This is a genomic window from Undibacterium sp. SXout7W, assembly GCF_049339385.1.
In the GTDB taxonomy this organism is placed as follows: Bacteria; Pseudomonadota; Gammaproteobacteria; order Burkholderiales; family Burkholderiaceae_D; genus Undibacterium.
On sequence record NZ_JBMPPF010000008.1, the window covers coordinates 115,344 to 173,014 of the forward strand.

Genomic DNA, 57,671 nt, shown 5'->3' on the forward strand with positions numbered 1-57,671 from the left:
GGGCAAAATCTGCAGGTGATTTCGGCCCACCGCAAGGCGCGCCGATTCAGGCAGTATTAACCAGTCCACCAAACGTTCCTCCTCCGATCAACCGGAAATATCCGGCAAAAGTAATCGTGAACCTGGAGGTAATCGAGAAAGAAATGCCCATTTCTGAAGGGGTGAGCTACACCTTCTGGACATTTGGTGGCACGGTTCCGGGGAGCTTTATCCGCGTTCGTCAGGGCGACACCGTAGAATTTCATTTGAAGAATCATCCTGCCAACAAAATGCCGCACAATATTGACCTGCACGGCGTGACAGGCCCTGGTGGTGGCGCAGCATCCAGCTTCACTGCACCCGGACATGAATCTCAATTCTCTTTCAAAGCCCTCAATGAAGGCATTTATGTCTATCACTGCGCAACGGCTCCGGTCGGTATGCACATCGGCAACGGTATGTATGGCTTGATCTTAGTAGAACCACCAGAAGGATTACCTGCTGTCGATCACGAGTACTACGTCATGCAAGGTGACTTCTACACCACCGGCAAATACCGTGAAAAAGGCCTGCAACCATTCGACATGGAAAAAGCCATCGACGAAAGACCAACTTACGTTCTGTTCAATGGTGCTGAAGGCGCGCTGACTGGCGACAAGGCACTCAAGGCCAAAACCAATGAAAAAATCCGCCTGTTCGTCGGTAATGGCGGCCCAAATCTGGTATCAAGCTTCCATGTGATCGGTGCGATTTTCGACAAAGTGCGTTTTGAAGGCGGCACTAATTTCCAGAAAAATGTACAAACTACGCTGATCCCGGCTGGTGGTGCTGCTGTCGTGGAATATACAACCAAAGTTCCGGGTAGCTTCGTGATGGTGGATCACTCCATCTTCCGTGCATTCAACAAGGGTGCGCTGGCCATTATCAAAGTGGATGGGCCTGAAAATAAAGCCATCTATTCCGGTAAAGAGGTCGATGCGGTTTACCTGGGTGACCGTGCCGGCCCTAACCTGGCTGCCGTCACCAAAGCGACAGCCAATGCAGCCAGCGGCACACTGACATTGCAAGATCAGGTGCTGGCAGGAAAAGCCCTGTTTGAAGGCACCTGTTCAGTCTGTCATCAATCCAATGGTGCTGGTTTGCCAGGCGTCTTTCCTCCTCTGACAAAATCAGATTACCTGAACGCCGATCATCAGCGTGCGATCAAAGTAGTGCTACAGGGACTCAGTGGCAAAGTCACAGTCAATGGCAGCGAATTTAACTCTGTGATGCCGCCGATGAATCAGTTAAATGATGATGAAGTCGCCAATATCCTGACGTATATCCTCAACAGCTGGGACAATAAAGGCGGCCAGATCAAGAGCGATGATGTGAAGGCTATCCGTGCGAAAACCCCGGTAAAAGCATCGGCTGAACACTGATCGCCAATACCAGGCAGATATTGCGCATAGATTGATAGCGACTGAACTTGATTTACTTTCTACCGGAGAACCCGTTGAGTACTTTGTCCAGACCAGGTAATACATCCACAGTGCTGGCAAACTTACGGGTTTCCTTCGGAATTCCCTTGCTGATCGTGGCGTCACTGCTATCAATCAGCGGGATAGCTCAGGCAGCATCCACAGAAAATTATCAGACCATTCCGGCAGGCAGCATCGATAGTGTGCTGTCTGCCGGACGCGGCCTCAGCAATCTTCCCGTCAAAATCGATGCGTTTTATCTGCGCACGCAACCAGTCACAACGGCAGAGTTTTTTGCATTTACCAAAGCACACCCTGAATGGGAAAAAGCCAATATCCCCAGTATTTTTGCTGATGAGAGTTACCTCAGCCAGATACCTGACACCGGCCCCGAAGCCAGTCAGGCGGATACTCCGGCCACACAAGTCAGTTGGTTTGCCGCCCAGGCATACTGCGAATCCGAAGGCGGACGGCTTCCTTCCTGGTATGAATGGGAATATGTCGCAGCGGCCGACGAAACGCATGCCGATGCGCGCAAGGACCCGAAATGGCGGGCAAAGATTTTGTCCTGGTATTCCCAACCCGGCAGTTCTAATCCGGCCAAAGTTGGTGGTGCGGCCAATTATTACGGCATCAGCAATATGCATGGACTGATCTGGGAATGGGTGGACGACTTCAATGCTTTGCTGGTCAGTGCAGACAGCCGCAATCAGGGCGACCCTGATCAATTACAGTACTGCGGAGCCGGAGCAATCAGCCTGCAGGATAGAGATAACTTTGCCATACTCATGCGCGTTGCCTTGCTGTCCGCCATGAATGGCGCCAACACTACGCGACAACTGGGTTTTCGCTGTGCGAAAAACCACCCTCAGGAAAAACCATGAAACGACTGAACTCATTGACTACCGGCCTGCTGTTCTCGGCAAGCTGTCTTTTGCTGGCATCAGCCACATCCGTGCTGGCGCAAACCGCTGACGGTTCCGCTTCCAGCACCAGTGCCAGCATCACCGCAACAGCAAATGCAAAACCCCTGCCGGGCAATTCGGTCTATAAGATTGCTGCCACACTGAGCAATCAGAATAACGAATCCTTCACACTGGCAGACAAGCGCGGCAAACCTGTGTTGGTCAGCATGTTTTATAACTCATGTGAATTCGTCTGCCCTATGCTGATTGAATCCATGCGTCTGGTGGAAAAAGACCTGACCCCGGCAGAGCGCGACAATCTGTCCATGATGCTGATCACCTTCGATCCGGCACGCGACGATACGCAGACACTGCAATCGGTCGCCAGCAAGCACGAACTCAACTCCAAACATTGGACAGTTGCCCGTACTGACACCGCCAGCGTCCGTAAAATTTCGGCGGCATTAGGTATTCAATACCGCTTACTGGAAAACGGTGAGTTCAATCACACTACCGTTATGGTCTTGCTGGATGCCGATGGCAAAATCATTGCACGTACACAAAAAATCGGTGGAACTGATCCTGCATTTGTTAAACAGGTCAGGAAAGCACTGCAAAATCCGTCAATCAACATGACACAAAAAAGCCCTGTACCAAATTAAGGTAAAGGGCTTTTTCCACATTTTCTTTTAACCTTAAACGCAAACGTGGCAATTAAGATTTCCTCGCAAATGTATATTGTCAGCACCTGCTCGAATCAATCGCCGCCATATCCATGGGAATACTCGTTCGCGTCGACCGGCACATGCGCACCATTCAAGCCTTCGAAAAAGAAAGGTGCACGCTTTTTAGCATTTAAACCGGTTTCATTCATACTGGCAGTATCGTACAAGCGACCGTTGATCATCACCTGCGTCACCCGATCAGACTGACTAATATCATTCAGCACATCGCCATCGATAATCATCAGATCAGCCAGCTTACCAGCTTCCAGCGAACCAATATCCTTATCCAACCCGAGATAGTGGGCGCCATTCAGCGTGGCACTGCGGATAGCCTGCAGCGGCGTCATGCCGCCACGTACCATAGTCCACATTTCCCAGTGCGCCGCGAGCCCTTCGCGCTGACCATGCGCCCCCAGATTCACCGGAACACCAGCTTGCTGCAACACATTCGCCACAGCGGCTGCGCGGAAAACATTGAAGTCTTCTTCTGGAGCTGTTTCACGGCGGACACTGCGTGGAATCAGCACTGATCGTGGTACATAACGCGAGAGCAGCGGATGCTTCCAGACATCGGTACGCGCATACCAGTAATGCTCACCATCCAGGCCGCCGTAAGCAACGCCCAGCGTCGGGGTGTAACCAACCTTGGTCTGCGACCACAACTGTTTCACATCATCGTAAACTTTTTCCACCGGAAGCGCATGTTCAACGCCGGTATGACCATCAACCACCATCGTCATATTGTGCTGGAACAGTGAGCCGCCTTCGGGCACCACCATCATGCCGGTCTGCCGTGCGGCTTCCAGAATCTGCTGACGCTGTTCGCGGCGCGGCTGATTGTAGCTTTTCACCGAAATCGCGCCTGCCGCTTTCAGGCGTTTCAGATGCGTCATCGCGTCATCCAGACTATTCACCACAGCGCTGAAATTACCTTTTGCGCCGTACAAGATCGTGCCGGTAGAAAAAATACGCGGCGCAACCACTTCCCCGGTTTTTTGTAATTCGCTGTGAGTGAAAATATCATTGGTGTCGTTTGACGGATCATGTATCGTCGTCACACCGAAAGCCAGCGAGGCATAATCGATCCAGCTTTGCTGCGGGATGATGCCGCCCTCACCCATACCACCATGCCAGTGCACATCCACAATGCCCGGCAATATCGTCTTGCCTTTCGCATCAATCACCGTTGCACCGGCAGGTGTCGCGATCTCTGACGTTTTACCTATCTGCACAATGCGATTATCTTTGATGACGATGCGGCCATCGTCTATCACTTCATCGCCTTTCATGGTCGCGATTTTTGCGCCGGAAATCACAGTCACACCGGCAGGTTTATCAGCCTTTTGTGCAAAACCTATCTTCATGCCGTTTTCACTGAATTTAGGCAGCTCTTTCGGCGCACCAGGCACGAAAGCAAAAGCATCTTTCAGATCACGGGTGAACAATTCGTCGCCCAGCGCAAAATGAATTTTCTTGCTATCGCCCGACCAGTGCAGATACTGACCGGCGTTCACATCCAGCTGTTTGACTGGCAATGCATCCATTTTCTGGCCTATCGTGATTGGCTTACCCGCCAACGGCAATGGCGTCACATACGCATGGAAACGCTCGCCGAATGCCAGCCACCCGCCATCAGGCGAGATCGCAAATTCACCGGCAAATTCACTCTTTGCCACCGCCTGTTCCGGCGTTTTATCCAAAGGCACACGCACCAGCGATGTCGCCCATTCGACTTCGCCTGTGTATTTGGTGCGGCTCACATACACCGCACTGCCATCTTTGCCAAACTGCGGCGCGCTACCGTCATCGGTCACCAGCACCGGTGCAGATTTACCATCGGCATTCGCTATATACACGCCCGTTTCGACCGCATACCACGGCGTCGTCAGATAACCGCCTTTGGCTTTGACGAAAACGACTTGCTTGCCATCGGGCGAGAAACGTGCCTGCACATATTTGCCCGGTGCTTTCGTGATTAACGTCTCTTTACCTGACGCGACATCCAGCACCTTCACCGTGCCGAGTTTCTGATCATTCCAGGTTGTATAGACGATGCTTTTGCCATCACGGGAAAAGCTGGGGAAATATTCAAAATTCTCTGTTTGTTTCGTCAGGCGGCGTGGTGTGCCGTTCGGTAAATCGCGGACATATAAATGACCGAGCGCCGAGTAAATCACTTTATCGCCCGCAGGTGCAACATTCACCCAGCGCAACTGATGCACGTCGAACTGATCCGGCGCGACATCATGCGCGAAGCGCAATGCCGGGCGAATTTCACGGCTGTCTTTGACATGGAAAGCGATCTCATTTGCCTTGCCTGCAAACGGATCGAGACGCCATAATTTCCCCTTCGCCCAAACCACAATTTCTTTACTGCCCGGCATCCACGCAAACGCAGGATACACGCCGTGGATCGCCCAGGCTTCCTGCATGTCGCGTTCCAATTCTGGCCAGGCTGCAATTTCTGCGCCGGTGTCCAGATTTTTCAGGAACAAGGTGGATTGATTGCGCACACGGCGCACAAAGGCGAGATATTTTCCATCCGGCGAAGGCACAGGGCGCACTGCACCGCCAGGACCGCTGACGATGGCTTTGACTTTACCATCCTGCAAATCTTTGCGGAAAATCTGATAAATCTGCCCATTCGAATCTTTGTTATATTCAAACGACATGCCGCCGGTGGTGTCTTGCGAATAATAGACGTAACGACCGTCCGGCGAGAATGCGGGCTCGCCCAGATCTTTTTGCCAGTTCGGTTTTTCGTTCAGTTGCATGCCTGCACCACCGCTGGTGTGATACATCCAGATTTCACCGGAACCCAGCGAACGCGTGCCGCTGTAATGTTTGCGGGCGGCGATGTAATTGCCATCCGGATGCCAGACCGGATTATTCAACAGGCGGAAATCTTCTTTGGACACCGCGCGCGGGTTGCTGCCATCGGCATCCATCACCCAGACATTATCGCCACCGCCCGCGTCCGACATAAACGCGATGTGTTTGCCATCAGGCGAAAAACGCGGCTGCATTTCCCATGCGAGCGAATGAGTCAGCGCTTTTGCCTCGCCGCCACTGACGGGCAGACTGTAAATATCGCCGAGCAAATCAAATACCAATTGTTTGCCATCGGGACTGACATCGACGCTCATCCAGGTGCCGCTACGGGTGTCGATATTCACGGTTTGTTTTTCACCGGGCGGATTATTCACATCCCATTTTTTCTCATCCTTCTTAGGAGTCGCATCATCTGACCAAGCTGGCAGACACATACATACCGCCAATGCGATCGGCAGCATTCTGATTATTTTCATACTCTCTCCAGAGATTCATTTTGATGTAATTGGATATTTATTTGATACTTATTGAACACCAATACAGACATTGATTGTCAAACTCAGCGATCACAAATGGCTAGCAAGTCGGACAAGACCCAAGAGGTGGATAGAGCTGTCAAAACCACTGTTTCAAAGCAAAGTCACCGCGTGCCAAAAGCAAAGCCAGCCAACTTACTGAGTGATCTGAATTAGATAAATTGATTGATAGAAAGTTCCAGATCAATGGTGCTCATCAATCAAAACCACTCAAATACCTAGAACCTGCGGTGCGGAGCATGAAATAAGCAGAAAAATTTGCCTGATACACGATATAGAAAGACAAAAGCTGCCAGCCGGATGACACGGCTGGCAGCTTAATCAAAGTGACAGAATACCGATTAATACACAGAGCACTTCAAGGTGGTGTCATGCGCCCATTCATCAGGCAATCTGCTCATCGCACCACTTAAAGTGAGATAGTGTGATTTTCTTACTATCAAATTCCTACGATCAAATTTCGATTATCAAATCACATTATTTTGTCGGAGCTGAATAATACGATCCGCATCGATTCCCCAGTCACGCAAAATAGCATCGCTATGCTGGCCGGGGCTGGCAGCAGGTTCGGTCACTTCAGCAGTCGTGCGACTGAAACGCGGTGCGGGTGCGGGTTGCATGACTCCTCCCAGTTCAAAAAAATTGGATCGTGCAATATTGTGTGAATGCAAGGGTGCTTCATTCATGTCTAGCACAGGCGCAAAACAGACATCGGTACCTTCCATCAAATCACACCATTCCTGACGGCTTTTTTTCAGAAAAACAGCCGCCAGCTTTTTCTTCATTGAAGGCCAACAAGATACTTCCATCTGTGACTGAAACTCTGGATCATGGATATCAGCCAGTTGCAATAACAATGCATAAAACTGCGGCTCTATCGCTCCGACCGAGACAAATTTACCGTCAGCGCAGGTATAGGTATCGTAAAAATGTGCGCCTCCATCCAGCATATTGGCTCCACGCTGATCACTCCAGGCACCAAAGGCTTTGAATCCGTAAATCATGGCACCCAGCAGTGCGGAACCATCCACCATTGCTGCGTCCACAACCTGCCCCCTGCCTGACTGTCGCGCCTCCAGTAAAGCGCACACCACACCAAACGCTACCATCATGGCGCCACCACCGAAATCACCCACCAGATTCAATGGTGGTGTTGGCGGAGAATCTGGTCGCCCCATCGGATGCAGCATTCCGCTGAGGGCGACATAATTCAGATCATGTCCCGCTGCCTGCGCCAGCGGACCAGTCTGTCCCCAGCCAGTAATCCGGCCATAGACCAATGCAGGATTACGTTCAAGGCAGGTTTCAGGTCCAAGGCCGAGACGCTCCATTACTCCGGGTCTGAAACCTTCGATCAAGGCATCTGCTTGCGCAACCAAATCCAACAGGACTGCGCGCGCTTCAGGCTGTTTTAAGTCCAGCGCCAGCGAGCGTCGCCCACGAGCCATGACATCGAACTCCGTTCCCAGCATAGGAAACGGGTTATCAGCACCCGGCTTCGCTTTACGGTCTATACGAATCACCTCAGCACCCATATCTGACAGCATCATCGCTGCAAATGGGCATGGCCCCAGGCCGACCATTTCAATGACACGTATACCTTTTAATGGACCACTCATCATGATTTCCAGTTATATATTGTTTGATGACATCACAAAGAACGCGAGATGATTTCTTTCATGATCTCATTCGCGCCGCCATAAATGCGCTGCACCCGCGCATCGACATACATCTGCGCAATTGGATATTCCAGCATATAGCCATAACCGCCGAACAGTTGCAGACATTGATCGATCACTTTGCATTGCAGATCGGAGATCCAGTATTTCGCCATCGACGCCAGCTCAGTATCCATGCGGCCTTCGAGCATATCGACGATGCAACGGTCGATGAAGGTGCGGGCAATAGTGGCTTCGGTTTTGATTTCCGCCAGTACGAAACGGGTGTTCTGCATGTCTATCAAAGCTTGTCCGAAAGCCTTGCGCTGTTTCGTATGCTCCACCGTCAAGCGCAAAGCGCGTTCTATCGCGGCAACACCCGAGACACCGAGTATCGTGCGTTCATACGGTAACTCTGTCATCAACTGTGCGAAGCCACGACCTTCCACGCCACCGAGTACCGCATCCGCAGGCACACGCACATCGTCAAAAAACAGCTCACAGGTATCCTGCCCTTTCTGGCCGATTTTTTCGAGAATACGACCGACTTTGAAACCAGGACAATCTCTGGTTTCGACCAGCATCAGCGAGACACCTTTGGCACCAGCATCCGGGTTGGTCTTGGCGACCACGACAATCAGATCAGCCAGATAACCATTCGAGATAAAAATTTTAGAACCATTAACGTGGTAACCATATGCATCCGGCAAAGCGGTGGTGCGTATGCCTTTCAGATCAGAACCGGCACCGGGTTCGGACATTGCAATCGCGGCGACCATTTCGCCGCTCGCCAGCAATGGCAGATATTTTTTCTTTTGCGCTTCAGTGCCCTGATTCAGAATATAGTGCGCCACTATCGCATGCACGTGAATGCCGAACGCCATGTCACCGGCATCAGTCAGTTCTTCGAACACAATCGCCTGATGCGCAAAACTGCCGCCGGAACCGCCGTACTCTTCAGGGATATCGGCCAGCAACATGCCCATCTCGCCGCCCTTGCGCCACAACTCGCGATCAACATGCTGCTGTTTAGCCCAGCGCTCCTGATGCGGCACCACTTCGGCATCGACAAAGCGGCGTATAGCATCGCGAAACGTCGCCAGTTCCGGCGTCATCCATGGTGAGCTGTAATTCATCGTTTTCTCCTGTTCATCGTTTTTTCTTAGCACTTTTTCTTAGCATTTATGATCAGATCACTATCGCATCACGACAGGATCAGGATTGACGATACATCGTCACCACACATGCGCCGCCCAGCCCCAGATTATGCTGCAGCGCTGTCCGCGCATTGGCAACCTGTCTGGCACCGGCATTGCCACGTAATTGCTGGGTCAACTCAAAGCATTGCGCGAGTCCGGTGGCGCCCAGCGGGTGCCCTTTCGAGAGCAAGCCGCCGGATGGATTGGTCACCACATTACCGCCGTAGGTATTGTCGCCATCATCGATGAATTTTTCCGCACCGCCTTCTGGACATAAACCCAGTGCTTCGTAAGTGATCAGTTCATTATGCGCAAAGCAGTCGTGCAATTCGACGACATCCAGATCTTCCGGGCCGATGCCAGCCTGGGCATAGACTTTTGCCGCTGCACTAAGGCTCATGTCGTAACCCACCACGCGCATCATGTCAGCAGAATGAAAGGTCGATGGCGTATCTGTGGTCATGGCTTGCGCGGCAATGTAGACCTGCGTATTCAGGCCACGCGCTTTGGCAAATTTTTCAGAAACCAGGACTGCTGCGGCAGCGCCACAAGTCGGCGGACATGCCATCAGCTTCGTCATCACGCCGGGCCAGATCATGGTGGAATTCAGCACGTCTTCGGGTGTCACTTCCTGACGGAACAAGGCCAGCGGATTATTCGCCGCATGACGGCTGGCCTTGGCGCGGATTTTTGCAAACGACGCCAGCGGTGTGCCGTATTTCTGCATGTGCGCCAGACCAGCGCCGCCAAAATAACGCAAGGCCAGCGGAATCTGCGGCATGCCGACCAACTGATCGGTCACGGCATCAAACGCATCAAACGGGCTAGGCCTGTCCTGAAACACAGAGCCTAAAGCACCCGGGCTCATCTGCTCAAACCCCAACACCAGCACGCAATCAACGGCACCGCTGGCAATCGCCTGCCGCGCCAGAAACAAGGCGCTGGAGCCGGTCGAGCAATTATTATTCACGTTCACAATCGGTATGCCAGACATGCCGATCTGATACAAAGCCTTTTGCCCTGCCGTTGAATCGCCATAGACATAACCAACATACGCCTGCTCGATGTCATCGTAGCTGATGCCTGCATCAGCGAGTGCCAGACGGCCAGCTGTCATTCCCATCTGATCGTAACTCGCGCTGGTACCTGGCTTGACGAAAGGGATCATCCCTACGCCGGATACGTATACCCGCTGATTCATGTGTGTCTCCTGAATATTTTTATGATGGATAGATGATGTAAAACTGCGCTTAAGCAAAGCTGCGCCATCTCCGGTAACAACTTTGCAGCTTTGCCGCATCGTCCGCAGAACAGCCGCGCTGAAGCGGGCAATAAAATAGGTCAAACGACCAATTAAACAAAAATTATAGGTCAGTCGTACTATTTGTCAATCGTTATGGGATAATTTTGCCTCACACGTATTCACCCAATCGGTTATATCCACACATTACTCATGCCTGATGCACTGCACACCTCGTTGAAAAGCAAACCTTCCGGTACCACAGAAAAGGGCATGGAGCGGGTGCATGCGATTCTGAGTGTTGCGCGGGCGATTTTTGCGACCGAGGGTTACGCTGGCTTATCGATGCGCAAAGTCGCCTCGCAGGCGGGCATCAGCCTCAGCAACGTGCAGCACTATTATCAAAGCAAAGATTTGCTGATCGAGGCAGTGTTGCTGATGACCATGAATACGTTTCAGGAAAAACTCGATCACATCACCGCAGCGAAGGGCAAACTGTCGCGCATAGAACAGCTCAACAGCGCGATTGATATGTTTCTGGAAGAATTGAATGATCCGTTGACCCACGGTTTGTTTTTTGAACTATGGGCACTGGCCGCGCGCAATGCGTTTGCTTCGACGCTGATGGATACGATGATTCTGCGCGAACGCAAGGCCATCTATAAATTGATACGCGGTATGCACCCGGATGTCAGTGATGACGAGTACATGTTACGCGCAGTTCTGATCGTCGCTCAGGTGGAAGGTCTGATGCTGTTCCGCTATCACAAGCACAGACAAAAAACAGAAATGCAGGCAGTGCATGCGGCGTTGAAGAAAAACATCATACAACTTGCCACCACCGCATGAAGCCTGCGTTCTTACAATAAAAATCAGGCCATCGCGGACACAAAGAACAGCCCGCTCAGCGCAATGCCGGCACCGGCGAAGCGGCTGATTTTTGCGTTGAGAAAACGGTTTGCAGTGATCGTCGCGAATAAGCCGCTCAGATGCAGCAAGGCGGTCGCCGCCACAAAACCAGCACAGAATGATAACGCCTTGCCATCCACAGGCATTTCAACACCATGCGCATAACCATGTGCAACGGCGAATACCGCAATCAATGCCGTGCTGGCAGCCAGCGGCAATTTCACCGCGCCCGCGATCAGCAGACCGAGTATCAAGACAGAGGCGGCAATGCCTGCTTCCACACCCGGAATGATGACACCACTCATACCCAGCGCAGCGCCTGCCGTCATCATCAGCGGAAACGCCAGTGGCAGCAACCAGTAAGCCGGGCGCTGATGTTGCGCAGCCCAGATGCCCACCGCCAGCATCGCCAGTAAATGATCTGCGCCCATCAGCGGATGCAGAAAACCAGCCAGAAAGCCACTGCCTCCGGCGACGGAATGCATCACGCTGACGTGGGCAAACGCCGGTGTTGCTGCCAGCATCGTTGCGCTCAGCAAGCTCAGTAAAAGGCTAGATTTAACGGTGACGGATTTCATGATTGTTTCCTTCGGCTTGGATGAGTACAAATAATACGAATAAATAATTTTCAGAAAAATATCGCAGGACTTACACAACATTACATCACGCCGCTGGGGCGGTTTTGCGTCAGTCCTCGCACGGGTTATGGCCTGACTTCGTCCAGCATGCCCTGCTCACGTATAAAACTCACCACGGTTTCCAACCCGTCACCGGTGCGCAGATTCGTGAACACAAACGGGCGTGTGCCGCGCATACGTTTGGCGTCCTGCGCCATGATGTCGAGGTTCGCACCAACGTGCGGTGCCAGATCGGTTTTATTGATGATCAGCAGATCAGAACGGGTAATACCGGGGCCGCCTTTACGCGGGATTTTTTCACCACCGGCCACGTCGATCACATAAATCGTCAGATCGGATAATTCTGGGCTGAAGGTCGCCGCCAGATTGTCACCGCCAGACTCGACCAGAATCAGATCGAGATCAGGAAAATCAGCACTCATACGCGCAATCGCTTCCAGATTAATCGAGGCATCTTCGCGGATCGCGGTATGCGGGCAACCGCCGGTTTCCACACCCATCAGTCTTTCTGCCGGCAATGCATCGGCACGCAGCAGAATTTCCATGTCTTCTTTGGTGTAAATATCGTTCGTGATAACCGCCATTTCATAGTCATCGCGCATGCGTTTGCACAGCATTTCGCAAAGTGCTGTTTTGCCGGAACCAACAGGGCCACCAATGCCGACACGCAAGGGATTCGGTTCGCTCTTGCCAGTCGCTGCGCTCGTATCGGCTGCGTTTATATTTTCTGTATTCATATTCATTCTGTTCCTGTTGTTCTCATGTTGAGGCGACAATCATCATCTTTAACTTCCATCTGTAAAACACGTCAGGAGCGGTAAAGACGGCTGTACTGCACTTCATGCTGCATAGACAATAGCGACAAACCCGGCGACCAATTCGATAACTGATGGTCTTCCAGGTGCTCTGCCAGTGTCGCTGCAGCTTCCAGATCTGCGCGCAGCGACAGCAATAAACGCTGCCCTGCAACCTGCCCCAGCGGTATCGACTTCACACACACCAGCGCCTGATTTTCTGCCCAGGTAAATAACATGCCTAGCAAGGCCGCTGTCGCAGGCACCTCCAGCGCGACGGCGGCACAAGCCAGTGCGGTCGGTAATGGCAACTCGCTTTGCGCCTGCAAGATCGTCAGCAATGCCGCATCGGCAATCTGCAAATCACCCACCAGCTTGCCCAGCGAATATCCCATTTGTATGGTTTCTGCCCGAAATTCGGCGGTATCGCGGGCGGCGATAAATAACTCATTCCAGTAAGCGACTGCGGCCTGATCTTTTTGCTGAAACGCGTGTATCAGTCGCCATAAAATCGGCGCTTCAAAGCGGGCAACCACTTCACGCAAATACGTGGTGATCCATGCCCGCGCTGTCGCTTCATTCTTTACCGAGCCATTCTCTATCGCCGCTTCCAGACCTTGCGAATAGCTGTAAGCCCCGATCGGCAACGACGGGCTGGCAAGCTGGAACAGATGAAGTAAGGCAGCGGATTGCATGTGCTTATTGTTATGGCTTATTGTTTATCCGAAGGACGATGTATACGTTGCCGCAACGGTATCGGTGCCAGCGGATTATGCGGATGCATCTCATCGCCACCATGATGATGACCGCCGCCGTAGGCACCGGCTTCCGGCTCGAAACTCGCAAGTTCTTCAGTTACGACGGCGTTCAGGCCTTCCAGCATTTCTTTCAGTACCGGGTCTTTACGGATACGTAAAAAGCCATCGCCCAGTTGTGCCTGCGTGTGCCGGTTTCCCAGATGGAAGGCGCAGCGCAAAAGCGCAAACGCATTCGCACATTCGACTTTGTAGATAGGCTCAGCCGCCGCCAGCACCTGAATAATGCGGCCATCATTTGCCAGCATCAGATCGCCATCGCGCATCACGGTGCCACGCACGGTGAATACGGCAACATCTTCGCCACTTTGCAGCGTCGCACGCAAACGTGATTTCTCACGCAATTCATACGGCAGAATAAGTTGTCCGTCGATCTGAGGCGCATTCTCACTGCGTTCAATTTTGGTTTGGAGTGTCAGCATCATGTCAGAATAAAAAATAGCGCTGTGCCATCGGTAAAATCTTGGCCGGTTCGCACACCAGCAATTCACCATTCGCACGCACTTCATAGGTTTCAGGGTCCACTTCCATCTTCGGCGTGAGCCCGTTCAGGATCATGTCTTGTTTGCGAATCGTGCGCGTGTTCTTTACCGGAATCAGGGTTTTATTCAGTTTCAGTTGTTCCGCCAGACCGGCATCAAATGCCGCTTGCGAAACAAAGGTAAACGATTTTTTCAGGCCGCCACCAAATGCACCGAACATCATGCGGTAATGCACAGGCTGCGGTGTAGGAATCGACGCATTCGGGTCGCCCATTTGCGCAGCAGCGATCATGCCGCCTTTCAGTATCATCGACGGTTTTACGCCGAAGAACGCGGGTTTCCACAACACGATATCGGCAATTTTGCCGACTTCCAGCGAACCCACCGCATGCGAAATGCCATGCGTGATCGCCGGATTAATCGTGTATTTGGCGATGTAACGTCGGGCGCGGAAATTATCGTTATGGCGACTGTCTTCCGGTAATGCACCGCGCTGTTGTTTCATCTTGTCGGCGGTTTGCCAGGTGCGCATGATCACTTCACCAACGCGCCCCATCGCCTGCGAATCTGACGACATCATCGAGATCGCGCCGATGTCATGCAGAATATCTTCGGCAGCAATCGTCTCACGGCGTATGCGCGATTCGGCAAAAGCGATGTCTTCTGCAATCGCCGGATCAAGGTGATGGCAGACCATCAGCATATCCAGATGTTCATCCAGCGTATTGACGGTGTAGGGTCGGGTCGGATTGGTGGACGACGGCAGCACATTGCCCTCGCCCACTGCGGCGATGATATCCGGCGCATGGCCGCCACCCGCGCCCTCGGTGTGGAAAGTATGTATCGTGCGGTCTTTGAATGCGGCCAGCGTGTGCTCTAAAAAACCGCCTTCATTCAAGGTATCGCTATGAATGGCGACCTGCACATCCATGTTGTCGGCCACACTCAGGCAATTATCAATTGCCTGCGGCGTTGTGCCCCAGTCTTCATGCAGTTTCAGGCCTATTGCACCAGCACGGATCTGCTCTTCCAGCGGCAATGGCAGGCTGACATTGCCTTTGCCTAAAAACCCCAGATTCATAGGAAACGCATCTGCCGCCATGATCATAGAATGCAGATGCCACGGCCCCGGTGTGCAAGTCGTTGCAGCAGTACCGACCGCTGGCCCGGTGCCACCGCCAAGCATGGTCGTCACGCCGCTCATCAGCGCTTCTTCTATCTGTTGCGGGCAAATGAAATGAATATGCGAATCGATACCACCGGCGGTGACGATCATGCCCTCGCCCGCAATGATTTCAGTCGCACCGCCGATCGCCATATCCACACCGGGCTGAATATCAGGATTACCCGCCTTGCCTATGCAGGCGATCAGACCGTTTTTTAAACCGATATCCGCTTTGACTATGCCCCAGTGATCGAGGATGACCGCATTCGTGATGACCGTATCCATCACATCCGCATGCGCACGCTGCGATTGCCCCATGCCATCGCGTATCACTTTGCCGCCGCCGAATTTGACTTCTTCGCCATAGATCGCAAAGTCTTTTTCGATCTCAATAAATAAACCGGTATCAGCCAGCCGGATACGATCCCCGGTGGTCGGGCCAAACATTTCGGCATACGCCTGACGCGAAATCTTCATGCGTTGTTCTCCTTCGCATCCAGCGCACCCATGACTTTGCCGCTGAAACCAAACACACGTCGATCACCCGCCAGCGCCACCAGCTCTATCGTGCGTTGCTGCCCCGGCTCAAAGCGCACCGCAGTGCCAGCGGCAATATTCAGACGCATGCCATACGCCGCCTGACGTTCAAATTGCAATGCAGGATTGGTTTCAAAAAAATGAAAATGCGAGCCCACCTGTATGGGCCGGTCACCGCTATTGGCCACCGTCAGCAACACCGTCTGCCGCCCCACATTCAGCTCGATATCGCCGTCAGCGATCAGCATTTCTCCGGGAATCATGTGGCCTCCTATGGAATCGGATGATGAACGGTCACCAGCTTGGTGCCATCCGGAAAAGTTGCCTCGACCTGAATATCCGGAATCATTTCAGGAATTCCTTCCATCACATCGGCGCGACTCAATATCTGCGTGCCGTCGGACATCAATTCCGCCACGCTTTTACCATCGCGCGCCCCCTCCATAATCGCAGCAGTAATCAGCGCCACCGCTTCCGGATAATTCAGTTTCAGTCCACGCGCTTTGCGCCTTTCCGCCAGCAGCGCTGCCGTAAAAATGAGTAGTTTGTCTTTCTCTCTCGGGCTCAGATCCATTGATACATTTCCTTTTCATAGCAAAAAAAGTATGTAGTGGCATTAGTTACATAGCAGGGCTTACAGGCTACTCACACTTTCTCATGAAATGGCTTCAGCAAGAAGTAATCCAGCTTAGATATTGACCGAAATACTGACTGAACTCGTGTTCTGACACCAATTCAGCATTTTTTGCTCGATGACGGTGCGTAACAATATAAGCCGGCATAAGTCAGGCACTATTTCAGTGCAAACTAAATACTCATCGACAGTCGAGATGAAAACCATATTAAAATATAGGATACCCCACTACCCTATTTTATTATGAGCCACACCATCAAAGACAAACAGAAATTATTGAACCGTGTGCGCCGCATACGGGGACAGATTGATGCCATCGAACGCGCGTTGGAAGAGGAAAAAAGTTGCATGGATGTTCTGCAGCAAATTACTGGCTGTCGCGGAGCAATGAATGGCTTGCTGTCTGTTGTACTCGAAGAACACATCCGCACCCATCTGGTAGCAACAGAGAAAGACCACGATGAACATGGCGATGCCAAACAAGTGCTGATTGACGTTGTCCATAGTTATTTTAAATAAATTTCAAATAAACCATCATGATCGAATTTTCTCAATTACTACAACAAGGTGCAGCCAATGCCTGGCTGTTTATTCCCAGCGCTATCTTGCTTGGCGCATTGCATGGGCTAGAACCAGGTCATTCAAAAACCATGATGGCTGCGTTCATCATTGCGGTACGCGGTACTGTAACTCAGGCCGTGTTGCTGGGTCTGGCTGCCACACTATCTCATACAGCAATCGTATGGATTATTGCATTAAGTGGTTTGTACTTTGGTCAGCAATGGAATGCAGAAGAATCGGAACCTTATTTTCAGTTAATCTCAGCTGCCATGATTATTGCCGTTGCCGTCTGGATGATGTGGCGCACCTGGCGTGACCAGCATGCACACCAGCACTCACATCCACATTCGCACGATCATTCACATGATGATGCCCGGCAGATTGATACTGGCCACGGCATGATCTACATTAGCATCATGGAAGATGGCGTTCCACCACGCTTTCATCTGTCTCAGTCCACCACAGCGTCACAACGTTGGACAGAAAATCAGATATCTGCCCTCACCATACGTGCCGACGGCAGCACCCAAACATTCCACTTTAAAAAACATGGCGATCTGCTGGAGTCTCTACAAGAAATCCCGGAACCACATGAATTCACGCTGAGGATCATCACATCACATGGCGACCATCAACACAGTTATGAACTGATGTATTCAGAAGATGATCATAGTCATCACGATCAGCATCACCATCATGATCATGGGCTCGATATCAATAACGGAGAATATCAGGATGCCCATGCGCGTGCGCATGCAGAAGACATCCGTCGACGCTTTAGCACACGTGATGTGACCACCGGACAAATCATCATGTTTGGACTGACAGGCGGCCTGATTCCATGTCCTGCGTCCATCACGGTATTACTCCTATGCCTGCAATTGAAAAAAGTAGCGTTGGGAGCGAGTCTGGTGTTGTGTTTCAGCATAGGACTGGCGCTGACGATGGTGATGTCGGGCGTCATAGCAGCACTTAGCGTCCGGCATTTATCTACTCGCTGGTCAGGCTTTGGTTTAATCGCACAACGTGCACCTTATTTTTCTGGCGCACTGATTATGCTGGTAGGAGTTTATGTTGCTTATCAGGGTTACAGTGGTATTTTGCATCATGCCTAAGATGTGCTTTATCCATAGCCCTGTCTGATTATGGATAAAGCAATACAGCGATATAGCATGCAATTGAGATACACAATGTAGATTCGCAGGCGTAATAAAACGCTTGTCAGTTTTACCGAAATTGCGTATAGTTTTTTTATGAATTCCGCTCTCGTCACAGATACCAACACTTTCTCCAGCGCTTTACGTGCTGGCGAGTTGCGTATCGCTTTGACGAGTGGCGCTGATCTTTCATCTCACACTTCTTCCATTATTTCCATTCCTCACGCTTCCCTGATTCGAATTATCAGGGGGCGTTAAGCTACGGCTGCAAGCCGATGCCTGGCGTCCCGTTATCAAATCTTCTTCGTCAACTCAGTAGTATCTCAGTCAGTAATACCTCATCAGTCGTAAGCAGTCAGCTCGTAAGCATTACCTCTGTCAGCAACACCGTTTCCATCATCATGGCAGAACTAGTGTGTTGACTGTGCGCTTCATGGACTGAACCGATGTCTGCCGGACTGATATCAACTGAGCTGATTATTACCATTTTTTATCAGGATTTTTATGTCACACACTATGCATGACAGGCACACGCACGCCCCCACATTTCCAACCCCGGCATCAACGGTATCGACACCTGTATTTACCAGCCTGCGATATGGTTACCCATTTCCGGCACTCAATGAGATACGCGCTACTGCAGAAAAGTTATCGACTCAGATTCTGCGTACACCTGTATGGCAATGGCAAACTGGCGCCGTCAACGCAGCGTTTTCCGAATCTACAGAAGTCTGGCTGAAACTGGAATTATTTCAAAAAACCGGAACATTTAAAGTAAGAGGTGCGCTGAATTGTGTGGCCAGTCTCGATGCCAGTGCACGATCTCGTGGTGTGGTCGCGGTCAGCGCTGGTAATCATGCGATGGCGGTCGCGTATGCGGCAAAACTCGCCGGCATCAGCTGCACTGTCGTGATGCCAGAATTTGCCAGCCCTGCCAGAATTGAGGCGTGTCGCGCGGACGGTGCTCATGTCCTGCTCGCCAAAGATATGCACCATGCATTTGCGTGGGGAAAAGACATCATGGAGCAAGAACGCCGCACAATGATTCATCCTTATGATGGCCCTCTGACCGCTTTTGGTACCGCAACTGTCGGGCTGGAATTCATGCAGCAAGTCAAAGGACTCGATGCAATCATTGTCCCCATCGGAGGAGGCGGACTTTGCGCTGGCATCGCTTCAGCCGTCAAACAATTATCCCCCGAATGCGCGGTCTATGGCGTAGAACCCTATGGTGCAGATGCCATGTATCGCAGCTTTGAATCCGGCCATACTGAAACACTGGAAACAGTGCAATCGGTGGCAGATAGTCTATGCGCACCTTATACGATGGAATACAGTTATCGCGTGTGCCGACAATTTGTCGATGAGATCGTACGTGTCAGCGACGACGATATTTGCCATGCGATGTCGTATTTATATAAAGATGTCAAACTGGTCGCGGAGCCAGCAGCAGCGGTTGCCACTGCGGGCTTATTTGGCCCCTTACGAACGCGACTGAATGGCAAAAAGATTGGCATCATTGTGTGCGGCTCCAATGTCGATCCAGCTCGCTTTACAGAACTATTGCTACAGGCTGCATGATGCTGTTATATGAAGCGGCAATATGAAGTTGCAATATCAAGCTGGGATATGAGTTGCCAGATGAAGCTGAGGCCGCATGCAGCGAATTCATCGCATGTTCATCGCACTGTTCATCGTACTGATAGTCACACTTACATCAGTTACTTTGTTGGCTGGCCTGACCGGATGATGTACCTGATGGCCAGACCAGCCAAAATGCAGGCAGTCGAATACAATAGGGGTTGTGCTGATGCAGGTAGCAACGCACCTCAAAAATGAAAAGTGACCTCTATGGATACCAGCTCGATTGCCGATTTTTTTGCCCATAACAGCAGCCTGCTGGTATTTGGCAATGTCCTGTTACAGCAATTAGGACTGCCCGTTCCTGCGGTTCCGACGATGATGTGGAATGCCAGTCAGATGACATCCGCAGGGCAACTCTTGAGTTTATTAATCGCTGCCGTCACAGCTTCATTGGTCGCTGATATGATCTGGTATCAGGCGGGCAAAATATATGGCTACAAAATCCTGAAATTTCTCTGCAAAATGTCGATTAATCCAGGCTCATGCGTTAATCAGACCGAAGCTCGTTTTCTTCAATGGGGAGTCTGGTCGCTGATTTTTGGCAAATTCATCCCCGGCTTCTCCACCGTTGCACCGCCTGTTGCAGGCGCCATGGGCATGCCACGTGCTGCGTTCCTGTTCGCCTCTGCCGCTGGCGCAGGATTATGGGCCGGTCTTGCACTGTTGGCGGGTTATGCATTGCAGGCACAGTTTGACGCAGCACTAGCTTTACTTTCCGCGTATGGCATCAGAATGATATTTATCGTTGCAATCATTCTGATGAGCTGGCTGGGATGGAAATTCTGGCAAAAAAGGCGCTTTGAGATGCTCAGTGGTATCCCACACATTAGTGTCGCAGAACTGGCTGGTCGTTTTACACAACATCAAACACCACATATCATCGATTTGCGCAACGGCACACTGGCGGCGGAAACAGGCTGCATTCCCGGTGCTGTGATCAGCAATCAAAAAACACTCGCGCAAGTGGCGGCACATTGGCCCAAAGAAGAATTAATCGTCACCATCTGCGCCTGCCCCGGTGATGCAGGGGCGATACACGCAGCGCACACCCTCAAAGAAATGGGCTATCAGGATGTGCGTCCGCTCACCGGAGGATTTGAAGCCTGGCATAGTCAGGCAACGATGCAGCCAGGATTATTGGTCTGCGCCTGAGCCTAACTCTTACGCACACAATATCAGCCTGATTCCATCCTTACCGCTCCCCAGACTGACTAGGTACCTATTGCGCTGTATGTACCGCTTCCTTGTTGTGCGAATGTAGTCAGGAGAACTTCACCATTAGCTCGACCAAAGATGCTTCCAGCAATACCGGCAAAGAAGAAAATGCCTTCATCGGATGGTGGCACCATGAAAAAAACGCAATGTGGCGCTTTATCTCATGCACAATTTTTTTTATGCTCTGCTTCCCAGTGCAAGAGATGCCATTTTCTGAGCACTCGAACTAAGACTTGAACTAAGGCAAGACCAATCCCATCGCTGATACAGTGAGATGGATCAAACTTGCATTTAACATGTTGTTTCATCTCAGAATGTTATGTACTGATTTCATTGCCCTGTTGACCGCTTTTTATGATGCCTCTCAACAACAACCAGCCTATCAATACACTTAAAGGACAACAAAATTGAAAATTCGATTTGTAAAAACACAGGACTACGCGCAGTGGCTACCACTTTGGGAAGCATATCAACGCTTTTATAAAACCAGTATCGCTGAGCTGGTAACGCAAAAAACATGGGCACGCTTTTTAGACTCCGACGAGCCCATGCATTGCGCCGTAGCAGAGCAAGATGGTGTGTTGGTGGGCGTGGTGCATTACATCCGGCACCGTAGTTGCTGGACAGAGGGAGACTACATTTATTTACAAGACCTATTTACCGCCCCTGACTTACGCGGAAAGGGTATAGGACGGGCACTGATTGAACATGTTTACACCGCAGCTAAAGCGCAGGGCTGCAGCCGGGTACACTGGCTCACACATGAGAGCAATACTGACGCCATGAAACTGTACGACAAGATCGCTGACAAAAGTGGCTTCATTCAATATCGAAAATTAATGGCTTAAAAAGTGTCCAGATCACTCCGTCGCAGCAACCCTGGATAACCTGCATCGGGACGGCAAGCGACTTCCCCCTCCTGCTGACAGAGACAATGATATAACTGTCCGCACCCGAAAACTGAATGCGGGTACCAGTCATGCACGCCTCGGAAGTTTTTGGTATATACCGGGCGATCATGAACGAAACAAGATGCTCCCTTCACGCAGTGACTGAAAACCCGATACGCGTAGCTATATTGAAGGTTGTTGAGATGCGAGATAACATGTCGGGTTATCGTGCAAAAAAACACTGCTTCAGCATTAGACTAAAAAACTCATCATGAAAACCGATAACGACATCATTTGTCAGGTTAAGAACCTGACTTTTTCTTATTCTGATTTTCCGTTGTTCGATCAGAGCAATTTTGATTTTCACGCTGGCATTAACCTGGTGCTTGGGGGGGATGGCAAAGGTAAAAGTAGTTTGTTGAAATTATTAGCGGGTGTTTTGCATGCACATACCGGACAACTGCTGATACACGGCACTTCTCTTCAAGAACAACCTGATGCTTACCGCAAGCAGGTATTCTGGATTGACCCCGCGAGCGATATGTTCGACCACATGACGGCACTGGAATTTTTTGCCTCATTATCCGCCAGCTACCCGGGTTTCGATGCCGATCAAATTCCCCAACTGGCCGAAGGCATGGGATTAACACTACATCTACACAAACAATTGTTTATGCTATCTACTGGCAGCAAGCGCAAGGTGTGGCTGGCTGCTGCCTTCGCCGCCAACGCGCCCGTCAGTTTGCTTGATGATCCGTTTGCTGCACTGGACAAAAATTCAATACAATTTATCCAGAGCCTGTTGAAACAAGCGGCCGACGATCCTTCCCGCACCTGGATATTGGCGATGTATACAGAGCCAACCGGAGTACCACTAAAAAATACAATCAACCTCGGTGACTAAAAAACCCTGAGACGTCCTTCGATCAACATATCGCAGCACAATTCATTTCGCCCTACAGTAGTACGCTGTTTCAGCTTGTTTTTTTGGCGAGTAAGCACTTCAAAAACGACGTAAAAATAGGGAAAATCAGCTACTCAGGTATTCCAAATGCGCGGTATGCGTGCGGGTTGTCTGGCGACGACGGGGCGTAAGTGTTGCCAAACCAGTTGCATCCAGGCGCGGGCGACTTCGCTGGAGTTGCCGAGATAACGCGCGACCAGTACTGACTTCATTTGCGTGACGCCGCATAAAGCCTGGGGCTCGCGCGCATCCAATAAGGCGCGGCTTTCTTCGCGTAATTGCAGAAGCTGTGCGCTGCTGAGCATGGCTCCTGCCGCCAGCAGCATGCCACTGACGGAGCGACCAGCGAGCCCCAGTGGGCTTTGCATGGACTCACCATCACCTTCCAGACAACCTTGCTCAAACCAGATCAGTTTGCCGTCACGATAAATACGGCTGTGTTGCCAGATGTTGCCGCTGGTATAGGTTTCACCGGCAGCGGTGCGGCCAAAACACAAAATGTCGGACGCGATGACGGCGGCATTGCCGCTGAGGTGGATGTCCTGATGCAAGGATACACAGGCATCATCAAAAAATATGGTTTCTTGCGGCAGCCATTCCATGACCGCGCCATCAGCCACATGCAGCACCACAGCTTGCTTAGATGTGTAACCGTTGCCGCGATACCATTTGGCGGCACCGGGCGTGGTGATCAGTGCGTGGGTTCCCTCACCCAGCGTTGCGCTGATCTGCAACTGGTCGCCACCGACCACTCCACCGGGAGGATGAATAATGATCGCGTGGCAAATCTCTGCGCCTTCGGGATACAAAGGCTTTTGCACCCGCAGCGGGCCGCTGTGTTGGCGCTCAGTTAGGCGTGTGGTTGCCGCATCTTTGGTAAAACCGAGTTGCAAACGTGCCTGCCAGTGGCTTTTCTCTGGGGCTGATGGTGCAGATACTGCAGCAGTTTCGGTGATAGGTTCAGCGTCAGGTGCAGTAACAGAAATGGGCAAACTCATGCAGGCTCACAACAAAAAAACAAGAACCACACTATACAGCCAGATGGCGTTTGATATCGTCGCCATCCATTAACTCCTGCGAACCGGAAGCGACGACCTCACCGCGTGACAAGACGACAAACTGATCGGCCAGTTCACGTGCGAAATCAAAATATTGTTCGCAAAGCAGAATGCCCATATCGCCGCGTTCACGTAAGAGCCGGATCACACGACCGATGTCTTTGATAATCGATGGCTGTATGCCTTCGGTGGGCTCATCGAGAATAATCAGCTTGGGTTCCGCCAGCAAAGCGCGGGCGATGGCGAGTTGCTGTTGCTGACCGCCAGACAGATCGCCGCCGCGCCGGTGCAGCATTTCCTTCAACACGGGGAATAATTCATACACTTCGCCTTTGATCGTCTTGGCGCGTTTCGCTGGCAGCGTTGCCATGCCCATCAAGAGATTATCTTCCACCGTCAGACGGGCAAATATCTCGCGCCCTTGCGGCACATAGGCGATACCGGCCTTCGCCCGCTCATGCGGTGTCAGCTTATTGATATTGCGTCCTTCAAACATCACTTCGCCCTGCGACGCAGGCAGCACGCCCATCAGGCATTTGAGCAAGGTGGTTTTACCGACGCCGTTACGCCCCAACAAGGTCAGGCATTCGCCTTTTTTCAGCGATAGCGAAATCCCACGCAGCGTATGGCTGGAGCCGTAATATTGATGGAGTTGATTAACTTCTAGCATGATTTTCCTGAATGAAAACGACCACGACCTGAATCCGGCATTGACTACGATGAGCAAAGCTGATCAACATCAGCGCCCCAGATACACTTCGATCACACGTTCATCTGCCTGCACCTGTTGCATCGTTCCTTCAGCCAGCACGGCACCTTCGTGCAATACCGTGACCTTACCCTGCTGTGCAATCTCGGTCACGAATCCCATGTCATGTTCCACCACCATGATCGAATGTTTGCCGCGCAATTCATTCAGCAATTCGGCGGTGCGTGCGGTCTCGGCATCGGACATGCCTGCCACCGGCTCGTCCAGCAAAATCAGTTGCGGCTCTTGTATCAGCAACATGCCGATTTCCAGCCATTGTTTTTGCCCATGCGACAGCAAACCAGCAAGCCGTTTTTCTTCGCCCTGCAAACGTATCAGTTGCAAAATTGCCGCGATCTTGTCGCGCTGTTCGCTATTCAATCTGGCAAATAAAGTCGTCTTGACCCGCTTATCCATTTTCATGGCGAGTTCCAGATTGTCGAATACGGTGTGTTGCTCAAACACCGTGGGGCGCTGAAATTTACGGCCGATACCGGCATGTGCAATCTCGACTTCATTCATCTTGCTCAGATCCATGGTCTGACCAAAAAATGCGGTGCCCGATGCAGGCCGGGTTTTGCCGGTAATCACATCCATCATGGTGGTTTTTCCGGCGCCGTTGGGGCCGATAATGCAACGTAACTCTCCGACCGAGATATCCAGAGTCAACTGATTAATCGCCTTGAAACCATCAAACGAAACGACGATGTCTTCCAGATACAGAATCGCGCCATGCGTAGTATCCAGCCCTTCCTGTTTGATACGTCCGTAGGAGACACCCTGATCGCCCGTCTCGCCCTCATATTGCTGACCAGGACGCAATACTCCACTCATGACGGTACTCATGCTGGCTCCTTATTTTTTTTCAACCGACCGATGACGCCGAGCACTCCCTGCTGCATGAACAGCGTCACCAGAATAAAAAGCAAACCTAGTGCATACAACCAAAGGTCCGGGAATGCCGCTGTAAACCAGCTCTTCAGTCCATTCACCGTAAAGGCGCCAATGATCGGGCCAAGCAAAGTACCTCTTCCACCCACAGCTGCCCAGATCACCATTTCTATGGAATTGGCGGGCGACATTTCAGATGGATTGATAATGCCAACCTGCGGTACATACAATGCCCCCGCAACGCCGCAAAGCACTGCCGATAAAGTCCAGATAAATAATTTGAACCATAAGGGGTTATAGCCGATAAACATCAGTCGTGATTCTGAATCCCGCACCGCCTGCAACACCCTTCCCAGCTTTGACGTCACAATCCAGCGGCACAACAATAAGGCACCCAGCAACACAGCCAGGGTCATCAGATACAACACTGCTTTCGTACCCGGCGCGGTCACACTGAATCCGAGGATACGCTTGAAATCGGTAAAGCCATTATTACCGCCAAAGCCAGTGTTATTTCGGAAAAACAGCAACATGAATGCAAACGTCATGGCTTGGGTGATGATGGAGAAATACACACCTTTGATACGTGAACGGAAGGCAAAAAATCCGAATACAAATGCCAGCATGCCTGGTACCAGCACCACCAGCGCCATGCAATACCAGAAGTTATCTGTCATAGACCAGTACCATGGGTAGGTTTTCCAGTCGAGAAACACCATAAAATCCGGCAAATCGCTTTGATATACGCCATCACGACCAATAGCACGCATCAGATACATACCATGGGCATAAGCACCCAGCGCAAAGAAAACACCGTGTCCTAAAGACAGAATTCCGGTATAGCCCCACACCAGATCCAGTGCCATCGCTGCCAGTGCATAACACATAAACTTGGCGACGATGGCAATCGCATAGGCGGATATATGCAGGGTATGGCCTTCAGGAAAACTCAGATTCAGTATTGGCAGTGATATCGCAAGTGCAGTCAGAACCAGAATGCCAGTCCATGCCGGGCGAGAAAATAAATGGCGCATCATTCGACACTCCTTCCTTTGAGTGCAAACAAGCCTTGTGGTCTGCGTTGAATAAAAACAATGATGAATACCAGAATCACGATTTTTGCCATCACAGCGCCAGCGACCGGCTCCAGAAATTTATTCACTTCTCCCAGCCCAAAAGCGGCAATCACGGTTCCTGCGAGTTGTCCGACGCCGCCCAGAACGACGACCATGAATGAATCAACGATGTAGCTCTGTCCAAGGTCAGGCCCGACATTGCCCAGCTGTGACAAAGCAACGCCACCCAGACCTGCAATGCCAGAGCCCAGACCAAATGTCAGCATGTCGATTTTTCCGGTTGGGACGCCGACGCAGTCAGCCATCCGGCGATTCTGTGTGACAGCACGAACAAATAATCCCAAACGTGTTTTATTCAGTATCAGCCACACCGCCAATACCACGGCCAGCGAGAAAAATATAATGATGATGCGGTTATAGGATAAGACCAATGATCCCATAACGGTGATACCGCCCGACATCCAGGCTGGATTAGCGACTTCCACGTTCTGCGCACCAAAAATTGACCGTACGCCCTGCATCAGTACCAGGCTGATGCCCCAGGTGCACAAGAGTGTTTCCAATGGCCGACCGTAGAGCCAGCGAATCACGGTGCGTTCCAGCACGATGCCGACAAGTGCAGAAACGGTGAACGCGGCAGGTAATGCGAGCAATAAATACGCATCCAGCGCACCAGGGAAAAAATGACGAAACAGGAGTTGGCAGGCATATGTGGTGTAAGCACCGATCATCAACAACTCGCCATGTGCCATGTTGATGATGCCCATCAGGCCAAACGTGATCGCCAGCCCTAAAGCAGCCAGCAACAAAACACTGCCTAACGATATGCCATAAAATAAATTGCCGACGAACTCGGTCCGGGAAATACGGGCATCAATCGCATTCAGTGTGGCAACCGCTTCCACTCTGATACTTTCGTCTGGCTCACCGTAACTGCCATCCGGATTTTGCGCCAGCATTTTCTGCAACACTGGCTTGAGATTCGCGTTCGGACTATCGACCAGTGCTTTGACTGCGGCTTTGCGCAACGCTGGATCAGATGATTGCAGATTGGCTGTGGCAATCAACATTTGTAACAGCGATTTGATCTCGGGATCATTTTCTTTCAAATAGGCCTTGTTCAGCAAAGGCAACTGTTCCGGCGTTGCTTCTTTTTGCAATGCCACTGCTGCACTCAGGCGCACTGCACGTTCTGCGGAAAATAATTTCAACCCTGAGAGTGCACTATCGAGCGCACCGCGCAAGCGATTATTGATGGTGATCACTTCCGCACCATCAGGCAAGGGGCCGTGCCGTCCATCCAGCAACGCGGTCGCCTGATCACCTTCCAGTAAAAAGACTGCATCGTCTTTGGCATACAGGGTTTCGTTTTTCAGACCATTTAAAATAAGCGTGGCTTCTTGATTACCCGATGCTGCAATATCATTGACAGCGACTATCCGCGCATCCGGATCATCTCCAGCCAGCGCCTTGAGCAAGCTGGCATCCAGCGCCGCATGGGCGTTGATACTGAACAAGAGTGCGGCCATCAATCCTACAATTTTTTGACATATCATAAAGTGGCAGACGCGATAGAGTAGCGAAAAGGGAATAGTGCTGGAACGATAAAAAGGGGCAGCAACTCTCCCGGCAGCTCCGTCAGAACAATCAGGAGCTGCCAGTCCTGTGCAAAAATATTTCAGAAAATTTCAGAAAATTTCAACAACCAGCGTTATCTGATTTATCTGATATCTGATATCTGATGTATCGGTCTGACCTATCGCGCTATGCCATTCGTTTGATGAAAAACATAGCAACCACAAGCAGACCGTCACCAACAGATTTACAGTTTTTGTTTGGACTCGTTGCCTGGGATGTATGGGCTCCAGGGCTGAGCACGGATTGGCGTTTTGGTTTTGTAGACAACGCTGAATTGTCCATCCGCCTTGATTTCGCCAATCATGACTGGTTTGTGCAGATGATGATTGGTTTTATCCATCATCAACTCAAAACCCGATGGTGCCTTGAAGGTCTGACCACCCATAGCGGCGATGACTTTATCGGTGTCAGTGGATTTGGCTTTTTCGACAGCTTGTTTCCACATATAGATGCCGACATACGTCGCTTCCATAGGATCGTTGGTGACGACGGTGGCAGCGTTTGGCAATTTTTTAGCGGCTGCATAGTCTTTCCACTTTTTGATGAATTCCGTATTCACAGGATTTTTCACTGACTGGAAGTAGTTCCAGGCGGCCAGATGTCCAATCAATGGTTTGGTATCAACACCACGCAACTCTTCTTCACCCACAGAGAAAGCAACCACAGGCACATCTGTCGCTTTCAGGCCAGCATTGCCGAGTTCTTTGTAAAACGGCACATTTGAATCGCCATTAATTGTGGAGATCACAGCGGTCTTGCCACCGGCAGCAAATTTTTTGATATTAGCAACGATGGTTTGATAATCAGAATGACCGAACGGTGTATAAACTTCGTCGATATCGCTGTCTTTGACGCCTTTGCTATGCAAATAGGAGCGCAGAATTTTGTTGGTCGTGCGTGGGTAGACGTAATCCGTACCCAGTAAGACAAAGCGTTTGGCACCACCGCCCTCTTTGGACATCAGGTATTCCGTTGCTGGAATCGCCTGTTGGTTCGGTGCAGCGCCAGTGTAAAAAACATTTTTTTCCAGCTCTTCACCTTCGTATTGCACTGGATAAAACAGCAGGCTGTTCAATTCTTTAAAAACCGGTAAAACGGATTTGCGGGAAACGGACGTCCAGCAACCAAAGACGACTGAGACTTTGTCCTGCGAGACCAGTTGACGGGCCTTTTCTGCAAATAATGGCCAGTTAGAGGCAGGATCAACGACCACCGCTTCCAATTTTTTCCCCATTACGCCGCCTTTGGCATTGATTTCATCAATGGTCATCAGCGCCACATCTTTGAGCGAGGTTTCAGAAATCGCCATCGTGCCGGAGAGGGAGTGCAAAATACCCACTTTAATGGTGTCGGCCGCCATTGCCTGCGACATCAGGCCAGAGGTTGCCAGTGTGATTGCTGCAAGTGCAGTTGCTTTCAAAACGATGCGACGTGTCATGTTTTCTCCTGATCATGGTTGATTACAAAGACTTCATCAGTGAGATAGCAGATAGCGTGCCAAGCCAGCAAAAGCATGGAATGCGGAGTAAAAATAATCTGAGAAAAATAGAAAAAATGGGGAGTATGTAGCTATTTACCCTTATAGACTACGTAAATAAAGGCGATTAATAAATACACCAGGGAGTATTTATTATGCTTCTGCCGTGAAAAAATCCCGTCTTAGATCTCCCCACAGACCATTCTGGGCAGAACGTACATCCAGAAAAAAAAGGCGATGAGCCAAAACAGTGAAAATATGTCATTCGCTTCTGCAATCCTTGCTGCAAACATTTTTTCAGTGCGACATTCGCCCTGAAATTGTGCAACAGAAGAAAAACGTATTACCCAAAGGAAAGAAGGAACACAAAACGACACCAGCCGTGCCGGCATTAGAAAATGCCTGGCAGATCATTGACAGATTATTAGCAAGGGGCAGTAACGGGCAGGCATGCCCAACACCGCATCAAATGAGACGGCACGTCGCAGTATTTCACTGACAGGGACTCATCAACAAACATATCTGTGGATCAAGATACGGCGGCTATATGGAGCCGGATCAACATCAACAGAGGCAGAGGCCATACAAATAAAAATGCGCTCACTCCAGTTGTAAGAGTGAGCGCATCTATGTCTGGTCGGTGGGCTTGCTCTCGAGAGTAAGAGCCAAGCACACCTCGCTACCATCAGGCATATCGGTTGCATGTACAGCAGCTAGGAAGAATCATATCAAAAGTATATGACTGCTGTATGACGCAGATCAAATCAAATGCCCCTCCGCAGTCAGGCTTCAACGTCCTTGCTCCAAAAGTCAAAAGCGACACCATCCGATGTCGCTTTTGATTCTGCTGCAATCCCCACAAGGGGGCTACCCGTTATTTAGCTGTCACGGTAATTGGCACAGTCACATTTGCTTTACGACCCAGCGAATCGACTACCGATACTGCCATACTATAAGTACCGGTCACAGGGCTGGCCCAGTAGGTATTAATAGTTAAGCCGCTCATCGAAAATGTCATGCCCAGTGGGGCATTCGAGATAGACAATGAAATACCAGTGGCTCCAGGAGCAGAAATCGTGATACTGCCTGACATCGCTTTACCAGCCACACCTGTCATTGCCGGCGCAGTGACGGTCAGCCCTGCAGCCACTACTGTCACGGTATATACGCCCTGCCCGCTTAGGCCAGTTTTACTATCTTTAGCGACCACGGTCACCGCATATGTTCCGGCAACAGGCGATGCCCAGCTGACCACACCTGCAGTGCTGACGGCCATCCCAGTTGGAGCACCAGTCAGACTGTAAGTCACTGGATTAGCTGACGTTGCAGTCACGGTAAAGGACAATGCAACACCAACCTGACCAGAAATACTCGCCGTCGATACTTTTGGCGCAGTCGCTGCAGCAATCACAACGGTATACACGGCCTGACTGCTCAAACCAGTTTTACTGTCCTTGACCACCACGGTCACCGGATAGCTACCGGCCAGAGGCGTCGCCCAAGTCACCACACCTGTGGTACTGATCGCCATACCAGCAGGTGCGCCAGTGAGGCTGTAAGTCAAAGGATTCGACGACGTTGCTGAAACAGTGAACGACAATGCCGTACCCACGGTTCCATTGACTGTTGTGGCCGTAATCACCGGTGCAGTCGCTGCTGTAATAGTGACGGTATATACTGCCTGACCAGTTAAACCCGTTACGCTATCCTTGGCAAGCACAGTCACCGCATACGTACCAGCAACTGGTGTTGCCCAGCTGACGACTCCGGCTGTACTGATAGACATGCCGGCAGGAGCACCTGTCAGACTATAGGTTAACGCGTTGGCAGAAGTGGCTGATACGGTAAATGACAGCGCCGTACCGACCTTGCCACTGATCGCTGCTGCAGTCACAACCGGCGCCGTTACGACGGGTGCGGTCGATGCTCCCGTCAGCGTTGACAGCAAACTACTGACATTCGGCGTTCCCAGTCCGCTCAGAGGGTCATAGCCAACTTTGGCAGTACAAGTGGTACAAGTACCATCACTACCCTTGGTAATATCCGCAAAAGCAGCTGCATAAGTGCCTGGCACTGTCGATATCTGTCCATATAAAACAGCATGAGGCGTACCTAAGGCTGCTTTAGAAGATAAGGCTCTGGATGCATTCGCGATCGCGATAATCCCTGCCCACTGAGGTGTTGCCAAACTCGTGCCACCAGCACTGACCCAGTTCACAGTAGCGCTTCCCGGAGAAATCATCGCCACATACTGACCCGTAGACGGATCTGCATTGAAAGCCACGTCGGCTACCGCGCGACGCGCTAACGTCCCCATTCCGGGCACCGATGCTGTCTGGTAGGAAGGCACAGGTGTGTAAGAACTGATACCACCGCCAGTACCCGACCAACTGACTTCAGTACGAGCGCCAGACCCTGAGTAAGTCAAGCTTGTTCCACCAACAGCCACCACATTTGGTGACACTGCAGGCCATTGCACAGATGCACCAGTATCACCCGTTGCAGCCAGATAAGTCATCTTCGCTGAAGTAAACGTAGAATCCACCGATGCAGTCCAGTTCCCCTCTAATGAACCAAAACTCATCGAGACAATACCGGGACCCATCGTATTCGCCAACTTGATCGCACCCAACATATTGTTCATGGAAGCATCAGGCGCTTCGATCAGTACAATGCGTGCCAAGGGTGCGGTTGCATGCGCCCATTGCACATCCAGTGCGATTTCCGAAGCCCAACCAGCATCGTAAGCAGGCGTAGTAGCAATCATGGTTCCGCTCGCCGTACCATACACGACCGACAATTCGCATGTCGTGGCCGACGCTGCGGGCAAAGGCAGAGTAGTGCTGGTTGCGATGGCCTTCAGCGTACACGCTGGCAAACCAAATTTTTGATTGAACGCAGTCAATTCCGCTACCAGACTTGGATCGTGATTAGCGTTAACAATATAAATCGTCTGACCAGCGCCCAGTTGCGCTGCCTGAGTTGACGTCAAACCTGTAAAACTCGCCGGTAAAGCAGGCAGGCCGTAAGCGGCTCTGATTTGTGCAGGAGAGTATGTTGCTACAACAGCACCTGTTGCCATGGGCGTCACAGTATCCTGCGGAGCAACCGCTTGCATGCGACGATGACGGACAACATTTTCCGATACCTGCAACGCTTCAATCGCTGCCAGATTCAGACGACGGGATGAAACATTTCTTAATTCAGCAGACAACTCCTGATGATGCGGCTGCATACGTGCCGTTGCCGTGTTATTGGACGCATCAGCATTGTCTGGTGCTGCCAGCAACGCCGGAGCCAGATGAAATGATGGCTGCACCATTTGCGCGGCAACATCTGCGGGCAGAACAGGCACATCAATCTGAAAAGTCGTGGTTCCAGTCGCGATCTCTGCCTGCGGTTTCAGCGCAGGCAGCGCTTGCTCAGCCGTCTGCTCGCCGCCGCAAGCACTCAACACCAGCGCTGCACATACGCCAGTCATCCAGCCATAGTTCTTCGCAGGAAGGGATAATTTGTTCAAGGAAGTTGTTCTGCTCATAGCCTCAGGCTCCAATAAGGATGAGGGCTGCTCAGATAATCTCACCAGACAGTAAGATTAGCGACCCCGCTACCGTGGCGCAAAGCGCTGTAGGCCGGAAGTTTTGCGTCCTCGCTTTTCAGCAAGTTTGCCCTCGGGTTTTCAGATACTGATCGGGTGATTGGTATCTGAATTTAAGTAATTAGCTCAAATTGTAAGAGCAAAACCACACTTTCAGCCAAACAAAACCGTTAACAATTGTTATTTGGAACCAACGATGTGCAAGAATCAAGAAAATAACAACAGGATAATCAGAAAGGCATTTCTTTTTAACTTTTCATTACAGCAATAAATCTTATCCTTCACTTCATCAAAAAACCGCATCTGTCTTTCGATCAGATGCGGTGACTTTTTACATATATTGCTCAGGTAAGACAGGCATAAAAAACTTGCTTTACATTGAGTGGTATAAACAGCAATACCAACATGCAAATCAATACCAGAGACTGACTACAAAGTTACGTTAAGCCATCACCGAAGCAGTGGCGTCGTCATCTACGCATTCAAACTCCAATGGCAACATAGAACCCGTTTCACGGTAACGGCTATGCCAGGCAAATGCTTTCTCCAGTACGTGCGGAGTATGACCACCACGCTCAGTCGCTTCAGCAACATACGCGAGCAGCATCGCACGATAAGGTTCTGCGACGCATTGGCGAATAATGACCTGTGCACGCTCGCGTGGTGCCAGCCCGCGCAAATCTGCCAGACCAATTTCTGTCACGATAATATCGACATCGTGCTCATTATGATCGACATGCGACACCATTGGCACGATGCTGGATATCTTGCCTCCCTTGGCTGTCGATTTGGTTGCAAATACGGACAAATAGGCATTGCGGGCAAAATCGCCGGAGCCACCGATACCGTTCATCATGTGTGTACCAGATACATGCGTGGAGTTTACATTGCCATAAATATCAGCTTCCAACGCTGTATTAATCGCGATAATCCCTAAACGGCGGATCAGTTCAGGATGATTACTCACTTCTTGTGGACGTAATACCAGGCGGTCTTTGTATTTGGCAATATCAGAAAAAACTTCCTGATGTTTTTGGGCCGACAACGTGATTGACGAACCTGAGGCGAAATCGAGTTTACCGGCATCAAATAAATCAAATGTTGAGTCCTGCAATACCTCTGAATACATTGTCAGATGCTCAAAAGGACTGTCTATAAAACCCGTCATTACCGCGTTCGCGATCGTTCCGATACCTGCCTGCATTGGCAACAAACTATTAGTCAAACGCCCGGCAGCCACTTCCTTTTTGAAGAAATTAACCAGATGCTGTGCGATTGCATCCGTTTCTTCATCCGGTGGCAAAATCGTCGAAGAACTATCCAGTTTTTCGGTAATCACAATCGCGACAATTTTTTCTGGTGGAATATTGATGCTGGTTGTACCTACTCTGTCGCAGACAGAAATCAGCGGAATCGGCTCACGATGCGGGCGATGTTTAGGGATAAAAATATCGTGTAAGCCTTCCAGTTCCAGCGATTGTGTGAGATTGATTTCCACAATGACTTTCTCGGCGAGTATCGCAAAACTTGCGCTATTGCCGACCGATGTCGTCGGGATAATCGCACCTGTTTCAGTAATGGCAATCGCTTCAATAATGGCGACATCGATAGGGGCAATCTGTCCTGATCTCAATAACTCTACCGTTTCAGACAAATGCTGATCGACAAACATCACTTCGCCACGATTAATTGCGGCACGTAGCACAGGGTCAGCCTGAAATGGCATCCGGCGAGCAATCGCATGCGCTTCTGTCAGCGTTTTATCAACATCGCTTCCCATGGAAGCACCGGTCATCAGAGTGATTTTCAGTGACTCGTGACGCGCCCGCTCAGCAATCGCGAGTGGCACGACTTTAGCATCGCCCGCCCGCGTAAATCCACTCATACCAACAGTCATACCATCTTCTATCCAGGCTGCGGCTTCTGCCGGACTGGTAATCAGCTGGCGCAAATCCGCGCGACGAATACGGTCTTCAAAATTGTTATACATCCTGGTCTCCTCACCTGATAAACGATTGATCAATCCCTGCTTATATCCGCCTTCGGTCGTCTCACAAAAATCGGATATGTATTCAAGAGCGCGCACTTAAGCCAATCTGTGAAGTTCTCGGTAACTCAATACAACTTCACGCATTGAACACAGGCTCACCCTATCTGTTCTGATTCAGCACTACTTATCAGCATCAGTTTTTATGCGCCGTTATTGGCAACAACATTCACAACAATGCTTAACTCAGACAATAATTGACCGGCCGCAAAGGTTCAGGCACGCAAGGATCCTGCAACGCTTCACGCAAATCAATTTCGATTGCCCGACAAATCGCATCCAGAGGCAAATCATTCGACTCAAGGCCGAAAGGTTCTTCGATCTCGTCACCCAACGCATCAAGACCAAAAAAAGTGTAAGCAACAATTGCCACCACAAAAGGCGTCATAAAACCAATGGAATCCACCAGACCAAATGGCAATAAAAAACAATAGATGTACGCGGTACGGTGCAATAACAACGTATAAGAAAATGGAATCGGCGTATTTTTAATACGCTCACAAGAAGCAGAGGCTGCTGTCATTGCAGAAAAGGTTGCATCCAGAGAAGCTGCGAGACAAGCATCAATACGAGATTCTTTCAGACACTGCGCCAGATCAGCACCCATCTGCCGCATCAAAAAATCTGGTTTATTAAATGCCTTCTGCAAACCCAGCCATTCTGCATTGCTGACTAAAGAACCTAATGTCGGGGAGATGGCCTGTTCCCGTAGCAGGTCACGCAATGCATATGCGAACAAAATTGCACGATAAATCATGCGAACACGTATATCGCTCAGACCATTCTGCGCCGCTGCCGGTGCTTGGTCGCTGATCAACGTCAGACACTGACGCGACAAATTACGACTCCTCAATACCAGCTCCCCCCAAAGTTTCCGGCCCTCCCAGAAACGGTCATAAGCAGCATTGTTCCTGAAACCCAGAAAAATCGCGATGGGCAAACCGATCAGGGTGAAAGGAATCGTTGTCAGCGTAATTTTGAGCTTAAACAAATCACCATGAGACAACGTGACTAACGTCGCAATCACAATATTCACGATCAATGTCGGCAAAATACGAGGCATAACTGAACCTCGTAACAGCAGAAAAAGACGAAAGCCGGATGGACGATCACGAATAATCACAACAACAATCCCAAATCAGACGAACCGATAACGATGACCAAGGCAAGATCAACCCAGGCAAGCTCAATAAATACATCAAGTTAAGAACCCCATATTTATCACTAATATATACCTAATTAAATCACTAATATATAAGTAAGTCAACCCGTATAATTTACTTGAATTTAAAATTGATTTAAGACAGCATGGAATAAAGACGTTAAAGCACAGGATAAAATGGAAAAAGCTATGAAAAACAAAATCGCCAACCGCAACCTCCCACAATTGTTTTTACGCGCACGCGCATCACTGATGGCACACTTTCGGCCAATTCTTAGTCATTTTGGATTAACGGATCAGCAATGGCGGATTTTACGTTTGCTGGCGGAACACCAACAACTGGAGCCGCGCGAGTTATGTGAGCTGTCTCAGATACTCAGCCCCAGCATGGCGGGTGTGCTGACCAGAATGGAAGAAATCGATTTAATTCACCGCAATCCCATGGAGGGCGACCAGCGGCGCGTACTGGTAAGCCTCTCTCCGCACGGTACAGAACTGATGACCGAAATTGCTCCCATGATAGACAGCCAATACCAGCACATAGAAAAATCGATAGGCAAACAAGGTATTCTCGATTTAATCCAGGAACTTGAAGAGTTCATTACAGCAGCAGAATCCAGCGTACAGCAGGTTGACATTGTAAATAAAATGATCCATAACAAAACCACCATGAGTACGCAGAAAGCAAAGCGAATAAAAAAATAATATGCTGACAAGCATCATTTTTACTCACCATCGCAATAACAATGAGGCGGTATTAGCACCATCAACACCGCTTAGCCGGGCGAATGATACGTGCGGGACAGAAAGCAGTTGCCAGAAACTGCAAATGCTCGTATAATTCGTGGCTCTCTTACTGATCAAGCAAGAGAAGATTTCAGTGGTGGTCGTAGCTCAGTTGGTAGAGTCCAGGATTGTGATTCCTGTTGTCGTGGGTTCGAGCCCCATCGTCCACCCCACTATTTCTATAAGTATCAAGTACTTACGCGCTGTGGATAACTTATTTTCGTAAACTTTACAACGAAAATTAAAACTTTACAACGCGATGAAAAAAGCCCGATGAAAATCTGGGCTTTTTTTATGCCCCTCTGTAACGGCGCACCAAGTTTGTCCCCCGTTTGCAAAATGTTTGTCGCCGTATAAATCCCTATATTCGCAAGATAATTGCCACTGAAACGTTAAAGGCCGGATGCCCAGGCTTTTTTGCGTCAATGCTGAATTTAAATAAACAAATTAGTTTATAAATACATTGATATTATAAACATTTATGTTTATAATTAACTCCATCGAAACAACACATGGAGGTGCAGTGAAACAAAGTGAGTTTGTGCGGTGGCTAAAAGATCAGGGAGCAACTTTTAAAGATGGAACGAATCACTTAAAAGTCTACTTGAACGGGAAGCAAAGTCACCTACCAAGACACCCGAGCAAAGAATTAAAAACGGGGTTGGTCGAAGGTGTTAAAAAACAACTGAACATAAAATAAGGTAAGCCCCGAAAGGGGTTTATCCTCGACTCACAAGCTGCACCAATTATTTATTAGGAACCCATATGAAATATCCAGCAAAATTTGCAGAGGATACGGACGGCGGATATGTCGTTACATTCAGAGATATTCCTGAAGCAATCACACAAGGCGAAACATTAGAAGAAGCCAGTGAGATGGCTGCCGAGGTATTACTCAGCGCGATGGACTTTTATTTTGAAGATTCACGACCAGTTACGTTGCCATCAGCACCGCTACCAGGTGAATACTTAATCGAGTTGCCGCTGTCCGCAGCAGCAAAAGTGCTGTTATTGAATGAAATGCTGCATCAGAAAGTTACACCAGCCGAGCTGGCCAGACGACTCGATACTTCGCCTCAGACTGTAAATCGCCTTGTTGATCTGCATCACGTGACAAAAATCGACGCAATCCAGTCAGCCGCAAAAGCACTTGGAAAAACGATAGAAATCAGCTTCGCGTAAATAATAAAGCCCGGTAGATCCGGGCTTTATTCATATTGCAAACGTCTGTACATTTTTTTTCAACAAACTACTCCCCGGATACTCTCAGTATCTGTTAATGGACTCAGGCAACTGGCTTTTTAACACTCGCGACGATCAGATTGAAAATCGGCTGAATCAGCGGCCAGGCTTGCTCAATACCGCTTTCAATGTTCATCGCAGACGCTATAGCGCCACGTACTGCTGCGGCCTTCTGATTACCCGGCGCATCAGGAATCAGCGCTTCGATTTGCAGCACAATCTTTTTAATCGTGTCTTTGTTCTGCTCCAACCACGTCAGCAGCTGTAAAAAAATCATAAATGTATTCATGTCATTCTCTTTCAATAGTGGCACTTCGTTGAAATTTGTAGTCCATCTATGGACTCGATGTAGTCAGCCGCCCGGGTTATCCCAGATAGACCTGTACTGATGGGGCGCAGACTCACTGAGCACTGGTTCTGGTGATGTAGTCGTAACCACGTCTGGCACTGCTGGCTGCTCTGCTGGATCGGGTTGTCGGGCTGGCAGAATGCCGATTTTGTCTGTTGATGCAACAGTGGCGCCAGCGTTGAACAGCCCGATAAGCACAGCACCAACACCAGCGATATGCGTAATATCATCCGGCGTGAGATGAAAATCATAGCCATATATTTTCCCGATCCCGATAACACCACTAAACAATGCAACCAGTGCGTTCAGAATCAGCTGCTTGTTTTTCAGTTTCACTGCATCAGCGACAGACTGACCAGCACGGAACACGTTATAAAACGACGATAGCCTTTCAAACATCTTGCGCTCCTTTACGTAGTAACCGACAAATACGGAGAACCCACCCTTTGCCATACGTCGGCCATCCAGAACATCGAGTCATGTACTCCATCCGCTCGGCATCGAACCGCATCACAATGTCATGTGTCTGCATCTTGGCAATTGCTGCTTGTGTTACGGGGCCAACATGGCCATCATCAGCAACGCCAACGGCTCGTTGCAGCATCCGAATTGCTCCCTGCACACCTGAATTAACAGCGGCATCCATGAGGTGTCGAGCAATTGAAAGTGGGGCGCCATCGAGTTGCAATACATCCCAGAAATCGCGCTTATAAATTCGCTTTGCATCATCAAGCGTCAATCCAGAAATATTCAAATTTGGATATGTACGTTTGCTAATCCCGAATTTTGTTTCACCACCAGGATCACGTAAGTCATTCACGTAGCCACCTTCTGCAGGCAGAACGTCCTCATCCATCACAACATCAAATTTGCTCATTTTTTAACCGTTCCTTTCGCTCTGCCCGCCACTCTTTCATAGGGGCAGAGTGATAAAACTGAAATGCAATCCATAAAATCGATGCCAGCGCAGCTAGCGGCGGCAACATACCAGCGAGTGACCCGATCGTTGCAGCGATGGACGCTAGATCGATGTAATGTTTAATCTCGTCCATGCGCACTCTTCTTTTTCGTAGTCGTAAAAAAACCGCCCTCGGGCGGCATTGATCTGAGTATTGCAGCTAATCTATTTGGATCGAATCGCCAGGGTTCCCTGATACCAAGCGCAGCGGCCACAGCTTCTGAGCAGAACCATTTGCGTTTTTCACCGACCACAATGGATAAAATAAAATGAACATTCCCCAATACATCATATTTTTGCCCCTGATGTTGCTCAAACCATGCCCGTGCTGCTGGCTCAAGCTCATCGGGCACCGTGATGAACTCCCATTTTTTAATATCCAGATCGATATGCTTGAATCGGACTCCCCCGTCCATAAACGATGACGATGCACATAATCCATCAGTGAACAGAATTTCTACGTGTGAATACCGTCCGCGCGTCCACCATTTCACGAGCCGATTGTAAATACCGGGCAAGCCATCATGATTTGCCGCATAGAATGCAATTCGCATGTCACTCTCCAAAATTTATTTTGAAATTACAGCGCGGCGGCAGTGATAAATAATGAATCTAACTGCGCATTAGTGATCCCCATCGATGCAACGACAGCAGAGAGCAGAGAATCATCGCGGCGTACTGTGTTTGAAAATTCCCACTTCGCCTGCGCTTTCTTTCTAGCAACTTCATCAGGAATGTTGGCTAGGAAAGTATTTACATCATCAAGCAAGCCGGCTTCAATAAGCACTGTGCGAGCTTGCCACATCGCAATGGCTTCAGGGACTCTTGGTGTATCGGGGATACCGGTATCGACTTCAATTAAGTGTGTCATTATGCGACTCTCATGTAGTAAGGGCGGGTGTTTGCTGGCGAATCTGCGAACAAGGCTTTAGCGGTATCTGTGTAGGTTCCACCAGAGACGGATTGGTACGCAGTTGTAGAGTTAGGAACAAGGCACGCAAAACCTGCACCAGTGTAGTTAGCCATGAAGGAATTACCACTCACAGATGTGCCGGCTGTCCAGGTAACACCATTATCTTTGGATACCCACGATATTACAGTACCGAAGTTATTAATCAGGACAAATGATCCACCACCAAATAGTAGGTATGCTGCGTTAGATGGTAGACCAGAGTTAAAGGTCGAAAATGTAATGCCGTCAGGCGTGGTAAAACCTGATGAACCTCCCTGCGGCGGGTATAGGTACATGAATACCCCGTTACCAAATACCAGACTAGGTGGGTAATATATGCTGAATGCCCCGTAAATCACTTGAGGAGCGGTGATGCTGAAAAAGACACTACCGTTGAAACTCTTGTACATCGTACTGGTATATGCAGTCTGTGTGTACATTAGATACATGCCATTACCATAAGCTCCAGTCAACTGAGCAACTGGTAAGGTGATGTTAGTGTAGGCGGTGCTTGAGGTTATCAATATTCCAGCTGTGGTATCAGTAGTGACTACACAACCGTTTGCACCGTAAGCGAAACCTCTGTAATTAGCTACTGGGACGCTGAATAATGTCCACGAACCAGTAAGTCCAGTAGTTGAAGTATAGAAGCTACCAGAACTTCCACCAGAGTTGATAAGCAAGAAGTAAGTGCCACACCATACCACCGCAAATATGCCTGACGCAGGTAAGGTCTGCGTAGCCCAACTTGCCCCTCCGTCCGTAGATACAATATATGAGGATACTGAAGATGCAGCATTAGTAGCTATGACCGTACCGGTACCTGAAGAAGCCATTACCGGTCCTCCAGTAATGCTTACACCAGTTTTAGCCACCCAAGTTGTTCCATCCAATATCGTGACGCTTGGCGCAAGTGGATAAGTTGCGGAAGTGGCTATTACACCTGCTTTCAACCATGTAGCCCCATTATCTGTAAAACTAGAACCTAAGTTTTTGAATGGTACTAATCCACCGACAGGAACATAACCAGAACTACCTGAAGGCACATCAAACGCGATCTGCCAATTTGCGATCGTTCCGCTGCCGTTGGTTGTTGCAATAGTTGCGCTCAATGCGCCAGTGCCAGAGTTGTAGCCGGTAATCGTGCCCTTCATGTAGTTACTGACGTTCGTCACATCAGTGAATTTAACGGGCATGCCGATAGGAAAACCAAGCCCTGTCTGCGTCGTGAACGTCTTAGCTCCAGTGCCAATCGTGTTCGATGTCGTACTTGTACCTGTCACGCCAAGTAGCGACTGCACCAGTGCTTGATTGACTTGCGTGGTCGCCGCATCGAACATTGGTGCTGCAGAAGCCATCCAGACTGTGAAGGCATAGGCATCTGTCGCAAATGTTGATGTGTTTGGGTTGGGCACTACCGGTACTGCTGGGATTGTCATATCAGGCCTTTCGCTTCATAGGTGACATACGAATATTTGGGTGTTTTTAGATCAATCGAATACGTCAGCAGGCCGTATAAAATGAGTGAGTTATATAGGCTATTACCACCGGAAATGACCAATGGAGTGCTAGCCAAGCTATCGAGTCTGTTAGCTATGGCATCAAATTTCCCATTGTCGATTGCAGCCTGTGTGCTGAATTTGCGAACATATCGATGAGTGCCAATTGTCACATTTTGAAATTCATCAAATGTGACTTTGGTATAGTCAATACCCTCGCGTTTTAATCCATGCTGCTCACTTCCAGCATCAAGTACGCGCCCGCAACTGACTAGCCCACCGCTGACATTTCCGCCGCCAGTGCGCGATACCGTGGCTGTGATAACAAGCCCTGGCGGCGGTGGAATATCCGTTAACATCAATTCCGTCTTGAACTCGGGTGCATTAAAAAAATACTCTGCCCAGTTCGTCACAACGCTTGTATCGAGTAAGTTAACGGTGTTGTTATAGATCGTTACACCATCTTTTGTTGCTGTGACATTGACGCTGGTGGCATTAATGTTTAGCAGCGCGAGTCCATCAGCAGTCACACCTGTGAGCGTGAAGCTCCAAGGGCTCGCTGCGACTGTTTGTGTGCTGACTTGGTTATCAAACACTGCCCAGCTATTCGCCGGACCAACATCTGCCCACCAAGTCGCTGATGCTGCGATACCTGGCGTATGGCCGGCATTTGTTGCTTGCAGCGATTGATACGATCGCTTGCTGTACGTTACGAAATCGCCCAGTGCATAGGTAGTACCAGCAACGTATGCCGCATAAGCATCTGTCGCTGTATTTGCTGTGACAATCCCAGATGTAATGGCAATTGGTCTGATTAATTTCATGATGTTGGGATACCCGCGATATTAATTTGATCAATGCCTGCACTGGTTTTTGCAGTGTTACGTGCGATTTGCGCCAGCCCTGTCATGAGCATGTTTTCTAACTCGTCGACACGCGACAACAGTGCATCGTTGTTACGTTTAAGTTCATCAACGACGTTTTGTCCATTCGTCGATGCAATCGTGTTTGTTGCGAATGACTCAAGGCTTTGCGCATCACCCACTACTTTCCCGAATGCGACGTTGTATGACGCCTCGCTCTCGTACATGCTCTTGTTGAGCAGGCTGTTAGCAAGTGACTCGTATTTATTGATCGATGTTGAATCACCAGTCATCGCGCTCGTCTTAGCGACCTCATACTGTCGCATCAACTCGTCAAGCGTTTGATTTGTCGTCAGCGTTGTTTTTCCTTGATTGATCAGCAAAGAATCGGCAAAGCCACTCATCGCATCGCGCAACGCTGTCATGCTGGTTGTCAACGATTGCGTGACAGAATCAAGCCCGTTATACGTATTCAAACCCTGTGCGAACAAGTCTTGATACTGTGCAGCAGTGACAACACCTTTATTCAGCGCATCGTTCATGCGTAAAAATGATGCTTCGAATGAATTGCTGTCAAACTGCTTCAGGCCATCGAGCAGCATGCTGATATCCCGCAGCTGCGTAGCATCGACATTAGAAAAACTGGATTTATTCGCCAATGCTTTTGCCGCTGCCGCTGCATCTGCAGTAGTAATACTCGCTGCCGCTTTTGCTGCTGCCGCTGCCACGATCTGAGCGTTTTGCACGCTGGTAGATTGCCCTGCAGTGAAGTCTTTCCCACCACTCACCAGCGCAGCATCCGCAGAAATACGCATGACATCAGATAACGACGTCAGTCGACCAATCGACGCATTGACTTGCGCCAGTGGCGTGACTGCTGCTACTGCTGCCGTTGCCATGTCACTGACAGATTTGCCGATTTGACTAAAGTAGTACGCAATACTATCGAGTCCGGAATGCTCCAGATTCGCTGTCGCTGCTGCAACCCGCTCACGCTGCAATGCTTCGCGTTCCGCCAATGATCCGGTCACTAACGTGATGGCATCACCCATCAGTTTATTAACGGATTTCATGCCGGAGGCGTAGTCGTCAGCAGTGATACGGCTATTCTGCATCGCGCCTGTCAGACCGTCGATGGCCTGCTTATATGCGATGACATCTGCGCCCTGCCCGTCGCGGCTCACAAAATCCAAGCTACGAGTAGCAGCACCCACGCCAGCGATGCCAGCGCCGTTTGGCATGTACTGCTGTTCGACTACCTTATCGATGCCGACGTTAATCAGCGGCGTGAGTATCTGCGATACTAACGTCCCCATTTTTACGCCAGCATCAGCAGCGATACCGCCACCGATGCTACCGCGTATCGAATCCCAATCGATACCAGCGTAGGCCGCGCCAAAGAACTTGGTCACATCCTGCACATTGATCGCATCAGCACTGGCAGCGTTCGCCAGTTCTTTTGCAATCTTGGCCTGATTGACTGCTGCCAATGCGTTGTAAGCACCAGCATTGAATGAGCCATCTTGACGCGTGTACTGTCCCGGATCGATACGCGTCACCGACATTTGCGCCGCAACTGCAGCGCGAGCGTCACCAGCGCGGATCATTGTTTGCATCCCCGCTGCTACGCTGTCAGACAGTGTTTTAAATGCCGCATCAGATGCCGCTTTGATTGCTGCCGTTGCCGCGTCAGCGGCTTGGCGATTCGCGACATAAAACGCACGCTCAGACGATGCCTGCGCTACGGCCTGAGCAGCAACTGCATCTGCTGCCGCTGTCGCTGTCTGTGTGATTGAGGCGAAACCAGCGGACAGCTTGATGATGGCCGCGTAGGTTTTATCATCGCCAGCCTTCATCGCCGCATCTGCCATGACGCGCAATTCTTCACGCGTTTTTGGCATAGCTACGCCTGCATCTGCAAATGCTTGGCTAACTTGCTTCGTTGTCAGCGCCAGCTTTTCTGCGTCAGAGTAGTAGTTGTCAAAATACGATTTGCTTGCTGTCTGCATTGTCGCCAGGCTACCGAAAGCGCTGATCAGTGACTCAGCTGCCGCCGCGCCTTTGCCGCTTGCATCAAGTGCAGATACGCCGAGCATTGAAAATACAGCATTGACTTGAGTCAGATCAGTGGCAAGACGTGTCAGTGTTACTGATGCACTTTCCCCATCCAGCGCCAATGCCTTCAGGCCGCCACCAACATTACTATCAATATTAAGTAATTCAGTACTGATATCGTTACTTACATTGCCAAAAATCTCGGTCAGATTTTTATTAATCTCGTCTGCTGTTTTCCCAAGAGAGCCGCTGATTTCTTGCGTGCGAGTCGCAAGGTATGCCCCATCAATACCTAGTGTTTTTGCATAATCTGCGCTGGCTGATTTTAGTGAGTCATACGTGCCAGTAATGAGTTTCAATAAATTTTTATCACCGGCTGCATTTGCTGGGTCTGTATATTTCACGCCATCCGCAATGGCGGTGTTATCACTTAAACCATAAGACCACGTACCAGAACGATCAGAGCGTAGGAAGCCGCCTGATTGTGACCAGTTGACATTACGGGACAAGTCCTGCGTACCGAGCGTACCGGACAAGGTTTGACCGGTGATCTTCTTGTCACCCATTGATAAGCCTTTGTACAGAATCGCAGCAGCTGCGGCTGCAATACCGACGTATGGCAATGCACTAGCTACCGTAGAACCGGCAGAAGCACCTGGCAATCCCATGCTCACGGCAGAGGCTGATAGTCCACCTTGCCCAACTTGCATACCTATGCCGAAATTCTCAATCAGCGTCGAGCCCAATTTGGTGCCAATGGCTTCCAGCCCTGTGCCGATGCCTTGAGAAATACCTGCAAATCCTGCTGAAATTGATGTGCCAATGTTTGCTAAGCCATACAGATTTCCAGCGCCAGACACCAAACTTTGGGCAGAGCCACCCTGCGCACTTGCTGCCGTAGGATTGATAATAGATGCCCCGAATGCAGAGATTGGTGCAATGATCGGGTTTAAAACAAGTCGCGCAAACCATGATTTAGCATCTTGAATCAGCTTTTTGATCGCCGTCTCTCCGCCACGGCCCAATGCGTTATACAAGCCATCGCCGATAGCTTTGTTTGATGTCTCCCATGCTGTTTCGGCTTTTTTGGCTTGTGCTAATGCTTCGTTACCGGCGTCAATAATTGATTGTTTAAGCGATTGGTCTTCTTTTACCTGAGCAAGGCCGCGCTTAAGTGCTGCTGACGCCTCTAATTTTGCAGCTAATTTATCCAGCTCAGCGCTATAGCCCATATCGCCAATGATTGAGCGATATACAGCTGCTGTTTGCTCATCTGACGCTGCTGAATCAAGGTATTTTGCTGATGCAAGCGCCTCAACTTGAGACTTGCTCATCCCGATTTGATCAAGCTTTTGCTTTTCGGTATCAATTAACTTTTTGAGTGAATCGATTTGCTTATCAGTAATGCCAAGTTTTTCTTCTGTCGCTGCTCGTTCTGCATATAAAGCTTGTTCTGCAAACAATTTTTCATGATTTGCAAAATCTCGCTCAGCCGCGCTAAGGCTTCTTCGAATCTCAAATTCTTTATTCGCTTTATCCTGGATTTCAACTTTTGTTTTTGCGTTAAATGCAGCTAAATCTGCTAATTGTTTGTTATATCCATCAATCTGAATTTTTTCATATGCAAGTGCACGCTCCGTTTTGTTTTGGTAGTAGTCCTTATCTGATAAGTCACCATATTGATGGCGCAAATCATCCAACTTCTGCAATGCAGTATTTTGACTTCTAGCCTCTTCAATTTGCGCTTGATCAGCTGCCAATTGCCCAGCAAGGATTTTTGCCCGGTCATCCATGCCAGCAATCCTTGCCTTTTTCTCTTTGCCAAATGCTTCTTCATGTATTTGAGATAAGCGCGCAGTACGTTCTGCATCAGTGTCCGCTGTCAGTCCGCCAGCCGCTCTGATTGCTTTTTGTCCATCTTCATATTCTTTAATTAATTTTTTTTCTGTTTCGCTTTGAGAAAGATGCGCTTCTTTCCACTTATTACTTGCTTCTATCGCCTTGATGCCAGCATCTTGACGCTGCGTAACTTCTGATTTTAGAAGTGCAGCCCTCTCTGCGAATCGCTTTGTTTCGTTGGCGTTATCAATAACAGCTTGTTGCTCGGCAATTTGCGCTCTTATTAATTGTGCTGTCCTGCTTTGATCGCCATCGCGAAGTTGATTATTAAGAGCCTGAATATTTTTTTGAGCAGATGCGATTACATCCTCTGATGTTGAGGCACGCCCAATACTTTTAAGCCCGTCCCAAAAGGAACTCATCGCCCCTTTTGTAGCGTCCCATGCCCGCTCAAGTAATCCTAGGTTTTGAACTTGAGTCTTCATTTGATCATCAAGTGCTTGCATAGCTATCTTGATTGCTTCACTGGTTTTACCTTCTTTTTCCAGTGCAGCTATATGCTCATACTGTGCAGCAGAGAGAAAGTGGTACTGCTTGTTATGTTCAGATGCCCATTTCGTCACCCCGTCGGTCATCTTCACAAAATCTTTGATAACATCTTCCGTGGAGTTGCCAGATTGATGCGCAAAATCAATCGCAGTTTTTGAGACAAGATCAAAGCTATCTGCAGTAAACCGGCCTGTGCTAACCAAACCTTGCATAGCTTCTTTTGCGGAACCAATTCCGACATGCGCAGAATTAGCGATAGATGCAGCCATTCCATCAAACTGACCTTTAGTAATGCCAGCATAACCACCAGTAATATCGAGTTGCTTATTGAATTCGCTTGTCTCCTTTGCTCCCATTACAGCAGCAACAGCAAATGCACCAACAGCAACAGCCGCAGCACCGATTGCCATACCAGTGCTACTAAAAAGTAGGCCTAGAGCATCAGTACGCTCACCCAGAACCATAAGTGACCCACCAAAGCGAGACCATTGACCTTGGCTAGCTTCGTGTGCAAGGACTAGCAACTCGCGCCGAGCACCGGCAGTGGCAAAATTCATCTTGTGCATGCCCTGCTCCGCACCGCCTAACTTGTCAATAAATGGCGCAGCTTCTTTGGACACACCCATTTGTGCAGCTTGGTATGCAAGCATTTCCTGCTTAGTCATATTCAGCGTTTCAGCCTGACGCTTCAGGCTAGCAATGAATTCATCTGCCTTACGAGTAGCGGAGTCTTGAGACTTCGCAAATTCACTTGCAACTCGCTCTTGCGCTTGAAATTTTTCAATAGCCGCTCCTAGTGCCGCTGCTTTATTTACTTCAGACTGAGAAAATTGCTGAGCGATCGCATTAGCACGTTCAATCTGCGCACGCGTTTTATCCAGCATGTCAAATTCGAGTTGCAAGGCTTTGATATAACGCTGCCCAGCGTCGGTGACATCATCAGTAACCTTTCTCTTTTGCGTCATCTGCTCGTTTTGACGGCCAATGAGGTTACTTGTGCGCTCTGATGTTTTGCCTAAATCGTCAGTGGCTTTATCTAATTTTTCGGATGCATCAGTCAGCTTATCAACGTCAACAAACGCTTTATTGGCACTGGTAGAGTCAATAGCAATGACAAGGTTTGCAACTTCTGACATATTGAATTCCAATAAAAATGCCAGCGATTAGGCTGGCTGTGAACGTAAAAAAACCCGCTCACGGCGGGTTCAATTGGAAAATTCTGTAAACCTACGGCACTACCTTTACGCCGTTTATTTCCATGCCTTCGCAGGCATCTTTGACATTATCTCGGTATTCCTGAGAATACTTGTACATATCAGACTTGCCAATCCCTGACATCATTGCCTCAGTGCACCGCTGCTTGCGTTTTGCAAGGTTTTCTGGCGAGTTCATTGCAGCATTTCCGATTGAACCGACTATCACAAATGAGACAAACAAAATGCCAATACCTCCAAGCGTATAAAGTACCCATGGCGTGGATTTTTCTGTAACCACAGGGATTTTTGAAATCGGATTGCCGCATTTTGGACAGGCAGCCGCCTTGTCGCTCACCTCTGCATTGCATTCACTACAATTTATCAGTGCCATACAGCCCCCAAAGTTATCGACCTTTGGAATAATACACGATTGGCAATAAAAAACCCGCACTCGGCGGACATAGGCGTAGACTGAAAAACCACGCAAATGCAGGGGTTATTTACTTCTTACTCGTCTTTTCCATCGACTTGAAATACACGCGATCAAGTGCAAAGATGGTAGAGAGTTCAAATTTCTGTAACGTTATTCGGTTTAGTCTCGCCCATGCATCTACATCAGAGTACGAAAGAGACTCAGGTGCCATACCAGCGCCTCTGGCATTGTGCAATTCAAGAAAACCCTTCCAGAGATATTCCAACTCAAGAGGAATCTGAGGCGAGTTGACGAACATATCCCACGCCTCGTGATACTCCTCCGGTATGTGCTGAGCTTGCGATTCGCCAAATTGTCCGATAGCGTTATGGACTATCTGTAGATGCCATCGCAAAGGCTTCCCATCTTTTTTAGGTGCAGACAGGAAGAACTCAGCTTCAGCAAATCGCAATAGCTGCTCAATTAAGCCGGCAAAAAACCAGAATCAGACTCCAGCTTGAGCGATACTTGGGTTAACCAGGTTGGCTTGCTTGTGAAAATCTTATTCAGTAGCTCAGGTGAAGGAGTTGCATCCTGACCGCCTGCCTTGAAGCCGTACATGCTCACAACAACGGCACTGGCAAGTTTGATCTGATTTACTTTGCCGATATCTACGTATTGAGCCGCACCTTCATCTGTTTTTACATCAATTTGCTGCTTTTTGATTACTGCACGTTTAACCGCCAGCATTTCAATAGCGCGTTGCGCCTCTTGATACTGATTCGAGTTTTTGCTGACTATTTTCACCCCGGCGATTGGGTTGCCATCTTCATCAAATACGAAGGGAACATCTGCGACCGCCAGATCATTGCCAGTCAGTGCGTCGATATCAACGAAAGAATTTGCTTGTGTCATAGAATTACCTTTTGATTTTTAGATATAAAAAAACCCCGCTGTTTAGGCGGGGCAAAGACACAGCCCGAAGGCTGAATTACGCTAACGTGTCCTGCACTGACATCGTTGTTTGTTCAGAGTTAGTACCAGCGCCACCGGAAAAGTTATAAAGCGCAGTAAATTCATAAGTACCCACAATCCCCTTTTCTCCATCATCAGTCGTCGAAGATTTAACTTTCAGTCTCGGCAAAACGATGGAAATGAAATCGGCATTGCTGGTGCGATCAGCTGTTAATGCGACGACCAATGTTGTCTCAGTTTCATTTCTGAACAGAGTATCAATCGTTGAGTCGGAAAGCATCGCAGAGAACGAACCTGAAACAAGCAATTTTTTCCGGTAAATATCAGGACGTGAATTTGATCCGACAACGCCATCCATGGGAGTTTCTTGACCATTGATTGTCAAGTCAATGCTGGTCACAATCGTGTTTTGAACACCATTCAAGATCAATGCGCCCGTTGCAGTAGAAAGCACATTCGATGTTGTCTCGACAGTGGGTGACGTGAAATACTGTACAGCACCAGACGTCTGATTCAAACCAACCAGTGTGAAATCAACCTCTGCATTCCCTGTACCAGGCAATTTGAGTGCAACTTGACCGACTTTCACATCTGTTGAAACTTCAGATGTCGAGATATCAGTGTTGAATTCTTCTACCGTGTAATAGATATTTGTTTGACCTGCTGCCGGGGTAAATGTTTTTTTACCCTGCGTGGTTACGGTACAACCAGTGATCGGTCCTTCAGCAACTAGCGATACGCCATTCAGCGGAATGCCAGTGGCAACAAGTGCCGTCAGCCCAGTAATAAGGAAGTTCTTATTAATGTTAGCGGCATTCAAGCTGCCAACCGACAGGCGAATCACGTCGCCGATCTTGAAGCCATCAGCCAGGTAAGAACCGGCAGCGCGTGTCAAAGTATAAGGGCCAGTTCCCGCTACCGTAATGGATACTGCTGTTGCAGATGCTCCCGCAGTGAAGTCACGACGCAATAATGCTGACAGCCAATCCGAATATGTACCAGGCGATAAGAGCCCACTTAACTTGCCATCCACCATCTGAGCGCCAAGGCGTTCAGAAATTAATTGTTGATGACTCGCGATTTCATCTTGCGTGTTATACGTATCACGCTTTAATGTGAAAATAGATTGTTTTCTGCGTAAATACTGGGCCGCACTTGTTGATGCTTGTACCCCAACGCCTGTCTGACGTTTAAATGCGACTTTCTTATTAATACCTTGTGCGATATTTGGCATATTAGCCCTTCCAAAAAAGAAAAACCCGCGCAAGGCGGGTACAAATGAAAAAAGCCAGCAATTAGCTGGCTTTTGGTAGTGAACTTTTTGTGCTACGACATCATGTTTGAATAAAATCGAATTTTTATCGGCTGCATCCATCGATCAATATCGACTATGCCCTGCGGCACTTCTGGGGTTCTATCTATGGTGATGATATGATCATCCTTGATGAATGAATTCCCACGTTTAAACGCAGTGCGTATAGCATCCACCCTTGCGGCAGTCGCAGCAGTACCTCCTTGCAACGGGTAAAAAAGATTTATCTGGAAGATCCCAACCTCACGAAAGAAGCTGCCGCCCATGGTTGGATTATCCGGAGTGGCCAGCATTAGATAAACACGCTGGTATGGCGTGTTATTCACCGGTGTATAGGGGGAATTCTCATATGCGGTTGCAAACGTTGGGTCAATTGCTGCTAGTGCCGTTTCAAGCGCAGCTCTGATCTTTATGATGCTCATACTTTATATGCCTTAAACCCTGCAGCCAGGCCAGGAGACGATCTGTCATAAGTGCCGTTCACCGCCTGATCAACAATCGAATTCCATTTCACTACCGTCAAAGCGACCATGCCTACCGGCGCCTGACTTGACCATCCATTTTCCAGTCTCTGCGCATATGGCAAATTGTTAGCTAAGTAATAGATATTTCCTGCTGCTTTGTCAGGTATGGAAGCGAAAATCCCTTCATAGGTTTTGCTACCATCGCCAACATTATCGAGATTATCAAGCTCTCCAGATGGCACAGCACTAATTCCAAATTGCCAATTTCCACGGAATCGGCCTCCAATATATCCAGGAGGCGGAGGCGTTTTCCATAAAGTACCGTCACCAACTGGGGACATCTGAACAACTTGTTTTGTTACATCAAGCAACACTTTTTTTACCACTGCATCAGTTTTCACTTTTGAATTTTCGGCAAACTTACGAATATCAAGTGCAAAATTGCTCATTAGACACCTCGTAAATGAACGTCATAGAAAACGATGATGCCAGCTGGATCAAGAGGGTTCGTGTTCTTAATCTGGCATGTTGATGCGCCAAACATCACGATGTCATCGACCTGCGGCGGAGTTATCCCGATAGCAGAAAGCAGCATGCGCTTGTCACCAGTTTTGATAAGAGTGCCGTCAATGTCCTTGATTCCAAAGTCAAGTATTACCGCAGTCCCCATTTGTAGTGTCGTCGCTATCGATGCTGCACTTGTCGCCGGGTCATAGTCGCCAGAGGTGATGCGCTTAATCGTCACCCTCTGACCAAACTCGGCAAGCAATTCATCCGCATCACTCGCAGCTTCTTCGTAGAAGTTCATACACGGCAAAGCCCCATTGTTGCGCCACCGCCAGAAAAGAACACCGACAGCATCATATCGACTGCACGGTAGCGTTTCGACTGCGGGCTGGATGTGTCATAGGTCGTTTCCATCGGTCCGATTTTCTTGCTACGCACACCCTGCTTTAGGTCTGGCGCTAGATCACCTGCAATGGCACGAAGAGCCAGCTCAGCAGATACCTTCTTCACTTCTTCAGGGATAGACTTGTGGTCGTAATAAACCTGCGTCGAGTACTGAAAGCCTATCGCGTCTTTGCGTGGCACCGTCAGCCGCGGCCAGTCCAATGCCTGCGTAATGCCAACCCGCTTACCAGCCCATTTCAGTCGGTAAGCCTCGCCCATGTAATCAGTCGCACGCCTTATAGCAGCTTCTTTCTGCGGCACTGTCAGCGTGATCCAGGCATCGTTGCCACGGTTTACGTGATAGGTGTCCGCATAGGCCACATCAATGTAAGCCTCGGCACCGGCGACGATACTGCCATCTTCGATTACTAAACCCATGCGTCACCTTTTATCTGTTACTTGTATTGTTCGAGCAGCGAAACCAGATCGGCCTTTTTCGCGCCTTCCGGAATTTCAATACCTTTTGCAGTCAGCTCTTCTTTCAGCTGATTGACATTCAGATCGGCCTTTTTCGCACCGGCGTCATCAAACAATTCATGCTTATCCTGATCAAACTCATCCTTGTTGATCAGCACAAAATCGCCCTGTGATGCGGCCCACGCCTTCACTTTTACTGTTTCCATGTATGCACCTGAAATGAAAAAGGAGAGCCGAAGCCCTCCTTTGTGTGTTGAGGATTAGCCCAGCAAAATACCGGTATGACGAGGGGCAATGAGTTTTTTGCCCCAAGAAAGATTCACCTCATAGCGAACCTGGCGTTTTTGGCGATACAGGGCAAATTCATACGTGATGTTCGAAACTGGATCAGTCACCAACATCACATCATCAGCACAATCGCCACCTTCAGGCATTGCCGGTGCGCGAGTGGCTAACTGAATCGCTGAGCGATGGAAGAACACGTTGCGCGCAGCGACCGGCATCACAGTGATTGCGGTTGCTGCGGCAGGTATTGCTTGCATCAGTCCTGGCTCTGCAAGTGTCAGCGCTCCGCCGTTGGACACATCCGCATCACCGGACACGACCAGATATTTACGAGGGTCACCTGCAAAGCTGACCAAATCGCCAGAGATAACAGTTCCGGTACCAGCCGACGCCAATGTGATTACTGTGGCGCCCATCGGGTAGCCAGCAGCATTCGTTGTTGCTGAAGCACCGGAACCGGCAGCGATCGTTCCTTTGATTGCGGCAGACTGATGGATGTCGAAGCTTTCAACCTGACCGATAACACCACGGCGCAGGAGGTCTTCTGTCCCGGCTTCATTCGCCTTGAACAATACAGACTGCTTACCGCGAATGTTTCGGACGGCAGCTGAGCCGAGCACCATATGGCGATCCGAGTCAGGGCTGCCATTTTCGTCAAGAATTTCATTGCTGGTAGCGAAGTCGGAGAAGTCGCCTGGAATGCCGAACGGAGTCGTTCCAGAAGTTCCGGTTGCCCGTGAAGCGGAACGGCAAATTTCTTGAAAGAGATCGGCCTCGACCTCATTCGTGAGAGTTCGCAAAGCCTGTGCGATACGATCACGGTTGATGTTTTGCAGCGTACCAGCAGACTGCAAGCCCTTTGTCTCTTCGCCGGTAATCCCAAATGGAACAGAGCGGGACTTGGAGATGGTCATATCGACCTTACCAATTGACTGGTTTGGCGTATCTGCTGGATAAGCCCCGGACAAGAGGTCTTCTGCCGCCATGGCGCCCACAACAGGAGAAGAGATTAATTGGCCGAGGGCGGCTCGTTCTGCGCTGAAATCTTGCGAAACAGCAGGAATAAAGCCAATTTTTTCACGCGAGATCAAATCCATAGATTCGTAAATCGTAGGGATCAGACCAGTCAGAGTTAATGCACCCATTGTTTTTCACCTTTCAGAAATGAAAAAACCCGCCGAAGCGGGTCATGTTTTGAGTGGCGGGATGATCAGTCAGTGATTAAGGTTTTCTCTCGCACTGCCTTAGATCGCTCTACCGGAGACAGCGCGTCAAATTGAGCGCGGGTAATTGTCTTGCCGCCAGAACTACCGCCTTTTGTTTGCTGTGCACCACTTCCTGAGCCCGTTGCAGGGAACCAGTGCGGTGCCTTTTCCTTCATGTCGCCGAACCACTCTTTGAGTGTCAGCGGCTTACCATCCTTGCCGAAAGCACCTTCTGTCGCGACAGCATTGCCATCCTCATCCAGTGTGAAAGTGCCTTTTGCGCGGAACAGCGCGTCTTCCACGGCATGCGGATGAATACCTGCATCACCTGCTTGCGCACGGATCGCATTCTCCAGAACCCGCTGAGAGAACTTGTTTGCGCGCGCTTCAGCTGCTTCACGTGCCTGGCGCTCGGTCTGGGTTTCTTTTTCAAAGCCAGCCTTCATGCGTTCGGTACGTTTATTCAGAACTTCGTCGATTTTCCCCGCAGCGATCAGCCCCGCTTCTTCATCGTTGGCGAACTTGGAAAGGATGCCCCGCACGGCTTCAGGATCAATTCCATCGAACCGAGCAAGGTTTTCTTTCTGAGATTTCAGGGTGCCTAGCAACTCCTGATTCTTTGATTTCAGCCCAGTGACTGCGTTATTGACAGCAGCATCAATCATTGCCTGAACTTCAGGTGTGATTGCTGCGCCACCGGAACTACCGCCACCATTTGAACTACCATCGTCGCCAGCTTGATTCATGTAAATGCCTGCGTGACCCATCAATTTGCGAATGAACATCGTTTATCCCCTTGGGAAAGTTAAAAATAGCGGCCTGACCGCAGAAATGAAAAAGCCCGGACTTAGCCCGGGCTTGTGTTGAAACACTTGTTTATTGTTAATGGTATAGTTCTCGAAGATGCTTGAGCGTCAACGGGTTACCTGACTGATCCAATAATTGAGTCAATGACATTTTCCCAGCGCGCCAGAGTTCAGCCTTACCTTTGCCCAGCTTCTCGTCCTGCCATTGAGCCGACTTGGTTTTAAGGAAATCCTCAAACTTCATCTTGCCGCTGACCTGACCGTCGGTACTCGCGCGGGTGCTGCCGTCTGGCTCTGGCATATCGATGCCAAGCTCCTTAAATGTCTTGGTGATTGGCACCTCAGTCGATCTGCAGCCCCAGTGCCGAGGCACCCCGCCGTTATATGGCAGGGTCGTTCCGTTGATCGGCTCGTCGTTCAAGTCATACTCAGCACCGTCATACGCCATGCAAATAGCTGTCGTGTGGCTGTCGAGAGTTGAAACCTGACGAATGCCTTTGATTACGTCACTGTTGCGTTGATATGTTTCACGTCTCGCTGCGGCCGCTACCGTTTGCGCTGAGGTGATTACCAGTGAATTAGCGTTACGCCTGGCGATATCCATAATTCCCGGATCGCCATCTCGGCCAACAATGCGCGACACAATCTGCTGCGTTGTCTGCCCTTGAGCCAAGCCCTGCCGAACTTCATTCGCAAACCGGAATGCAGTATCACCGCTTTGCCGTTCCCACCATTTGGCACTCGGCGCACCTTGAATCAGAACATCGCTGACGAGCTTCTTCAGGTAATTCTCAGGAGGAAGCCCATATTTAATATTGACGTTCAGCGCGCTGATGACGGTCTGCTTTGTGTGATGAATCACGACGTCAGCCATGCCAAACAGCTTTCCAGCCATCATCGAGTCAATGTCCTTGTAGTAGGCCTTGATGATTTCCGCTGAATCACGCAAAAGCGCATTGGCGCGAGCCTTCCCAAAGTCAGTCAGATCGTACTGAGACAACTCTGCAACCAGCTCGCGCTGCATGTCGGCCAGCAGTTTCAGTACCTTTACCCTGATACCTGCCTCGAACCTGAGCAGGTCAAGCGCCTGGGCAATGTATGCCGCCCAGATGGCAGCATCTATCGCCCCCATTATTCACCGCCAGTATCAGCGGTAATAGGATCAGCAGAGCGTCCACCGGCACCGCCAGTTAATACTGGTTCCTGTGTGGAGAGCTTGGCCTGCTCTTCTTCGACCGTCACGTCTGCGTCAATGACCTCACCCATTTTCAGCTTAGCGAACAAGCTCGGATAGCTAATCGCGCCACGCTGCCAAGAGTTGACCAATGCATTGAGCATATTTGCATCGAGCGGCATCGGATGGAAGTCACGGTTCAACTCGAACTCAATGTCTTCTTCTGATCCCGCCCACTGCGCGAGCACTTCAAGCGCAGATTCCAACCCGATAGAAATCGTCTGCGCAATACTTGCCAGCACTGACTGCTCGCCGGACCGGTGAATTGCCGCGACTTCAGCACTTTCGACGCCGCGTTTTGTCTGCTCCAGCATACGTGCGCCCAGCACCGCCATCATGTTTTCTTTGTTCTTGAGATTATTTTCCAAGAACGTGAGTCCGCCGCCAGAGAACTCTAAATACTTCGCATCAGCGTCCGGACTTGGGAATACCCATGCAGCCTGACTTCCGATGTACAACTTTTCGCCAGCCGTTTCAGGCGTGTAACCGGTTACCACCGGAGTAGGCAACCCTGTGAAATGGCAACCATGCTCATAATCGGCAGTCGTTCTGTAATGAGCGAGATTCATATCCACCAAGTCAATCAGTGGCGGCTCGTCAATTTCCGTGTCCGTATCATCCACACCAATACAGAAAAACGGGATGAAATTCATCGGCTTGCCATTCATTTGCGGCTGGTATGGCCCTT

Annotated in this window: 55 protein-coding genes, 1 tRNA gene and 1 riboswitch (2 of these 57 cut by a window edge); of the genes, 14 read left to right on the forward strand and 42 right to left on the reverse strand. The window is 49.7% G+C overall.

Annotated elements, in window-relative coordinates:
• The 3 genes from nirK to ACO0LB_RS09770 form a co-directional block, all read left to right on the forward strand.
• On the forward strand, positions 1-1,400 hold the 3' portion of the coding sequence (gene nirK, locus ACO0LB_RS09760; RefSeq protein ID WP_423048995.1) for a copper-containing nitrite reductase. It extends 58 nt beyond the left edge of the window; only the last 1,400 of its 1,458 coding nucleotides appear in the window; its start codon lies beyond the left edge, outside the window; its stop codon occupies positions 1,398-1,400.
• 74 nt (positions 1,401-1,474) lie between these two features.
• Positions 1,475-2,323 (forward strand): formylglycine-generating enzyme family protein, encoded by an 849-nt coding sequence (locus tag ACO0LB_RS09765; RefSeq protein WP_423048869.1) that lies wholly within the window; start codon positions 1,475-1,477, stop codon positions 2,321-2,323.
• Entirely contained in the window at positions 2,320-3,006 is a 687-nt protein-coding gene (locus ACO0LB_RS09770; RefSeq protein WP_423048871.1) for an SCO family protein, read from the forward strand. The genes ACO0LB_RS09765 and ACO0LB_RS09770 overlap by 4 nt, the downstream gene beginning before the upstream one ends.
• Positions 3,007-3,101: 95 nt before the next feature.
• On the opposite strand, the gene ACO0LB_RS09775 is transcribed toward ACO0LB_RS09770, so the two are convergent.
• The 4 genes from ACO0LB_RS09775 to ACO0LB_RS09790 form a co-directional block, all read right to left on the reverse strand.
• The gene (locus tag ACO0LB_RS09775; RefSeq protein ID WP_423048873.1) at positions 3,102-6,377 is read right to left on the reverse strand and encodes an amidohydrolase family protein; all 3,276 of its coding nucleotides are present in this window, start codon (positions 6,375-6,377) and stop codon (positions 3,102-3,104) included.
• Between the two features lie 527 nt (positions 6,378-6,904).
• Entirely contained in the window at positions 6,905-8,056 is a 1,152-nt protein-coding gene (locus tag ACO0LB_RS09780; protein ID WP_423048996.1) for a CaiB/BaiF CoA transferase family protein, read from the reverse strand.
• A 32-nt stretch (positions 8,057-8,088) separates the two neighbouring features.
• Positions 8,089-9,231, reverse strand: coding sequence for an acyl-CoA dehydrogenase family protein (locus ACO0LB_RS09785; protein ID WP_423048875.1), 1,143 nt, complete (start codon positions 9,229-9,231; stop codon positions 8,089-8,091).
• A 79-nt stretch (positions 9,232-9,310) separates the two neighbouring features.
• A complete protein-coding gene (locus ACO0LB_RS09790) occupies positions 9,311-10,495 on the reverse strand; it encodes a lipid-transfer protein (protein ID WP_423048877.1) in 1,185 nt (394 codons plus the stop codon).
• 252 nt (positions 10,496-10,747) lie between these two features.
• On the opposite strand from ACO0LB_RS09790, the gene ACO0LB_RS09795 reads away from it, so the two are divergent.
• Entirely contained in the window at positions 10,748-11,383 is a 636-nt protein-coding gene (locus tag ACO0LB_RS09795; protein ID WP_423048879.1) for a TetR/AcrR family transcriptional regulator, read from the forward strand.
• Positions 11,384-11,406: 23 nt separating this feature from the next.
• Here ACO0LB_RS09795 and ACO0LB_RS09800 read toward each other — a convergent pair whose 3' ends face one another.
• The 7 genes from ACO0LB_RS09800 to ACO0LB_RS09830 form a co-directional block, all read right to left on the reverse strand.
• The gene (locus tag ACO0LB_RS09800; RefSeq protein WP_423048881.1) at positions 11,407-12,021 is read right to left on the reverse strand and encodes a HupE/UreJ family protein; all 615 of its coding nucleotides are present in this window, start codon (positions 12,019-12,021) and stop codon (positions 11,407-11,409) included.
• A gap of 125 nt (positions 12,022-12,146) precedes the next feature.
• Positions 12,147-12,818, reverse strand: coding sequence for an urease accessory protein UreG (gene ureG / locus ACO0LB_RS09805; protein WP_423048883.1), 672 nt, complete (start codon positions 12,816-12,818; stop codon positions 12,147-12,149).
• 71 nt (positions 12,819-12,889) lie between these two features.
• A complete protein-coding gene (locus ACO0LB_RS09810; RefSeq protein WP_423048885.1) occupies positions 12,890-13,570 on the reverse strand; it encodes an urease accessory protein UreF in 681 nt (226 codons plus the stop codon).
• Positions 13,571-13,587: 17 nt separating this feature from the next.
• Complete coding sequence (ureE, locus tag ACO0LB_RS09815) at positions 13,588-14,112, reverse strand: urease accessory protein UreE (RefSeq protein ID WP_423048997.1); 525 nt, start codon at positions 14,110-14,112, stop codon at positions 13,588-13,590.
• Between the two features lie 4 nt (positions 14,113-14,116).
• Complete coding sequence (ureC, locus tag ACO0LB_RS09820; RefSeq protein ID WP_190480776.1) at positions 14,117-15,814, reverse strand: urease subunit alpha; 1,698 nt, start codon at positions 15,812-15,814, stop codon at positions 14,117-14,119.
• Complete coding sequence (locus ACO0LB_RS09825) at positions 15,811-16,137, reverse strand: urease subunit beta (RefSeq protein ID WP_423048889.1); 327 nt, start codon at positions 16,135-16,137, stop codon at positions 15,811-15,813. Before ACO0LB_RS09825 ends, ureC begins: the two co-directional genes overlap by 4 nt.
• Before the next feature lie 8 nt (positions 16,138-16,145).
• Complete coding sequence (locus tag ACO0LB_RS09830) at positions 16,146-16,448, reverse strand: urease subunit gamma (RefSeq protein ID WP_190480778.1); 303 nt, start codon at positions 16,446-16,448, stop codon at positions 16,146-16,148.
• A gap of 303 nt (positions 16,449-16,751) precedes the next feature.
• Between ACO0LB_RS09830 and ACO0LB_RS09835 the strand changes: the two genes are divergently transcribed.
• The 6 genes from ACO0LB_RS09835 (at position 16,752) to ACO0LB_RS09860 (ending at position 22,879) form a co-directional block, all read left to right on the forward strand.
• The gene (locus ACO0LB_RS09835) at positions 16,752-17,027 is read left to right on the forward strand and encodes a metal/formaldehyde-sensitive transcriptional repressor (protein WP_423048891.1); all 276 of its coding nucleotides are present in this window, start codon (positions 16,752-16,754) and stop codon (positions 17,025-17,027) included.
• Between the two features lie 17 nt (positions 17,028-17,044).
• Positions 17,045-18,184, forward strand: coding sequence for a nickel/cobalt efflux transporter (locus ACO0LB_RS09840; protein ID WP_423048893.1), 1,140 nt, complete (start codon positions 17,045-17,047; stop codon positions 18,182-18,184).
• Positions 18,185-18,730: 546 nt separating this feature from the next.
• Complete coding sequence (locus tag ACO0LB_RS09845) at positions 18,731-19,807, forward strand: threonine ammonia-lyase (protein ID WP_423048895.1); 1,077 nt, start codon at positions 18,731-18,733, stop codon at positions 19,805-19,807.
• 270 nt (positions 19,808-20,077) lie between these two features.
• Positions 20,078-21,022 carry a VTT domain-containing protein gene (locus ACO0LB_RS09850; RefSeq protein WP_423048897.1) on the forward strand — a complete coding sequence of 315 codons (945 nt, stop codon included), beginning with the start codon at positions 20,078-20,080 and terminating at the stop codon, positions 21,020-21,022.
• Positions 21,023-21,492: 470 nt separating this feature from the next.
• Entirely contained in the window at positions 21,493-21,933 is a 441-nt protein-coding gene (locus ACO0LB_RS09855; protein WP_423048899.1) for a GNAT family N-acetyltransferase, read from the forward strand.
• Positions 21,934-22,246: 313 nt separating this feature from the next.
• Positions 22,247-22,879, forward strand: a complete 633-nt coding sequence (locus tag ACO0LB_RS09860; RefSeq protein ID WP_423048901.1) for an ABC transporter ATP-binding protein — start codon at positions 22,247-22,249, stop codon at positions 22,877-22,879.
• 134 nt (positions 22,880-23,013) lie between these two features.
• Here ACO0LB_RS09860 and ACO0LB_RS09865 read toward each other — a convergent pair whose 3' ends face one another.
• From ACO0LB_RS09865 to ACO0LB_RS09905, 9 genes are all read right to left on the reverse strand, one after another.
• Positions 23,014-23,937: an urease accessory protein UreD gene (locus ACO0LB_RS09865; protein WP_423048903.1), complete on the reverse strand. Its 924-nt coding sequence runs from the start codon at positions 23,935-23,937 to the stop codon at positions 23,014-23,016.
• A 31-nt stretch (positions 23,938-23,968) separates the two neighbouring features.
• Positions 23,969-24,667, reverse strand: a complete 699-nt coding sequence (gene urtE / locus ACO0LB_RS09870; protein ID WP_423048905.1) for an urea ABC transporter ATP-binding subunit UrtE — start codon at positions 24,665-24,667, stop codon at positions 23,969-23,971.
• A 69-nt stretch (positions 24,668-24,736) separates the two neighbouring features.
• Entirely contained in the window at positions 24,737-25,591 is an 855-nt protein-coding gene (gene urtD, locus ACO0LB_RS09875) for an urea ABC transporter ATP-binding protein UrtD (protein WP_423048907.1), read from the reverse strand.
• Positions 25,588-26,673 carry an urea ABC transporter permease subunit UrtC gene (gene urtC, locus ACO0LB_RS09880; protein WP_423048909.1) on the reverse strand — a complete coding sequence of 362 codons (1,086 nt, stop codon included), beginning with the start codon at positions 26,671-26,673 and terminating at the stop codon, positions 25,588-25,590. The genes urtD and urtC overlap by 4 nt, the downstream gene beginning before the upstream one ends.
• Positions 26,670-28,241 carry an urea ABC transporter permease subunit UrtB gene (urtB, locus tag ACO0LB_RS09885; RefSeq protein WP_423048911.1) on the reverse strand — a complete coding sequence of 524 codons (1,572 nt, stop codon included), beginning with the start codon at positions 28,239-28,241 and terminating at the stop codon, positions 26,670-26,672. The genes urtC and urtB overlap by 4 nt, the downstream gene beginning before the upstream one ends.
• Before the next feature lie 293 nt (positions 28,242-28,534).
• Complete coding sequence (gene urtA / locus ACO0LB_RS09890; RefSeq protein ID WP_423048913.1) at positions 28,535-29,788, reverse strand: urea ABC transporter substrate-binding protein; 1,254 nt, start codon at positions 29,786-29,788, stop codon at positions 28,535-28,537.
• Positions 29,789-30,701: 913 nt separating this feature from the next.
• Positions 30,702-33,365 carry a putative Ig domain-containing protein gene (locus tag ACO0LB_RS09895; RefSeq protein ID WP_423048915.1) on the reverse strand — a complete coding sequence of 888 codons (2,664 nt, stop codon included), beginning with the start codon at positions 33,363-33,365 and terminating at the stop codon, positions 30,702-30,704.
• Between the two features lie 56 nt (positions 33,366-33,421).
• Positions 33,422-33,507: riboswitch (cyclic di-GMP riboswitch) on the reverse strand.
• A gap of 360 nt (positions 33,508-33,867) precedes the next feature.
• Complete coding sequence (locus ACO0LB_RS09900) at positions 33,868-35,415, reverse strand: acetyl-CoA hydrolase/transferase family protein (RefSeq protein WP_423048917.1); 1,548 nt, start codon at positions 35,413-35,415, stop codon at positions 33,868-33,870.
• Positions 35,416-35,653: 238 nt separating this feature from the next.
• The gene (locus ACO0LB_RS09905) at positions 35,654-36,595 is read right to left on the reverse strand and encodes a bestrophin family protein (RefSeq protein ID WP_423048919.1); all 942 of its coding nucleotides are present in this window, start codon (positions 36,593-36,595) and stop codon (positions 35,654-35,656) included.
• Between the two features lie 228 nt (positions 36,596-36,823).
• Here ACO0LB_RS09905 and hpaR point away from each other — a divergent pair, with 228 nt between their 5' ends.
• The 4 genes from hpaR to ACO0LB_RS09925 all read left to right on the forward strand — a co-directional run bounded on the left by hpaR (position 36,824) and on the right by ACO0LB_RS09925 (position 38,602).
• Positions 36,824-37,339 carry a homoprotocatechuate degradation operon regulator HpaR gene (gene hpaR / locus ACO0LB_RS09910; RefSeq protein WP_423048921.1) on the forward strand — a complete coding sequence of 172 codons (516 nt, stop codon included), beginning with the start codon at positions 36,824-36,826 and terminating at the stop codon, positions 37,337-37,339.
• A gap of 178 nt (positions 37,340-37,517) precedes the next feature.
• Positions 37,518-37,593, forward strand: a tRNA-His gene (locus ACO0LB_RS09915).
• Between the two features lie 308 nt (positions 37,594-37,901).
• Positions 37,902-38,120 (forward strand): type II toxin-antitoxin system HicA family toxin, encoded by a 219-nt coding sequence (locus tag ACO0LB_RS09920; protein ID WP_423048923.1) that lies wholly within the window; start codon positions 37,902-37,904, stop codon positions 38,118-38,120.
• A gap of 65 nt (positions 38,121-38,185) precedes the next feature.
• Positions 38,186-38,602 (forward strand): type II toxin-antitoxin system HicB family antitoxin, encoded by a 417-nt coding sequence (locus ACO0LB_RS09925; RefSeq protein ID WP_423048925.1) that lies wholly within the window; start codon positions 38,186-38,188, stop codon positions 38,600-38,602.
• 103 nt (positions 38,603-38,705) lie between these two features.
• Here the strand turns inward: ACO0LB_RS09925 and ACO0LB_RS09930 are convergent, their stop codons facing one another.
• The 22 genes from ACO0LB_RS09930 to ACO0LB_RS10035 form a co-directional block, all read right to left on the reverse strand.
• Entirely contained in the window at positions 38,706-38,951 is a 246-nt protein-coding gene (locus ACO0LB_RS09930) for a hypothetical protein (RefSeq protein WP_423048927.1), read from the reverse strand.
• Between the two features lie 63 nt (positions 38,952-39,014).
• Entirely contained in the window at positions 39,015-39,410 is a 396-nt protein-coding gene (locus tag ACO0LB_RS09935; RefSeq protein ID WP_423048929.1) for a hypothetical protein, read from the reverse strand.
• Complete coding sequence (locus ACO0LB_RS09940; protein WP_423048931.1) at positions 39,403-39,888, reverse strand: glycoside hydrolase family 108 protein; 486 nt, start codon at positions 39,886-39,888, stop codon at positions 39,403-39,405. Before ACO0LB_RS09940 ends, ACO0LB_RS09935 begins: the two co-directional genes overlap by 8 nt.
• Positions 39,875-40,063 carry a hypothetical protein gene (locus ACO0LB_RS09945; RefSeq protein WP_423048933.1) on the reverse strand — a complete coding sequence of 63 codons (189 nt, stop codon included), beginning with the start codon at positions 40,061-40,063 and terminating at the stop codon, positions 39,875-39,877. Before ACO0LB_RS09945 ends, ACO0LB_RS09940 begins: the two co-directional genes overlap by 14 nt.
• Positions 40,050-40,523 (reverse strand): hypothetical protein, encoded by a 474-nt coding sequence (locus ACO0LB_RS09950; RefSeq protein WP_423048935.1) that lies wholly within the window; start codon positions 40,521-40,523, stop codon positions 40,050-40,052. The genes ACO0LB_RS09945 and ACO0LB_RS09950 overlap by 14 nt, the downstream gene beginning before the upstream one ends.
• 26 nt (positions 40,524-40,549) lie before the next feature.
• Positions 40,550-40,840, reverse strand: a complete 291-nt coding sequence (locus tag ACO0LB_RS09955) for a hypothetical protein (RefSeq protein ID WP_423048937.1) — start codon at positions 40,838-40,840, stop codon at positions 40,550-40,552.
• Positions 40,840-42,279: a hypothetical protein gene (locus ACO0LB_RS09960; RefSeq protein WP_423048939.1), complete on the reverse strand. Its 1,440-nt coding sequence runs from the start codon at positions 42,277-42,279 to the stop codon at positions 40,840-40,842. Before ACO0LB_RS09960 ends, ACO0LB_RS09955 begins: the two co-directional genes overlap by 1 nt.
• 77 nt (positions 42,280-42,356) lie before the next feature.
• Positions 42,357-43,244 (reverse strand): hypothetical protein, encoded by an 888-nt coding sequence (locus ACO0LB_RS09965; protein WP_423048940.1) that lies wholly within the window; start codon positions 43,242-43,244, stop codon positions 42,357-42,359.
• A complete protein-coding gene (locus tag ACO0LB_RS09970; RefSeq protein WP_423048941.1) occupies positions 43,241-48,862 on the reverse strand; it encodes a phage tail length tape measure family protein in 5,622 nt (1,873 codons plus the stop codon). The genes ACO0LB_RS09965 and ACO0LB_RS09970 overlap by 4 nt, the downstream gene beginning before the upstream one ends.
• Before the next feature lie 91 nt (positions 48,863-48,953).
• Positions 48,954-49,313, reverse strand: a complete 360-nt coding sequence (locus tag ACO0LB_RS09975; protein ID WP_423048942.1) for a zinc-ribbon domain-containing protein — start codon at positions 49,311-49,313, stop codon at positions 48,954-48,956.
• A gap of 109 nt (positions 49,314-49,422) precedes the next feature.
• A complete protein-coding gene (locus ACO0LB_RS09980; protein ID WP_423048943.1) occupies positions 49,423-49,806 on the reverse strand; it encodes a phage tail assembly chaperone in 384 nt (127 codons plus the stop codon).
• An 11-nt stretch (positions 49,807-49,817) separates the two neighbouring features.
• Positions 49,818-50,249, reverse strand: coding sequence for a hypothetical protein (locus tag ACO0LB_RS09985; protein WP_423048944.1), 432 nt, complete (start codon positions 50,247-50,249; stop codon positions 49,818-49,820).
• 76 nt (positions 50,250-50,325) lie between these two features.
• On the reverse strand, positions 50,326-51,543 hold the full coding sequence (locus ACO0LB_RS09990) for a phage tail tube protein (protein ID WP_423048945.1): 1,218 nt from the start codon (positions 51,541-51,543) through the stop codon (positions 50,326-50,328).
• A 92-nt stretch (positions 51,544-51,635) separates the two neighbouring features.
• Complete coding sequence (locus ACO0LB_RS09995; RefSeq protein WP_423048946.1) at positions 51,636-52,043, reverse strand: phage tail terminator-like protein; 408 nt, start codon at positions 52,041-52,043, stop codon at positions 51,636-51,638.
• Entirely contained in the window at positions 52,040-52,534 is a 495-nt protein-coding gene (locus ACO0LB_RS10000) for a hypothetical protein (protein WP_423048947.1), read from the reverse strand. Before ACO0LB_RS10000 ends, ACO0LB_RS09995 begins: the two co-directional genes overlap by 4 nt.
• Positions 52,534-52,893: a hypothetical protein gene (locus ACO0LB_RS10005; protein WP_423048948.1), complete on the reverse strand. Its 360-nt coding sequence runs from the start codon at positions 52,891-52,893 to the stop codon at positions 52,534-52,536. The genes ACO0LB_RS10000 and ACO0LB_RS10005 overlap by 1 nt, the downstream gene beginning before the upstream one ends.
• Positions 52,890-53,414, reverse strand: coding sequence for a DnaT-like ssDNA-binding protein (locus ACO0LB_RS10010; RefSeq protein WP_423048949.1), 525 nt, complete (start codon positions 53,412-53,414; stop codon positions 52,890-52,892). The genes ACO0LB_RS10005 and ACO0LB_RS10010 overlap by 4 nt, the downstream gene beginning before the upstream one ends.
• A 17-nt stretch (positions 53,415-53,431) precedes the next feature.
• Complete coding sequence (locus ACO0LB_RS10015) at positions 53,432-53,659, reverse strand: HeH/LEM domain-containing protein (protein ID WP_423048950.1); 228 nt, start codon at positions 53,657-53,659, stop codon at positions 53,432-53,434.
• A 54-nt stretch (positions 53,660-53,713) separates the two neighbouring features.
• On the reverse strand, positions 53,714-54,883 hold the full coding sequence (locus ACO0LB_RS10020) for a P22 phage major capsid protein family protein (RefSeq protein ID WP_423048951.1): 1,170 nt from the start codon (positions 54,881-54,883) through the stop codon (positions 53,714-53,716).
• Positions 54,884-54,948: 65 nt separating this feature from the next.
• Positions 54,949-55,728, reverse strand: a complete 780-nt coding sequence (locus tag ACO0LB_RS10025; protein ID WP_423048952.1) for a hypothetical protein — start codon at positions 55,726-55,728, stop codon at positions 54,949-54,951.
• Between the two features lie 97 nt (positions 55,729-55,825).
• The gene (locus ACO0LB_RS10030; protein WP_423048953.1) at positions 55,826-56,881 is read right to left on the reverse strand and encodes a phage minor head protein; all 1,056 of its coding nucleotides are present in this window, start codon (positions 56,879-56,881) and stop codon (positions 55,826-55,828) included.
• Positions 56,881-57,671 carry the 3' portion of a DUF4055 domain-containing protein gene (locus tag ACO0LB_RS10035; protein WP_423048954.1) on the reverse strand. Its footprint extends 652 nt past the window's final position, so only the last 791 of its 1,443 coding nucleotides appear in the window; the start codon falls outside the window, past its right edge — the gene reads right to left on this strand; its stop codon occupies positions 56,881-56,883. Before ACO0LB_RS10035 ends, ACO0LB_RS10030 begins: the two co-directional genes overlap by 1 nt.

What these genes read in the sequence shown, in the direction of transcription:
- ACO0LB_RS09795 (WP_423048879.1), top strand. Translation starts at nt 10,748, where the DNA reads ATGCCTGATGCACTGCACACCTCGTTGAAAAGCAAACCTTCCGGTACC.
- ACO0LB_RS09970 (WP_423048941.1), bottom strand. Translation starts at nt 48,862, where the DNA reads ATGTCAGAAGTTGCAAACCTTGTCATTGCTATTGACTCTACCAGTGCC.
- ACO0LB_RS09985 (WP_423048944.1), bottom strand. Translation starts at nt 50,249, where the DNA reads ATGACACAAGCAAATTCTTTCGTTGATATCGACGCACTGACTGGCAAT.
- ACO0LB_RS09785 (WP_423048875.1), bottom strand. Translation starts at nt 9,231, where the DNA reads ATGAATTACAGCTCACCATGGATGACGCCGGAACTGGCGACGTTTCGC.
- ACO0LB_RS09800 (WP_423048881.1), bottom strand. Translation starts at nt 12,021, where the DNA reads ATGAAATCCGTCACCGTTAAATCTAGCCTTTTACTGAGCTTGCTGAGC.
- ACO0LB_RS09780 (WP_423048996.1), bottom strand. Translation starts at nt 8,056, where the DNA reads ATGAGTGGTCCATTAAAAGGTATACGTGTCATTGAAATGGTCGGCCTG.
- ACO0LB_RS09790 (WP_423048877.1), bottom strand. Translation starts at nt 10,495, where the DNA reads ATGAATCAGCGGGTATACGTATCCGGCGTAGGGATGATCCCTTTCGTC.
- ACO0LB_RS10025 (WP_423048952.1), bottom strand. Translation starts at nt 55,728, where the DNA reads ATGTTCATTCGCAAATTGATGGGTCACGCAGGCATTTACATGAATCAA.
- ACO0LB_RS09830 (WP_190480778.1), bottom strand. Translation starts at nt 16,448, where the DNA reads ATGGATCTGAGCCCGAGAGAGAAAGACAAACTACTCATTTTTACGGCA.
- ACO0LB_RS09865 (WP_423048903.1), bottom strand. Translation starts at nt 23,937, where the DNA reads ATGAGTTTGCCCATTTCTGTTACTGCACCTGACGCTGAACCTATCACC.
- ACO0LB_RS09775 (WP_423048873.1), bottom strand. Translation starts at nt 6,377, where the DNA reads ATGAAAATAATCAGAATGCTGCCGATCGCATTGGCGGTATGTATGTGT.
- ACO0LB_RS09850 (WP_423048897.1), top strand. Translation starts at nt 20,078, where the DNA reads ATGGATACCAGCTCGATTGCCGATTTTTTTGCCCATAACAGCAGCCTG.
- ACO0LB_RS09975 (WP_423048942.1), bottom strand. Translation starts at nt 49,313, where the DNA reads ATGGCACTGATAAATTGTAGTGAATGCAATGCAGAGGTGAGCGACAAG.
- ACO0LB_RS09945 (WP_423048933.1), bottom strand. Translation starts at nt 40,063, where the DNA reads ATGGACGAGATTAAACATTACATCGATCTAGCGTCCATCGCTGCAACG.
- ACO0LB_RS10015 (WP_423048950.1), bottom strand. Translation starts at nt 53,659, where the DNA reads ATGGAAACAGTAAAAGTGAAGGCGTGGGCCGCATCACAGGGCGATTTT.
- ACO0LB_RS09925 (WP_423048925.1), top strand. Translation starts at nt 38,186, where the DNA reads ATGAAATATCCAGCAAAATTTGCAGAGGATACGGACGGCGGATATGTC.
- ureG (WP_423048883.1), bottom strand. Translation starts at nt 12,818, where the DNA reads ATGAATACAGAAAATATAAACGCAGCCGATACGAGCGCAGCGACTGGC.
- ACO0LB_RS09940 (WP_423048931.1), bottom strand. Translation starts at nt 39,888, where the DNA reads ATGAGCAAATTTGATGTTGTGATGGATGAGGACGTTCTGCCTGCAGAA.
- ACO0LB_RS09960 (WP_423048939.1), bottom strand. Translation starts at nt 42,279, where the DNA reads ATGGCTTCTGCAGCACCAATGTTCGATGCGGCGACCACGCAAGTCAAT.
- ACO0LB_RS09840 (WP_423048893.1), top strand. Translation starts at nt 17,045, where the DNA reads ATGATCGAATTTTCTCAATTACTACAACAAGGTGCAGCCAATGCCTGG.
- hpaR (WP_423048921.1), top strand. Translation starts at nt 36,824, where the DNA reads ATGAAAAACAAAATCGCCAACCGCAACCTCCCACAATTGTTTTTACGC.
- ACO0LB_RS09955 (WP_423048937.1), bottom strand. Translation starts at nt 40,840, where the DNA reads ATGACACACTTAATTGAAGTCGATACCGGTATCCCCGATACACCAAGA.
- ACO0LB_RS09935 (WP_423048929.1), bottom strand. Translation starts at nt 39,410, where the DNA reads ATGTTTGAAAGGCTATCGTCGTTTTATAACGTGTTCCGTGCTGGTCAG.
- ACO0LB_RS09895 (WP_423048915.1), bottom strand. Translation starts at nt 33,365, where the DNA reads ATGAGCAGAACAACTTCCTTGAACAAATTATCCCTTCCTGCGAAGAAC.
- ACO0LB_RS09900 (WP_423048917.1), bottom strand. Translation starts at nt 35,415, where the DNA reads ATGTATAACAATTTTGAAGACCGTATTCGTCGCGCGGATTTGCGCCAG.
- urtA (WP_423048913.1), bottom strand. Translation starts at nt 29,788, where the DNA reads ATGACACGTCGCATCGTTTTGAAAGCAACTGCACTTGCAGCAATCACA.
- ACO0LB_RS09770 (WP_423048871.1), top strand. Translation starts at nt 2,320, where the DNA reads ATGAAACGACTGAACTCATTGACTACCGGCCTGCTGTTCTCGGCAAGC.
- ACO0LB_RS09860 (WP_423048901.1), top strand. Translation starts at nt 22,247, where the DNA reads ATGAAAACCGATAACGACATCATTTGTCAGGTTAAGAACCTGACTTTT.
- urtC (WP_423048909.1), bottom strand. Translation starts at nt 26,673, where the DNA reads ATGATGCGCCATTTATTTTCTCGCCCGGCATGGACTGGCATTCTGGTT.
- ACO0LB_RS09995 (WP_423048946.1), bottom strand. Translation starts at nt 52,043, where the DNA reads ATGAGCATCATAAAGATCAGAGCTGCGCTTGAAACGGCACTAGCAGCA.
- urtB (WP_423048911.1), bottom strand. Translation starts at nt 28,241, where the DNA reads ATGGCCGCACTCTTGTTCAGTATCAACGCCCATGCGGCGCTGGATGCC.
- urtE (WP_423048905.1), bottom strand. Translation starts at nt 24,667, where the DNA reads ATGCTAGAAGTTAATCAACTCCATCAATATTACGGCTCCAGCCATACG.
- ACO0LB_RS10020 (WP_423048951.1), bottom strand. Translation starts at nt 54,883, where the DNA reads ATGGGTGCATTAACTCTGACTGGTCTGATCCCTACGATTTACGAATCT.
- ACO0LB_RS09845 (WP_423048895.1), top strand. Translation starts at nt 18,731, where the DNA reads ATGTCACACACTATGCATGACAGGCACACGCACGCCCCCACATTTCCA.
- ACO0LB_RS10030 (WP_423048953.1), bottom strand. Translation starts at nt 56,881, where the DNA reads ATGGGGGCGATAGATGCTGCCATCTGGGCGGCATACATTGCCCAGGCG.
- ACO0LB_RS10005 (WP_423048948.1), bottom strand. Translation starts at nt 52,893, where the DNA reads ATGAACTTCTACGAAGAAGCTGCGAGTGATGCGGATGAATTGCTTGCC.
- ACO0LB_RS09920 (WP_423048923.1), top strand. Translation starts at nt 37,902, where the DNA reads ATGTTTATAATTAACTCCATCGAAACAACACATGGAGGTGCAGTGAAA.
- ureC (WP_190480776.1), bottom strand. Translation starts at nt 15,814, where the DNA reads ATGAAGATTTCGCGTCAGGCGTATGCCGAAATGTTTGGCCCGACCACC.
- ACO0LB_RS09825 (WP_423048889.1), bottom strand. Translation starts at nt 16,137, where the DNA reads ATGATTCCCGGAGAAATGCTGATCGCTGACGGCGATATCGAGCTGAAT.
- ACO0LB_RS09965 (WP_423048940.1), bottom strand. Translation starts at nt 43,244, where the DNA reads ATGAAATTAATCAGACCAATTGCCATTACATCTGGGATTGTCACAGCA.
- urtD (WP_423048907.1), bottom strand. Translation starts at nt 25,591, where the DNA reads ATGAGTACCGTCATGAGTGGAGTATTGCGTCCTGGTCAGCAATATGAG.
- ACO0LB_RS09930 (WP_423048927.1), bottom strand. Translation starts at nt 38,951, where the DNA reads ATGAATACATTTATGATTTTTTTACAGCTGCTGACGTGGTTGGAGCAG.
- ACO0LB_RS09835 (WP_423048891.1), top strand. Translation starts at nt 16,752, where the DNA reads ATGAGCCACACCATCAAAGACAAACAGAAATTATTGAACCGTGTGCGC.
- ACO0LB_RS09990 (WP_423048945.1), bottom strand. Translation starts at nt 51,543, where the DNA reads ATGCCAAATATCGCACAAGGTATTAATAAGAAAGTCGCATTTAAACGT.
- ureE (WP_423048997.1), bottom strand. Translation starts at nt 14,112, where the DNA reads ATGCTGACACTCCAAACCAAAATTGAACGCAGTGAGAATGCGCCTCAG.
- ACO0LB_RS09810 (WP_423048885.1), bottom strand. Translation starts at nt 13,570, where the DNA reads ATGCAATCCGCTGCCTTACTTCATCTGTTCCAGCTTGCCAGCCCGTCG.
- ACO0LB_RS10010 (WP_423048949.1), bottom strand. Translation starts at nt 53,414, where the DNA reads ATGGGTTTAGTAATCGAAGATGGCAGTATCGTCGCCGGTGCCGAGGCT.
- ACO0LB_RS10000 (WP_423048947.1), bottom strand. Translation starts at nt 52,534, where the DNA reads ATGAGCAATTTTGCACTTGATATTCGTAAGTTTGCCGAAAATTCAAAA.
- ACO0LB_RS09950 (WP_423048935.1), bottom strand. Translation starts at nt 40,523, where the DNA reads ATGCGAATTGCATTCTATGCGGCAAATCATGATGGCTTGCCCGGTATT.